The organism is Streptosporangium pseudovulgare (assembly GCF_014648055.1).
In the GTDB taxonomy this organism is placed as follows: Bacteria; Actinomycetota; Actinomycetes; order Streptosporangiales; family Streptosporangiaceae; genus Streptosporangium; species Streptosporangium pseudovulgare.
The window spans coordinates 1-55,854 of the sequence record NZ_BMQJ01000024.1; the positions used below are offsets into that span (position 1 = coordinate 1).

The window sequence follows — 55,854 nt, forward strand, 5'->3', positions numbered from 1 at the left end:
ACCCGGAGCCTCCACCGAGATCGGCTTCCAGGCCACCCACACCGGCGACACCGCCAAGCCCACCGCGTTCACCCTCAACGGAGCCGCCTGCACCCTCTCCTGACCCGACGACCGACGACCCCCTGCGACGAGCCCCCACCTCCCAGGAGACATCAATGCACTTCAGCCGACATCGGCGCCGGCTCGCGGCCGTGATCGCCGTGGCGCTCGGCGCCCTCGGAATCGCGACGGCCGGCTCCTCCCACGCCGCCGCGGGCTGCCGGGTCACCTACACCGTGACCAACGAATGGTCCGGCGGCTTCGGAGCCAACGTGACGATCGACAACCTGGGCGATCCGGTCAACGGCTGGAAGCTGACCTGGTCGTTCCCCGCCGGGCAGACCGTCGCCCAGCTGTGGAACGGCACCCACACCCAGTCCGGCTCCCAGGTCACCGTGTCCAACGTGGACTACAACGCCGCCATCCCCACCGGCGGCAGCGCGGGCTTCGGGTTCAACGGAAGCTGGACCGGCTCCAACCCGGCGCCGGTGAGCTTCGCGCTGAACGGCACCGTCTGCGGCGGCACCGTCGACCCCTCGCCGAGCCCGAGCACCAGTCCCAGCACCGGTCCCTCGCCGAGCACCAGCCCGTCGACCGGTCCCACGGACGGGCCGTGGCCGCCGTCGTCGACGTTCTCCAACCCGGTGCTGTGGCAGGACCTGGCCGACATCGACGTCTTCCGGGTCGACGACACCTACTACTACTCGGCCTCCACGATGCACTACTCGCCCGGCGCGCCGATCCTGCGCTCCTACGACCTGGTCAACTGGGAGTACGCCGGCCACTCGGTGCCCAAGCTGGACTTCGGGTCGAAGTACGACCTGAACGGCGGGCGCGCGTACGTCAACGGGATCTGGGCGTCGTTCCTGAACTACCGGAAGAGCAACAGGACCTTCTACTGGGGCGGCTGCGTCGACTTCAGCAAGACCCACATCTACACCGCCACCTCCGCCGAGGGCCCGTGGAACCGGCACACTACGATCAACAAGTGCTACTACGACGCCGGGCTGCTGGTCGACGACAACGACACGATGTACGTCGCCTACGGCAACACCCAGATCAGCGTGGCCCAGCTGTCCGCCGACGGGAAGACCGAGGTCCGCAGCCAGCAGGTGTTCTCCACACCGTCCAGCGTGGGCACGCTGGAGGGGTCGCGGATGTACAAGCGCAACGGCGCCTACTACATCTTCCTGACCCGCCCGGCCAACGGCCAGTACGTGCTGAAGTCCACCAACGGCCCGTTCGGCCCGTACGAGATGCGCCAGGTGCTGCTCAACATGCCCGGCCCGGTCTCCGGCGGCGGCGTGCCGCACCAGGGCGGGCTGGTGCAGACCCAGAACGGCGCCTGGTACTACATGGCCTTCCAGGACGCCTACCCCGGCGGGCGGATCCCCGTACTGGCGCCGATCACCTGGACCTCCGACGGCTGGCCGACCGTGCAGACGGTCAACGGCGCCTGGGGCGGCTCCTACCCCTACCCGAACGTGCCGCGCCCGCCGCGGCAGGTGAAGCCCCCCACCGGGACCGACACCTTCGCCGGCACCCGGCTCGGCCCCGAGTGGGAGTGGAACCACAACCCCGACACCACCAGGTACAGCGTGAACAACGGGCTGCGGCTGCAGACCGCCACGGTGACCAATGACCTGTACTCGGCCCGCAACACCCTCACCCACCGCATCCTGGGCCCGTCCTCGACGGCGACGATCCAGCTGGACCACTCGGCGATGCGCGACGGTGACCGGGCCGGGCTGGCGATGCTCCGCGACTCCTCGGCCTGGATCGGCGTCAGACGCGACAACGGCCAGACCCGCCTGGTCGTGACCAACAACCTGACGATGAACGGCAGTTGGCAGACCACCTCCACCGGCACCGAGGTCGCCTCCACCGCGGTCTCCGGCGGGCGGATCTGGCTGCGGGTCAACGCCGACATCCGGCCCGGCAGCGGCCGGCAGGCGAAGTTCTCCTACAGCACCGACGGGGTGACCTTCACCTCCTTCGGGCCGGCCTTCACGATGGGCAACGCCTGGCAGTTCTTCATGGGCTACCGCTACGCCATCTTCAACTACGCCACCCAGTCCCTCGGCGGCGCGGTCACCGTCAACCGGTTCGACCTGACCACGCCCTGACACCGTCACCCCCGGCGGCCCCCGGAGGACGCGGCGCGCGTCCTCCGGGGGCCGCCGGGGGGCCGCCGGTTCCGGCCGGTCATCGTGGGGACGCGCCGAGGCGGAGGGCCCGGCCCGGACGGCCCCCGCCGCCACCGGTCCCGGGATCCCCGGTCTCCGCCCCGATCCCGGCGTCCGCCGCGTGGGCGGCGTCAGCCGGGCAGGTCACGGCCTCCCTCGTAGTCGAACCGGTCGAAGACCGCGCCGCCCTCGGTCACGTACATGCCGATCACGCGCCCGGTGAAGCCGGCCGCGACCTCCGTCGACAGGTACCGGCCGTCCAGCTCCGCCAGGAGCAGGCGCTCCTCCCCGAGGTGGACGGAGAAGGCGATGGTGTCCGGGCCGTGCGCGCCGGCGCCGGTCGGCCCATCGTCCGCCCCTCCCGTCCGGGTCACCGCCGGGGGCAGCACGCCGGCCGTACGGATGTCGACGGCGAGGGTCAGCGGTCCGGCCGGCACCGGGTGACCGGCGACGCGCTGCCGCACCGGGCCGATCCTGGCGATCACGGACGCCTGCCCGTCGTGGACCTCGACGTCGTAGTGGTGGGCCTCGTCGAGCCGCACCGACAGGCCCGCGCGGCCCGATCCCGGGTCGAGGCGTACGGCGGCGCGGCAGTCGTGGTGCTGCTGGCGCCGCCCCACGAAGGTGTGACCCGGACGGTCCAGGGTCGGTCCGGGCGACCCGCGTGCCGGAGACGGCGCACCAGCAGTCGCCGTCGTCGTCCCAGGCGAGGTCGGGGTCGATGCCCGGCACGTCGATCCAGACGGGGTCCGACCAGGGGCCCTCGGCGCGCTCGGCGGTGACGAGGAACGTGCCCCGGCCGCTCACGTTCGTCGTGATCATGTAGAACAGGCCGTCGTGGTGGCGGATGGTGGGCGCGTAGATCCCGCCGGAGGCCGGCACGTCCGGGGGCAGGTCGAGCTGGGAGGGCCGGTCGAGCACGTTGCCGATCTGGCGCCAGTGCACCAGGTCCCGGCTGTGGAAGATCGGGACGCCCGGGAAGTACTCGAAGCTGGAGCAGACCAGGTAGTAATCCTCACCGACCCGGCACACGCTGGGATCCGGGTGGAACCCGCCGATGACCGGATTGCCATACGTCCGCACAGGTCAGCGGGTCCCTTCCGCGAGGTGGACGAGCGTGGTCAGGCGCCGGTCCGCGCCGAGGACGACGGTCTCGCCGGTCAGCCGGACCTCGGCCCGCAGCGGGCGGTCGGCGGCCGACGGCCCGGCGGTCAGCTCGATCACGCCCGGCTCGACGATGCGGCGCAGGTCGGGGCCGGTGTAGGAGAAGGCGTCCGCCGGCACCTCGAAGACCACCTCGGCCGTCCGGCCGGGTTCGAGCGCGACGCGTGCGAAGCCGACGAGCTGCGCGACCGGCCGGGTCACCTGCGCGACCGGGTCGGAGGCGTACAGCTGCACCACCTCCTCGACGTGCCGGTCGCCGGTGTTGCCGACCGTCACCCGGGCCTGGACGACCCCGTCCGTCGGGCACGCGGGCGCGGAGACGGTGAGCGCGCCGTACCGGACGGTGGTGTACGACAGGCCGTGCCCGAAGGGGAACGCCGGCGTCGGGTCGAGCGCGGACACGCCGTCCGTCCGCAGGCCCAGCGGCGCCTGCAGGTAGGTCGAGGGGTTGACGGAGGGCGAGGCCGGCACCTGCACGGGCAGGCGGCCGGAGGGGTTCACCCGGCCGCTGAGCACGCCGGCGACGGCGGAACCCCCCTCCACCCCGGGGAAGAACGCCTGGACGGCGGCGGCGACCTTGTCCTGGTAGGCGCCCAGCGCGTACGGCCGCCCGGACACGACGACCAGGACGACCGGCGTCCCGGTGGCCAGGACGGCCTCGGCGAGTTCCGGCTGGACGCCGGGCAGGCGCAGGTCGGCGGCGTCGCAGCCCTCGCCGGAGGTGCCGTTGCCGAACAGCCCGGCCCGGTCTCCGGCGAACAGCAGCACGAGGTCGGATCCGGCGGCCAGGGCGGCGGCCCCGGCGATCCCGGAGGTGTCGTCGCCGGACACCTCCGCGCCGCGCGCGTACCCCAGGTCCGCGCCGGGGAACTCCGATGCGAGGCTCTCCCGGATGGTCGCGACGGGCAGGCCCATCCCGTGGCCGGGGAAGCGGTCGAGCACGTGGTTGGGGAAGGCGTAGCAGCCGAGCAGGGTCCGCGGGTCGTCGGCGCACGGGCCGATGACGGCGATCCGCGCGGTCGTCCCGGCGTCGAGGGGCAGGATCCCGGCGGGGTTGCTCAGCAGCACGACGGACCGCTCGGCCACCGCGCGGGCCAGGCCGCGGTTGCGGGGGCTGTCCAGGTCGGCGGCGTCGGCGTCCTCCGGGACGAGGGGCGCGTCGTCCAGCAGGCCCAGCTCGATCTTCTGCCGCAGCACCCGGCGCACCGCCTCGTCGACCAGCCGCTCCTCCACGCGGCCGGTCCGCACCTGTTCCACCAGGCGGGCGCCGTAGCAGACCGTGTCGGGCAGCTCCACGTCGATGCCCGCGCGCAGCGCGGTCGCGCCGGCGTGCGCCTCGTCCTCGGCGACGCGGTGCGTCGTGGCGAGGAACGGCACCGCCCAGTAGTCGGCCACCACCGTGCCGTCGAACCCCCACCGGTCGCGCAGCACCCGCCGCAGCAGGTCCGGGTTCGCGCCGGCCGGCACGCCGTCGACGTCGGTGTAGGAGTTCATCACCGACCGGGCGCCGCCCTCGCGGATCGCCGTCTCGAACGGCGGGAGGATCACGTCGGCCATCTCCCGGGGGCCGATGCTGACCGGGGCGTGGTTGCGGCCCGCCCGGGAGGCGGCGTACCCGGCGAAGTGCTTGAGCGTCGCGATGATCCCGGCGCCCTCCAGGCCGCGCACGTACGCCGCACCGAGCTGTCCGACGAGGTAGGGGTCCTCGCCGAGCGTCTCCTCCACCCGGCCCCACCGGTGGTCGCGCACGACGTCGAGGACCGGTGACAGGCCCTGGTGGACGCCGACCGAGCGCAAGTCGTCCCCGATCGCCCGGGCCATCCGCTCGACCAGGGCGGGGTCGAAGGCGGCGGCCCAGGCCAGCGGCGTGGGGTAGGCGGTCGCGCCGTACGTCGCGAACCCCGTCAGGCATTCCTCGTGCGCGATCGCGGGGATGCCGAACCGGTTGGCGGCGACCACCCGCTCCTGCAGCCTCCGCAGCGCGGCCGCGCCCTCGGCCGGGCTGACGGGGCCCGTGCCGAAGACGCGGGTGAGGTGCCCGACGCCGTCGCGGATCCGCTCGTCCAGGTCGGCGTCGTCCCGGGTGAACAGGTCCTGCAGCGGGGCGACGTTCCCGGCCGCCGTCTCCCGACCGGTGGCCGGGACGTCCGGCCGGACGGCTCCCTCGGCCGCCGCCTCGGAGGCGGCTGCCGGGGGGTTCAGCCAGACGGACCCGAGCTGGGCGACCTTCTCCTCCAGCGTCATCTCGGCCAGCAGGGCCTCCGCGCGCTCGCCGGCGGGGCGCCCGGCGTCCCGCCAGGGCTCGGTGCTCAGCGCGTCCACGGATCTCATATCGTCCTTTCCCTTTGGTTCCGCCGCGGGTCGCCCGGTGCTTGCCGTGGATCCGGTCTGTCGCGGGTCACCTGGTGCTCGTCGCGGATCGCCGGCCCGGCCCTTGCAGGTGCCGCCCATGGTCCCGGTCACCACGCGCCGTCCGGCGAGGACGAACGGCACGAGCGGCGGGAGGACGGCGTGAAAGGAGCCCTGCTGCGAGCCCGGCCGTACGGCGCCGGGGGCGCGAGGGGCGTTCCATGCATGCTCCTGGGGATCGGCGTCGGGGCGGCGAAAGGGGTCGCCCATCGCCGGGGGTCGCGGCCCTCACCGGGATGCGCTCGGGGCCGCGGCGTCGGCAGGGCCGGGCCGATAGATGATCTTCGGTGAATTTCCAGAGCCCTGCGGATCGTCAACTCGAAACCATAGGTGCGAGTCCCGGAGCGGTCAATAAACTTTCGTAACATCACTGAAAGTTTCAAAGAATCCCGGTGCGATCCCGGCGTCGGACCGCGGCCATGACCGCGCCGGCAGAGCCGGCCCACCCGTCCGGAACACCGCGGCCGCTCACCATCTGCCGCGACACCGCCGAGCCGGTCGGCGCCGCCGTCCTCACGCGGCGGGGAACGGCGGCACGATGACCGTTCGCCTCCTTCCGTACCGCTGAGACGACCGGTCGGTGACCCGCGGCGAACTTTTCCGGCCGGGCGGCAGTCCAATACGGCATGAACAACGGTCACAGAGGAATCCGCAAGCACAAGGTGGTCCGGCTGGGACGCTCGGCCATCGCGGCGGCGCTCGCCGCGGGAATCGCATTGACCGGCGTCACGGCGGCGAGCGCGGCCACGACGTCCGCCGACACGGCCGCCGGCGCCACCGCCGGTGCGAGCGGCAGGTTCGGCCCGTACGGCTACGGAGGGGTGCGGCTCGGGATGACTCCCAAGCAGGCCGAGGCGACCCGCAAGATCGTAAGAAAGCGCGGCGCGAGTCAGTGCTCGGGGTGGGATCTCAAGGCGCACCCGACCGGCCGCGACAGCGTGGGCCTCTACATCTCCAAGAAACTGGGGGTCGCCCTCATCGCAGCGCCCAAGGGCGCCAAGACGCCCGAGGGCATCACGATCGGCTCCACCATGAAGCAGGTCAAGAAGGCCTACCCCCGGCTCGACACCACGGGCAACTACCCCGTCGCCGCCGTTCCCGGCAACCCGAAGGCCCTCTACTACTTCCTGTCGGACCGAGGCAAGGTCTACGAGTTGACTCTGGCCCTGAAGAACCAGGACTGCACCAACTAGGACCGGCCGGTCTCGCGGAACTCCTCGCACGACCGGCAGGCTCTGCCAGGGGTTCCGCGAACGGCGACCCGCGCGAACACGGCCGTCCGGCGCGGGCTCGCCGGTCCCGCGGAACCGGCCGCCCACGGGAACACGAACGGTCGCCGACATCGCGCACAGCCACTTCGCGGCCGGCCGCTCCGACCCGGGCGGAGGACCCGCCGGAGGGCCAGGTGGAGGACATCGGCCACGCTGTCGGCCGGTGCGGCCCGGAACGTCGCCCGCCAGTCGGCGACGTCGTCCCCGAGGAACGTGGAGCGTTCGACGAAGGTCAGGTGGTTGAGCAGGCCGAGCAGGCTCGTGCTCGGCGAGCGCGACCTGACGTTGCCGCCCGGTGAGGCGGCCGAGTTCGACACGTCCTTGCCGCACTGGCTGGGCAGCGCCGACGGCGGCGTGGTCGAGCTTCTCATCCTGTTCGGCCTGCAAGGGGTGCGTTCGCACGTACGCGCCGGCCCTCGTCGGTCACCTCAGGCCGGGAACCGGCGGTGAGCTCGGCCGGAGACTCCGCGTCCGCGTCCGCGGCGGGCCTCGCCGCGCGGAGGCCGCGGCCCGCCGGTCCACGGCCTCGTCCGGGATCGACGAAGGCCGGGTCAGCGGGTGACACAACAGAAAAGCCACAATTCCCAATTTTGGGAACTGTGGCCCTGAACTGCCCTAATACCGTCGGGACGACAGGATTTGAACCTGCGACCCCTTGACCCCCAGTCAAGTGCGCTACCAAGCTGCGCTACGTCCCGGTATGTCCGGCGCCCTCTCGGGCGGGACGTCATAACCTTAGCGCAGATCTGACGGACATGCGCACACGACGGTGCCCGCCGTACGCGGGCGGACGGATGAGAAGTGAGGGACGGGTGGGACGCAAGGCGGTGATCGACCAGCGGGAGCTGCGGAGGCTGGTCGCGGAGGGGCTGTCCAACGCGGAGCTGGCCTCCCGGTTCGGGGTGAGCGAGTCCGGGATCCTGCAGGCCAAGCGGGCGGCGGGGCTGTCCAAGCCGATGCTCGACCACTCCCGCGCGATCCCGTGGAAGCTCGACCGCGCCCACAGTCAGTCCGGCCCGGCGACGAACCTGCGGAACCTGTCGTCGGCGGCGCAGGGGCGGGCGATCCCGGCGGAGAAGCTCAACACCGCGCTGCGCTGGGCGGACCGGCTGGTGTCCGGCGGCCTGGACATCGCCTACGAGCCGGGGCGGGGATTCGCGGAGGTGCCCGCCGTTCCGGGGCGGTCGCTCGTCGAGGGCCTGCTGGCCGAGGTCCGCGCGGCGCTGGAGAAGCCGGAGAACCGGTAACGGCGACGCGCGGCACCGGATAGGCCGGAAGACCGATGGCGGCGACGCGCGGCACCCGGGGAGGCCGGAGGACCGATGGCGGCGAACCGGGGCAAAAGCCGCAGGGGACCGGCGGAATCCTCGTGCCGGACAAAGCTTCCCGGAACATCGCACAAAGCTGTCATCGACGGTGAGTCACGGACATCTCCGAGCGGTTTCGAGGTCTGCCCCGGGGGCAGCGCACGAGAACAACCGCTATACAACCGGAGGCAGGTATGTCCACCGTGATCTGGGTGGTCGTCATCGCGGTCGCGGTGGTGGCGATCATCGCAGTCGGCTACTTCATGACGGGGCAGCAGCGCAGGCGGCGACTCCGCGACCGGTTCGGCCCGGAGTACGATCGCGCCGTTCGCGAGCGTGAAAGCCGCCAGGAGGCCGAGCAGGAGCTCCTCGCCCGCGAGCAGCGCTTCAGCTCCCTCGACATCCGGCCGCTCGACCCGGGCACGCGGGACGCCTACGCCAGGAAGTGGACGGAGGTCCAGGAGCGGTTCGTGGACGCCCCCGGGTTCGCGGTCACCGAGGCCGACCACCTGGTGACGTCCGTGATGGCGGAGCGGGGCTACCCGACCGACGACTTCCAGCAGCGGCTCTCGGACCTGTCGGTCGAGCACGGCCGCACCCTCGACCATTACCGGCAGGCCCACGAGATCAGCAACCGCGCGGCCCGTACCGAGGCGTCCACCGAGGAGCTGCGCCAGGCGATGGTGCACTACCGCGTCCTGTTCGAGGAGCTCCTCTCGACCGGGGGCCCCGACGGCGACCGTCCCGCACCGCACGCCGGAACGGACCGGGCGGAAACCGCCCATGACGGTCATTCCAGACCGGACCGGGCGGACGCCGCCGCCGAAGACCGGATCGACCGCCACGAGACCCGGGGACGGTGACCGCGATGAACGAGAAGCTCGAACGGATCAAGGACCGGCTGGTCCACGGGACCGGCGAGACCCGGGAGGAGACGGTCCGGGAGGAGACCGCGTGGCAGGAAACGGCCCGGCCCGCCGACGGCGCGCCCGCCGGGCCGCCGGAGCAGGAGGGAGCCTCCCCGGCCGGCGTGCTCCCGGGTGACCGGCTCGTCGCCGGCCGCCGTGACGACCCGGCCCGCGACGGCCTGGCCGACGACGACACCGCCCCGACCGCGGTGATCACCGACCGGCCCGGTGACGCGCCCGGCGGCTCCGGTGCGCCCTCCCCGGTGACCGCGGCGTACGGCGTGCCCGGTGCGCACGGTGCGCACGGTGCGCTTGATGCACACGGTGCGCCTCTTCCCGGGCGCGGTGTCCCCTCCCCCGCTCCCGGTGGCCCCTCCCCCGCGCGTGACGACGGCCACTCCCCCACCGGCGGCGGCCCGCTGTTCGAGCACGACGCCGACGGGATCCGGCGGCGCTGGCAGGAGGTCCAGGTCGGTTTCGTCGACGACCCGCGCGACTCGGTCACCCGCGCCGACGCCCTCCTGGAGGAGCTGGTCGGCTCGCTGCGGACCGCCCTGGAGCGCAGGACGGCCTCGCTCAGGCAGCGGTGGGACGGCGACGAGCACGACACCGAGCGGCTCCGCACCGCGCTGCGCGACTACCGGGCGACGCTGGAGCAGCTGCTGAACCTGTCTTCCGGGACGAGGTGACCATGTTCGCGATCGCCGCGGCAATCGTGTTCGTCCTCGGCCTGCTGCTCGGCCTGGCCGACGGCCGGATCGCCGGGGTCGGCGGCCCGGCCTTCCTGGTGCTGGCGCTGCTCCTCCTCGCGCTGCACCAGGCGGGGGTGGGAACGCCGGGGGCATGGAGCCAGGCCTGGCGCCGCCGGCACTGAGCGGGCCCCACGGGGTCCCGCGCAGCCGGGCAGGGCCAGGCGGGGCCGTACGGGGCCGAACGGAGAGGGGGCGCCGCCGGAGCGGACGGAGCCTCAGCGCGGGCCCGACCGGGCGGCGCGCTCGAACTCCTCGCGGGGGCGGCTCAGCGCGCCGAGCGAGACGACCTCCCTGCGGAACGGGAACGAGAGGGTCCAGTCGGTGAGGACGCGGACCTTCTTGTCGAAGGTCGGCACCCGGGCGAGGTGGTAGGCGCGGTGCATCACCCAGGCGGGCAGCCCGTGCAGCTTACGGCCGTAGATCTGCGCGACCCCCTTGCCGAATCCCAGACCGGCCACCGAGCCGACGTAGGCGTGCCGGTAGACCTTCAGCGGCCCGCCCCTGAGCTCGGCCACCACGTTGTCGGCCAGCGTGCGCGCCTGCCGTACGGCGTTCTGGGCGTTGGGCGCGCACATCTCCCCCGGCTTGGTGAGGTCGGGTACGGCGGCGCAGTCCCCGGCGGTGAAGACGCCGCCGTGGTCCTCGACGACGAGCTCGGCGGTCGCCCTGATCCTGCCCCGCTCGTCGAGCGGCAGGCCGCTGGACTGGTTGAGGGGGTTCGGCTTGACCCCGGCGGTCCACACCAGGGTGTCGGAGTCGAGCTCGGTGCCGTCGCTGAGCACGATGTGGCCGCCCTCTGCGGACTTCATCAGGGTCTCCATCCGCGCGTCGATGCCGCGGGCGCGGAGCTCCTGGAGCGTCCAGAGTCCCATCTCGGGGCCCACCTCGGGCAGGATGCGGCCGGTGGCCTCCACCAGGACCCAGTGCATGTCGCCGCGCTGGATCGTCCGGTAGTAGCGGCAGGCGTACCGGGCCATGTCCTCCAGCTCGGCGAGCGCCTCGACGCCGGCGTACCCCCCGCCGACGAAGACGAAGGTCAGGGCCCTGCCGCGGATCTCGGGGTCGCTCGTCGACTCGGCCAGGTCGAGCTGGCCGAGGACGTGGTTGCGCAGGTGGATGGCCTCTTCCAGGCTCTTGAAGCCGATCCCGCACTCGGCGAGGCCGGGGATGGGCAGCAGCCGCGAGATCGACCCCGGCGCGTAGACGAGGATGTCGTACTCCATGACGCGGACCGGCCCGAGCTGCGGGCGGAGGTCGACGGTACGGCTCACGGGATCGACGCCGGTCACCATGCCGTTGACGATCGCGCACCTGTCCAGGGCCCGCCGCAGGGAGACGACGACGTGGCGCGGCTCGATGTTGCCGGCCGCCGCCTCCGGCAGGAAGGGCTGGTAGGTCATGTAGGAGTCGATGTCCAGGACCGCGATGCGGGCCTCGCCACGACGAAGCTTGCGCTGCAGACGCAGGGCGGTGTTCAGGCCGACATATCCGCCGCCGACGATCAGAATGCGGGGAGCTTCAGTCATAAATCGGCTTGTACCCGGAAAAACCTCTCAAATCGGGAAGGTCATGGTAATGAACGTTCCCGCCATTCCCGTGCTGAACTTCATGTCCAGGCTGACCATTCGGGCCACCCACAGCCCCATGCCGCTGGTGGCGTGCGGGCCGGGGGGCGTCTGGCCGGGGGGCTCGGTGGGGAACCACCGGCCCTCGTCGTGAATCTCCACGACGAGGGCGCGGCCGGTGGTCCACATTCTCAGCACGGCCTTGGCCGTGGTGTGGCCATGGGTCACGGCGTTGGTGGCGACCTCGTTCACCGCCACCAGGAAGTCGGGAAGGTTCTCCTCGCGCATCCCGCCGCGCAGCGCGTGGGCGGCGGCGAAGTCGCGCACGTCGGGCAGGTCGGGCAGGCAGAAGGCGAGCTCGGCCACGGGGACTCCGTCGGGGCGCGGCCGGGAACGGTCGTCACCCGCCATGAAGCGAGCCGGACGAGCACCGTCCTCGTTCACGCGAGATCCGCCTCCCCTGTCCCAGCGCGCGATCGTCCTCAGCATCCGGGGATCATCCAGAAGCACCCTATGCCACACCACGCCGTCGCCGACTTGGGTGCCCGATGCGGGTCGGTGTATTCAGCATTCCGCCACCAGTTCGGCGCGGAGCTGGTCGAGCACCTTCCGCAGGATACGGGAAACGTGCATCTGGGAGATACCGAACTCCGCCGCGATCTCAGCCTGGGTCATGTTACCGAAGAAGCGCAGGAGCAGGATGTTCTTCTCCCGGGCCGGCAACTTGTCGATCAGCGGCTTGACGGCCTCGCGGTCCACGAGCGCGCCCATGGCGTCGTCCTCGTCGGGGATGACGTCGCCCAGCGCGGCCGCGTCGTCGTCCGAGCCGAGGGGGGCGTCGAGCGACAGGGCGCTGTAGGCGGCGGAGGCGTCCAGGGTCAGCAGGACGTCCTCCTCGGAGATCTTCATCTTGGCGGCCAGCTCGGCGACCGTCGGGGCGCGGCCGAGGTCCTGGCTGAGGTCGGCGACGAGCCGGTTCAGCTCGGCCCGGCGCTCCTGGTAGACGCGGGGGACGCGGATCGCCCAGGTGCGGTCGCGGAAGTGGCGCTTGACCTCACCGGTCATGGTGACCACGGCGTACCCGCGGAAGGGGTGGCCGAGGGTGGCGTCGAAGCCGTTGATGGCCTTCATCAGCCCGACGTAGGCGGCCTGGAGGAGGTCCTCCAGCGGCTCGCCGCGGTAGCGGTAGCGGCGGGCGATCTCCATGGCGAGCGGCCGGTGCATCTCGACGAGGCGCTCGCGCAGGCGCTCGGCGCGGTACTCGGAGATCTCGGGGGAAGCCATCTCGGCGAGGAGATCCTCGGCCGTCATGTCGGTGATTTCGAGGGCCTGAACAGACATCGCTGCTCCTTGGTATAACTGCCGGGCGAAGCCATCGGCGCGGAGCAGTATCCGGGCAGACGGCATCGCCTCGACCTGTCTTCGAGGCGAGGCCCTCTGCTGGACCTCGGTTCTAGTATTACCCCGATTCCGGGAGTATTGCTCGCTCGCAGGTAACAGTAAGGTTGCTAATCGAATGTCGAGGAGGACCTGAGTGACGGTGTCGGAGAACGGCGAGAGAGCGTCAGCCCTGACTCTGACGTCGGCGCTGGCCGACGGGGTCAACGTGATCCGGGTGACGGGCCTGCTGGACGCGACGACCAGGGACCAGTTCGCCGACTACCTGTCGGCCGAGTTCGACGAGCACGGCCCTGACATGGCACTGGATCTGGCGGGGGTGACCTTCATGGACTCCCGGGCGCTGGGCCTGATCGTCCACCACTGGCAGCTCAGCACCGGCGCGGGCGGGAAGTTCGCGCTCATCGGGGTGGAGTACGCCAAGACCAAGGTGATGTGGATCACCGGCCTGGCCCAGCGGCTGCCGCTCTACGACACGATCGACGACGCGCTCGCCGCCTTCGGCTGAGGCCGGGCGCGGGGCGGAGGCGCCCATGTCCGTGGACGCGGCTCCGGGACACCCGGAGGGTCCCGGCACGCCCGCGGCCGTACGGCGGGCCGCCGGCGGGTCCTCACACGCCCCGGGCCGGTTCCCGTGCCGTCAGCCGGTCTCCTCGCGCCGGTTGCGCTGGTTGCGCTGGTGCTCGTCGACCAGCAGCCGGGCCAGGTCCACCACCTTCACCTGGTGGTGCTGGGAGATGCGGCGCAGCTCGTCGAAGGCCGCCTCGGCCGAGCACCCGCTGGACTTCATGATGATGCCCTTGGCCTGGTCGATGATCGCCCGGCCGGCCAGCGCCTCCTGCATCTGGGCGGCGTCGGTGCGGACCTCGTCGTAGTCCCACATGTTGGCCAGGGCCACATTCACCTGCTCGGCGAGCATGTCGGCCAGCGGCGGGACGCTGCGGGCCGCGAACACGCCGGGCCGCACGCCGTACAGGCCGAGGACGAGGACGGCGCGCTCGATGGTGATCGGCAGGGCCAGGACCGAGCGGACCCCGAAGCGGACCGCCATGCCGGTGTAGGCGGGCCACCGGGAGTCACGCAGGACGTCCTGGACGATCACGTGGCGGCCGGTCGCGCGGGCCTCGGCGGAGGGACCCTCCCCCAGGTCGTCCTCGCTGTCGACGAGCACGACCAGCTCGCTGTGCGAGGCCGACACCACGAGGCGTTCCTGGCGCCACAGCTCGGCGGAGCCGCCCGCGCAGCCGGGCACCCCGCCCGCCAGGGTCGCGGTCAGGCCGCGCAGCACGCTCTCGCTCGACGTCTCCTCGCTCACCCGCCCCAGGGCCGCGAGGTCTCGGGCGAGAACAGGTGTGACCATGTCCATGGGGCGATTTCCCTTCCCGATGTCGCTAACTTAACCACTATCCGACCGCGCATCGATTCGGCCCACCGGGTGGCGTACCGTCTACGACGAAACCCGCCTCACGGCCACTGACGAGGACGAGCATTGACCGACGCCATTGGCCTTCAGGCCCTGGAGCACGCGCTGAACGCGCTCACGACCAGGGTCTCCTCCCTGCGTGAGGCCAGGTCCGCCTACCCCGCCGACCCCCGGTCCACACTCGATGCGGCGCTCGCCGAGCTCGACACCGCCGGAGAGCTGCTGGAGGCGTCCCTGCGCGAGCTGCGCAGGGCGCCCCGCCGCTCCGGGGAGCGGGAGAGCGGCTCGCAGCGCGAGCTGAAGCTGCTGCGGCAGGTGTTCCGCACCTTCCCGGTCCCCGTGGTGGTGCTGGACGGCTCCGGAGTGGTCCGGCGGATCAGCGCGGAGACCTCCCGGATGCTGGGCAGCCCCGCGGGGTACCTGATCGGCCGCTCCTTCCCGCTGTTCGTGGACGTCTCGCGGCGGGCGGCGTTCCGCTCGCATCTGACGGCGGTGCAGCGCGGCGGCGAGACCGCGACGTTCCAGACCCGGCTGAGCCACCAGGGCCGGGCGCACACGGTGCAGCTCGCGGTGATCCGGCTGACGATGCCGGGTGAGCCGCAGGCGATGACCGCGGTCGTGATCCTGCCGCTGGAGACGCAGGTCTCCACCGCGCCCGCCGGGCCGGTGGCCCGGTCGGACGCCTCGCTGATGCTGGCCTCCGCCCGCCGCCAGGAGCTGCTGGCCAGGATGACCCGTCTGCTGCTCGACGAGGAGAGCCTGCGCCAGCCGGTGACCGTCACCCGGGCCGCCCGGCTGCTGGCGGCCGAGACCGCCGACTGGGTGATCGCCGACGTGGTCCGGGACGGCATGCCCCGGCGGGCCACCGTGCTCGGCCCGAGCGACAAGCCGGTGACCGATCTGGTCCGCGTGGTCGAGGGGCTGAACCCGCTGACCGCGCCGGCCGTCGCCCACGTGCTCACCGGCGGGTCGGGCGTGGTCCACGAGATGCTGGAGGACGACACGCTGCTCGGGTCGGTCCCGGGCGGCCCGCCGCTGCTGCGGGTCATGGGCGCCGCGTCGGTGCTGATCGTGCCGATCCAGGGCGAGGCGGGCGCGCTGGGCGCGCTGACCCTGGTACGGCTGCGCGACCGCGAGCCGTTCACGCTGGCCGACCTCGGCCTGATGGAGGAGATCGGCGCCCACCTCGGGCTGGCGCTGCGCGCCCGCCGCAACTTCCAGACGCGGTTCCAGGCCGCCGAGGCGCTGCGCACCAGCGTGGTCCCCCGTGCCCTGCCGGACATCCCGGGCTTCGAGGCCGCGGCGGTCTACCACGCGGGCTCCTCCTCGGTCGGCGCCGAGTTCTACGACGCCTTCCCGGTGCGCGACGGGTGGGGTTTCGCCCTGGGCGGCGCGGTGGGCAAGAGCGAGGAGGCCGCGGCGGTCACCGCCATGGTCCGCAACGGCCTGCGCGTGCTGAGCGTCTGGGAGTCCGAGCCGGCCGAGGCCCTGCGCAAGATGAACCAGGCGCTGACCGCGCAGAACAGCGGCATGTTCGTGATGGCGGCGGCCGGGTTCGTCCGGGGCCGCAAGATCAGGCTGGCCAGTGCCGGGCACCACCCGGCCGCGCTGCTGCAGCCCGACGGCGGGGTGCGCTTCACCGCCGGCGGCGGGGTGCCGCTCGGCATCGACCCCGAGGCGGAGATGTTCGGCGAGGAGATCACCCTCACCAGGGGGCAGACCCTGGTGTTCTACTCCGACGGGCTGGTGGCCTCCCAGAACGAGCAGGGCGAGCCGTACGGCGAGGACCGTCTGGCCGACGTGCTGGCCCGGTCGGTGGCGCAGGCGCCGGCCACGGTGGTCAAGGCGATCGAGGACGACCGGAACGCCTTCTCCGGCGGGCGGGTGTGGGACGAGGTCGTCATCCTGGCCCTGCGCGCGGTGTGATCCCTGCTGGACGCCCGGCCCGACGCCCGGCGGCGGAGCCCTGGTCCCGCGCACGGTGTGATCCCGGCCGACGGAAGACCTGGTCAGGCGGCCGGGCCGGGAGCGGCCCGGTTCGGCCCCGGCAGGGCGGGTTTGCCTTCGGCAGATAAAGGGGTATGGTTTTCCTCATACAGATGAGTGCCTAAGACGCAGGCACCCCTGAAGGAATCACAGGCTCCCCACGCCTATACGTCCTCCCAGAGGTGTGCCATGAACATTGCATTCGTCTCCTTCGACACCGTGTCTCCCTCTCAGAGCCGGTCGGACATCGCCTCGCAGCGTGAGCACCTTCTGTCCGTCGCCCGTGAGCTCGGTCGTGACCACAAGGTCACCGTTTACTCCCGGAAGACCTCCGAGGACGACCGGGACCGCGTCCGCGTCTCCCCCGGCGTCACCGTGGAGAACCTCTCCGCCGGACCTGCCGGGGACCTCTCCGAAGACGCCCTGCTGCCCCACCTGTCCCGCCTCGGCGACCAGCTGATGCGCCGCTGGCACCAGGAGCGCCCGGACGTCGTCCACGCCCGTTCCTGGATCGGCGGGCTGGCCGCCATCGCCGGCGCGGACGGCCTCGACGTTCCGCTCGTGCAGAGCTTCGGCGCCTGCCGTACCCGTGACCCCAAGAAGATCCGCGTGCAGCGCGCGATCGCCCGCCGGGCCGGCGCGGTGGTCGCCGGGTGCGGCGACGAGGAGTCCACGCTGATCCGGCTGGGCGTGCCGCGCAACGCGATCTCGGTGATCCCCTGCGGCGTCGACGTCGAGCGCTTCCGCCGTCAGGGCCCGGCCGCGGCCCGCGGCAACCGTCCGCGCCTGCTGCACGTCGGCTCGCTGGCCCCCGGCCAGGGCGTCCACACCGCGCTGCGCGCCCTGGAGGGCGTCCCGGACGCCGAGCTGCTCATCGCGGGCGGCCCCGCCGCCGCCGAGCTGGAGCACGACGCCGAGGCGCACCGGCTGACGCTGCTGGCCAAGGAGATGCGGCTGGAGGACCGCGTCACGCTCCTCGGGCACGTGCCGCACACCACGGTGGCCAAGCTGATGCGCAGCGCCGACGTGGTGCTGTCGCTGCCGCGCGAGGCGGGCAGCGGCGCGGTGGCTCTGGAGTCCATGGCGTGCGGCGTGCCGGTGATCGCCTCCGCGGTGGGCGCCCACCTCGACTCCGTCGTCGACGGCGTGACCGGCCTGCTGGTGCCGGCCGACCGCCCGGCGCAGACCGCCCGGCTCACCCGTGAGCTGCTCGCCGACCCCACCCGCCGCACCGCGCTCGGCTTCGCCGGCGCCGACCGCGCCCGCTCGCGCTACTCGTGGGAGCGGATCGCCCAGGAGTTCGCCCAGGTGTACGAGGGCGTGCTCGCCACGCGGCACGCGATGGCCGCCTAGTCCGCCGCCGACGTCGCCGGCGGACACCCGCCGAGTCCCCTTCGGGGACTCGAAAGCCAGGGCCCTTCGGGGCCCTGTTTTTTTGCCCCCGCCCGGTCGCCGGTCCGCTCCCGGCCCGCCCCGGCGGCCCGTACGGCACTGCACCGACGGGATCAAAGCAGACGGGCTCCCGGCGGGGCGGGGCTCAGAGCAGGCGGGCCGCCTTGAGGGAGAGGTGGACCAGCAGCCGGTCCGCGCCGTCGTCGAGGTCGCGGCCGGTGATCCTCCCGGCCTTGGCCAGCCGGTAGTAGAGCGTCTGGCGGTGCACGCCGAGCGCCGCCGCGGTCTGCTGGACGTGTCCCGCCCGGTCGAGGTACTCCTCCACCGTCCTGGCCACCTCCGGGTCGCGGGCCAGCGCCGCGGTCTCCTCGGCCAGTTCCCGCAGGGCGTCCCGGGGCAGGCGGGCGAGCGTCCGGTAGACGCCGAGGTCGGGCCAGGACGCGACGGGCGCGAGGGCCGGCACCCGGTCGGCCACCTTCAGCGCGCTGACGGCCTCCCGCCAGCTCCGCCACGCCTGGGCGGGCTCGCCGCGGGCGCCGCCGACGCCGGCGGCCGTGCCGTACATGGCCTGGACCCGGCAGGCGGTCTCCCGGGCCTGGCCGGCCGGGGCGAGCAGCGCGACCAGGGACTCGCCCTCGCCGACCACGCCGGGATCGGCGAGCACGGCGCGCGGCAGGGCCCACAGCGCGGCCACCCGGTCCAGCGAGCCGCGGACGGCGATCGCCGCCACCGGGCCGGGCAGGTCGAGCCTGGACAGCGCCCAGGAGCGCTCCTCGGCGTCGGAGGAGAACAGCCCCCGCAGGTTCCCGCCGAGATCCTGGCGGCGGCGGGCCTCCTGGGCGAGCATCGCGGCGGCCCGGGCCACCAGCGGCGCCACCGACGCGAGCGCGTCGTCGCCGAGGGTGCCGTCGTCGAGCAGCCACAGGTACCCGTAGGTGACGTCGTTGTGGCGCAGCGGCACGCACACCCGGGCGAGCACGCCCAGCGCGGCGTCGGCGGGGATGCGGACCGGGCCGCGCGCCGCGGCGATGCCGTACCCCTCGAAGTAGGCCCGCACCTCGGGGGTCGCGCGGCGGCGCAGGATCGACTCCTGGCGCACCTCGTCGATGTCGCCGCTCTGCGCGCCGTAGGCGAGGAGCTGGAAGGAGCGGTCCTCCAGCGTGGCCGAAGCCCCCAGCCGGGCGGCGATCTCGTCGATGGTCTCCTGCAGCACCGTTCCATTGTCCGGCACTTTGGACAAATGTCGGAAAGCGCCGCCAGCTGATCGTTGCACATGCACATGCGCCTTTGCTGACCTGCGGTTTTAGCATGGAAACATGCTCGGTTCCCTTCTTCTCGCCGGTTCGCGGATGCCGCTCGTGCGGCGCGCGGTCTCCGGCGTCCCCCTGACACGCAAGGTCGTCGACCGCTTCGTCGCGGGTGAGAGCACCCGCGAGGCGGTGGAGGCCGTCCACCGGCTGGCCGACGCCGGCCTGGCCGTCACCGTCGACCACCTCGGTGAGGAGACCCGGGACGCCGAGGCGGCCGCCAAGACGGCCGAGGCGTACGTCACGCTGCTCGGCGCGCTGCGCGAGCTGGAGCTCGGCGACCGCGCCGAGGTGTCGGTGAAGCTGTCGGCCGTCGGCCAGGCGCTCGGCGCGGACGGCGACAAGATCTCGCTGGACAACGCCCGTCGGATCGCCGAGGCCGCCCGTGCCGCCGGGGCGACCATGACCCTCGACATGGAGGACCACACCACGGTCGACTCCACGCTGGGGACCCTGCGCGCGCTGCGTGAGGACTTCCCCTCCACCGGCGTCGCCCTGCAGGCGTACCTGTTCCGCACCGAGGGCGACTGCCGCGACCTGTCGCACGCCGGCTCGCGGGTCCGCCTGGTCAAGGGGGCCTACGCCGAGCCCGCCTCCGTGGCCCACCAGGGCAAGGCCGACGTCGACCGGGCCTACGTCCGCTGCCTGCGCCTCCTGATGGGCGGCGAGGGCTACCCGATGGTGGCCACGCACGACGACCGGCTGATCGCGATCACCGAGACCCTCGCCGACCGGTTCGAGCGTCCCCGGGGCGGCTACGAGTACCAGATGCTCTACGGCATCCGGACCGACAAGCAGCAGGCCCTGGCCGGGGCGGGTCACACCGTGCGCGTCTACATCCCCTACGGCGACGACTGGTACGGCTACTTCATGCGCCGGCTGGCCGAGCGCCCCGCCAACATCGCCTTCTTTCTCCGCGCCCTTGGAGGCAAGTGATGGATGCCATCTCCAACGTCCCGGCTCCGTTCAACGAGCCGGTGCTGGGCTACGCGCCCGGCAGCGCCGAGCGCGCCGCGCTCGAGAACCGCATCAAGGAGCTCTCCGGAGCCCAGCTCGACCTGACCATGACGATCGGCGGCGAGCAGCGCATGGGCGGCGGCGCCTCCATCGACGTGGTGCAGCCGCACAACCACGCCTCGGTGCTGGGCCGTACGGCCGACGCCACGGCCGGTGACGTGCGGGCCGCGATCGACTCCGCGCTGGCGGCGGCCCCGGCCTGGCAGGCGCTGTCGTTCGACGAGCGCGCCGCGATCTTCCTGCGCGCGGCCGACCTGCTGGCCGGCCCGTGGCGGCAGACGCTGAACGCCGCGACGGTGCTGGGCCAGTCGAAGTCGGCGCAGCAGGCCGAGATCGACTCCGCCTGCGAGCTGATCGACTTCCTGCGGTTCAACGTCTCCTACGCCCGGCAGCTCTACAGCGACCAGCCGGTGTCGTCGCCGGGGGTGTGGAACCGGATGGAGTACCGCCCGCTGGAGGGCTTCGTCCTGGCGATCACGCCGTTCAACTTCACCGCCATCGCCGGCAACCTGCCGACCTCGGCGGCCCTGATGGGCAACGTCGTCGTCTGGAAGCCCTCCCCCACCCAGCAGTTCGCCGCGCACTTCACCATGCGGCTGCTGGAGGAGGCCGGGCTGCCGCCGGGCGTCATCAACATGGTCACCGGCAACGGCCAGGCCGTCTCCGAGGTGGCCCTCACCCACCCGCAGCTCGCCGGCATCCACTTCACCGGCTCCACCGCGACCTTCCAGCACCTGTGGTCCACGGTGGGCGCGAACATCGCCTCCTACCGCGGCTACCCGCGCCTCGTCGGCGAGACCGGCGGCAAGGACTTCGTGCTGGCCCACCCCTCGGCCGACCCGGCGGTGCTGACCACCGCGCTGGTCCGGGGCGCCTTCGAGTACCAGGGCCAGAAGTGCTCGGCGGCCTCGCGCGCCTACGTCCCGCGGTCGCTGTGGTCGCTGATCCGCGACGAGCTCGTCGGCACCGCCGAGGCGCTGACCGTCGGCGACGTGTCCGCCGACCTGTCGACCTTCATGGGCGCGGTCATCAACGACCAGGCGTTCGCCAAGCACAGGGCGGCGATCGACCGGGCCCGCTCGCTCGACTCGATCGACGTGCTGACCGGCTCCTACGACGACTCCACCGGCTACTTCGTGCGGCCCACCGTCCTCGAGTGCGCCGACCCGGCCGACGAGATCTTCGCCAAGGAGTACTTCGGGCCCATCCTCGGCGTCCACGTCTACGACGACGCGGACTTCGACGCGGTGATGGACCAGATGGAGAACGTCTCGCAGTACGCGCTGACCGGTTCGATCATCGCCCGTGACCGGTACGCGATCGCGGCGGCGTCGGAGCGGCTGCGCTTCGCGGCGGGCAACTTCTACGTCAACGACAAGCCCACCGGCGCGGTCGTCGGCCAGCAGCCCTTCGGTGGCGCCCGCTCCTCGGGCACCAACGACAAGGCCGGCTCGATCTACAACCTGATCCGCTGGGTGAACTCCCGCACGATCAAGGAGACGTTCGTCCCGCCGACCGACTACCGCTACCCGCACATGGGCTGACCTTCCACGGTCCGGCCGGTCCGGACACCCCTGGGAAGCGGTGACGCCCGGGTCTCAACGACGAGACCCGGGCGTCACCCTTTTCCGCCGCGCCCGGACCTCGAGCCGGGTGGCGCCGAGGTCACCCCGGCGAGTGGGAGCCCACATCCGGGTCCGGCGATCGACCGGCGTACTTCGTATACGGCTGCCGACCCCGCAACCTCCTACTGTATAAATGGAGTTATACGGTTTCCGTTGAAGTCGATATCCCTTCCCGAGGAGAGCTCTGGATGGACAAGCCGGTGCGGCTCCTGGCGCGGGACCGCGAGTGGGCCCTGCTCTGCGACTTCCTCGCCGACCCGGCGCCCGCCATGCGCATCGCCGTCGTCTCGGGACGGCGCCGCCACGGCAAGTCCTTTCTTCTGCACGCCCTGGCGGAAGTCGCGGGCGGCCTTTACCTGACGGCGGTGCGCGAAGAGGGCCGTGGCCCCGCGTTGCGCCGGTTCTCCGACGAGATCGCCGCGTACGCGGGGCTCCAGGCCGGGAGCATCCGCTTCGACGACTGGTGGATGCTGCTGCGCAACGCCGTTCAGGTGGTCGCCGGCGGCCGACCTGCGGGACGCCCCCTACTGATCATCGATGAACTGCCCTACCTGATGCAGCACTCACCCGAGGTGCCCGGCATCCTTCAAGCCCTGTACGACGAGACCCAGTTCGGCGATCACCCACCGGTCCGTCTCATCCTGTGCGGATCGGCGATCAGCGTCATGCACGAACTGCTCTCCGGTACCAAGCCGCTCCGCGGCAGGGCGGTGATCGACCTGAGGCTTCAGGCGTTCGACCACCGCACTGCACGAACGTATTGGGGAATCGAGTCCCCGGAGGTGGCGCTCCGGGTGCACGCCGTACTAGGCGGGGCTCCCGGTTACCTGCCGCTGGCCGGGCGTCCGGCTCCCCGCGGCGGGGCCGATTTCGACACGTGGGTGACACAGACGGTCCTCAACCCCGGCCGCGCGGTGTTCTCCAGGGCGGAGGCGGAGTATCTCCTGCGTGAGGACCCGCGCATCACCCAGCACATGCTCTACTACGACCTGCTCTCGGCGATCGCGCACGGGGCCGGGACACCGAGCAAGATCGGCGCCGCTCTCGGCAGGGAACGCGGCGCGGTCACCTATCCCCTGGATGTGCTGGAGTCGACGGGTTACGTGACGAGAGAGCAGGATCTGCTCAAGGCCCGCAGCCCGATCATCACCCTGGCCGATCCGGTGATCCGCTTCAACCAGCTCATCACCCTGCCCCAGGCGTCGGTCATCGACCAGGGCTTCGCCGCCGAGGCGTGGAAGGTCTCGGCCCCCACCTTCAATTCCAAGATCCTGGGGCCGCATTTCGAGGCGCTGGCTCGTGAATGGACGCGCCGCTACGCTCACGAGATCCTTCCGGACGGACTCCCCGGGGATGTGGGCACCTGTGAGTTCACCGACCAGGCCGCCCGCACGAAACACGAGATCGACGTGCTGGCGCTCGCCCTCGGACAGCTTCCGCGGCACCCGCGAGCCCGGATCGCCGTCATCGGTGAAGCGAAGGCGACACTGGACCGCCGCGGTGGCACCGATCTCGCCCGTCTGGAACATCTGCGCGCCGCGCTGTCCAGGCAGGGCCACGAGACGGATCGAGCGGTCCTCACCCTGTTCTCGATGAGTGGATTCCATCCGGATCTCGTCGCCACCGCGGCCCGGCGCTCGGACGTGCTCCTGGTCGACCTGGCCGCTCTTTACGGAGACGGCGCGCCGCTCGGTCTGGGGGCATGAGAAGGCCGGCTCGATCCACAACCCGATCCGCCGGGTGAACTCCCGCACGATCAAGGAGACGTTCGTCCCGCCGACCGACTACCGCTACCCGCACATGGGCCGACCTTCCACGGTCCGGCCGGTCCGGACACCCCTGGGAAGCGGTGACGCCCGGGTCTCAACGACGAGACCCGGGCGTCACCCTTTTCCGCGACGGCAACGGCGCCGGTGCCGTCGGCGCCGCGCGGCGGCACCGGACCTTGCCGCATTTCCATAGCCGGCTATAGCATAGCCGACTATGGAAATGATCGACGTTCTGGCGATCTGTGGGAGCACCCGTGAGGGTTCGCTCAACCGATCGCTGCCGCGGACCGCGCTCCGGCTGGCCGAGGCCCCGCTGCGAGTGGAGGTGTGGGACGACCACGCCTCCGTTCCCCGCCTGGACGCCACCCGCGAGCGCCCCTTCCCGCCGGCCGTGGCCGCCCTGCGCGACCGGGTGGCGGCCTCCCGCCCGGCGGTGCCGGCGTGACGGCCGGGCGGGAGGTCGCCTCCGCGAGCGGGCCGCTCGGTTACGCCCTGGCGCAGGTCACCCGGGCCCACCGGACCGAACTGCAGCACCGGATGGCCGAACTGGGCCTGCACCTGGGGCAGGAGCTGCTCATCGTGGACCTGCACCACAACCCCGGCACCACCCAGGCCGAACTCGTCCAGCGGATCGGCATGGAACAGCCCACCATCGCCAAGGCGGTCACCCGCATGGAACGGGCCGGGTTCGTCGAACGGGTCCCCGACCCCGGCGACCGCCGGGTGACCCGGATCCGGCTGACCGAACGCGGCGAGGCCGTGGTCGGCGCGATCGTGGACGCCTGGGAGCAGACCGACCGCAGGGCCGTGGCCGGGCTCTCCGGCGACGAGATCGCCCACCTCATCCGGCTGCTGAACTCCGTTCGCGACAACCTCACCTGAACCACGGGAGGACATCATGCAACTCGGACTCGCCGGAAAAGTCGTCCTGGTGACCGGCGCCGGCACGACCATCGGCAGGGCCACCGCCCTCGCCTTCGCCGACGAGGGGGCACACGTCGCCGTCGGCTACCACACCAATCTGAAGGCCGCCGAGGAGACCGCCGCCGAGGCCGGGCGGCGCGGCGCCACGGCGATCACCTGGCGGCTCGACCTCGGTGACCCCGGCTCCCTGCACGCGGCGGTCGACCAGGTCCGCGACCGGCTCGGGCCGGTCAGCGTCCTGGTCAACAACGCCGTCCGCTGGCCGGACTGGCCCGAACCCGGCGAGCTGTTCGAGACCGCGCCCCCCGAGCGGTTCACCGCCTCGGTCACCGCCAACCTCGTCGGCCCGTACCTCCTCGCCCGCGCCGCCGTCGCCGACATGCGGGAACAGGGATGGGGCCGCGTCGTCCACGTCTCCACCGGCCTGGTCGAGGACGGCTTCCCCGGCAACGTCTCCTACGTCGCCGCCAAGGCGGGCCTGCACGGCCTGAACCGGGTGATGTCCAGGGAACTGGCCGCCGCGGGCATCCTCACCAACATCGTCATGCCGGGCTTCACCCCCGGTGACCGGCCCATGCCGCAGGAACTCCTCGACAAGGCCGCCGCCGCCGCGGCGACCGGGCGCGTCACCCACCCGGGGGACGTCGCCCGGATGATCGTCTTCCTGTGCTCGGCCGCCAACACCAACACCACCGGCGAGGCGATCAGGACCGACGGCCACTTCCTCTCCCCCGGCTGATCCGCCGCCCCACAGGCGCTCGCCCCGCCCGCCCCGCGGGCCACCGCTGCCGGATCCGTTACCGACAGTTTGTGAACCGGCCCGGGTGACCCGCCATGCTCCCTGGTAGGTACACGGGCATGGCCGACGATCACTCGGAAGCGCCCCCAGGCGCCTCCGAGGGTGCCGCCGGGGGCTTCTGCGGGCGGGGCGCTTCCCCAGCCGGGGCGCCTACTCCCACGATTCAGAGACCCTCGGCGCCGTGGCGGTACGGCGCGGCTGGACCGGAAGCGGCGTATGACCCGGCGTAGGGTCTGCGGGCTCGCCGTGTTCCGGCCGTTCCGGCCGTTCCGGCTGGAGCGGCTGGAGCGGCGCCGCCCGCGGCGGATCGTGCGCGCCGTGTACTGCGGGGTCAACAGCTTCGTCTCGCTGGTCATCCTCGCGGTCATCGCCGAGTACAGCCACGCCCCGTTCCTGTTCCCCTCGCTGGGGCCCACGGCGTTCCTGCTCTTCCACGCGCCCCTGGCGGCGTCGGCCTCACCGCACAACACCCTGCTCGGTCACCTGATCGGCGTTCTCGCCGGCTGGTTCGCGCTGGCCGTCACGGGCCTGCTGGCCACCCGTCCCGACCTGGAGGACGTGGACGCCCGGCGCGCCCTGGCCTGCGGCCTGGCGCTCGGCCTGACCTGCGGGCTGATGCCGCTGCTCGACGCGGCGCACCCGCCGGCCGGCGCCACGACCCTGATCGTCGCCCTCGGCCTGCTGCGCACGCCCGATCACCTGGTCGTCCTGATGGCCGCCGTGGTGCTCATCACGGCGCAGGGGTTCGTCATCAACCGGCTCGCCGGTCTGCCGTACCCCCTCTGGCGGCTCCCCTCGGCGGTCGCCGAGCCCTGACCGGCGCGGCGGCGCCGGTGTGACCGCAGGGTCAGGCCGTCTCCCCCAGCAGGCGGTCCCAGTCGGACAGGAAGCGGTCCAGGCCGTAGCGGGCGAGGGCGGCGGCGCGGGCGGCCTCGCCCGTCCGCGCGGCCAGGGCGGGGTCGGCGGCGAACGCCTCCAGGGCGGCGACCAGGGTGGCGACGCGAGTGGAGATCACCCCGGCCCCGGCGGGAACGGCCTCGACGGCCTCGGTGCAGGCCGGCGCCACCACGGGCATGCCGAGCAGCATGGCCTCGATCAGCGACAGCCCCAGCGAGGTCCACCGGTAGGGGTGCAGGTAGACGCGACGCCGCGCGAGCTCGGCGTGCATCCGCCGCTGCGGCAGGTCCTCGAAGGTCCCGTACGGCAGGCCGGTGACCTTCATCCCGAAGAGGTCCAGCGGCACGGCGGCGGCGAAGCGCGGGAGCAGGTCGGTGCCGGCGACGCGGGTACGGCGGACCGGCTCGTTGACCACGACGCCGGCGCGGGGAAGCTCCCCGGTGTAGCGGTGCCCGGGATCCACGACGCCGTGCTCGATGACCCGGGCGGGGGCCAGGCCGGAGTCCCAGAACAGCTCGTTGAAGTGCGTCACGTGCACCAGCGGGATGTCGGAGCGGCCGGCGAGCGGGTGGCGGGTGCGCGGGACGTCCCCGGCGGGGGTGTTGTGCTCGACGTAGACGGCCGCCAGGTCGCGTCCCGGGCGGCGGCCGAGCCAGTGCTCGGCGAGTTCGATCTCGTGGGGCCGCTGCAGGACGGCGATGTCGATCTCCTCGTCGCGGAGCCGGGCCCACGGCACCTCGCGGGCGTTCGGAGGCCAGGGGAAGGTGCGGGCCCGGCCGCGGCCGTCGGGGCCGCGGTCCGGGACGAGCGGCACCAGGTAGTCGTGGCCGCCCTGGACGAACGCGGTGGTCCACGATCCGTGCACGTGCCACAGCAGGATCTTCACGCCGGCTCCTCGGTGTCGGCCCGCGCGGTCGCGACGGGAACGATGGACGCGGGGGAGACAGGGGCGGTGGAGGTGGAGGCGGTGGAGGTGGAGGCGGTGGAGGTGGAGGCCGCGGACGCGGCCGGGCGGGCGGGAACGGCCGGGGCGCCGGGGGGCACGGGGAGGTCCGGGAACGCCGGGGCGGGGCGCAGCGCCAGGTCCACGGCGGCGGCGAGGTCGGCGGCGACCTCGGGCGCCGCCGCCACCTCCTCGGGCAGGGTGACCGGCGTCGGGACGAGGATGCCGCGCGCCCCGGCCGCGCGGGCGGCCTCCACGTCGCGTCCGATGTCGCCGACGACCACGCAGTCGCGGGCGTCGACGCCGAGGACGGCCGCCGCGTGCAGCACCAGCCCGGGGGCGGGTTTACGGCAGGCGCACCGGTCATCCTCGCCGTGGGGGCACACCGCCCAGACCGCGAACGGGCCGAGCAACTCCTCCACGCGCCGGTTGACGTCCTCCAGCGCGTCCGGGCCGACGAGGCCCCTGGCCACCCCCGACTGGTTGGTCACCACCCCGACCGGGATCCCGGCCCGGCGCAGCCGGTCAAGCGCGCGGCGGGCGCCCGGCACCGGCCGTACCCGGCCGGGGTCGGCGTTGTAGGGGACGTCCTCGATGAGGGTCCCGTCCCGGTCGAAGAGCACCGCGGCCGGGCGGCGGGCGGGCGGGGGTTCACCCGGGCGGACGGATGCCGTCTCCGGCCGCCCTGACGGCGAGACTCCCGGGCCGGGGGGCGGCGCTCCCGGACCGGGGGGCGGCGCTTCCGGGTCGGGGGACGGCACTTCCGGGTCGAGGGGTGGCGCCTCCGGGCGGGCGGACGGCGGCGCTCCCGGACCGGGGGACGATGCTTCCGGGCCGGGGGACGGCACTTCCGGGCGGGTGGGCAAGGGCACCTCCGAGCGGACGGACGGCGGCGGATCTCCGCCCGGGGTCCGCCTGCCGGTGAACGGCGCCTTCAAGCGGACGGGCGGCACCTCCGGACGGGGTGGGCGACGTCGTCTCGGCGCGGGCGGGCGGCGCGTTCCCGGCGCCGCGGGCTCCCCGGGGGGCCGCCCGGGATGATCTGCGTTTTCCCTGCCCCGGGGCTCACCAAACGGCTGCTTACCAGGACGAGACACGGCTTGCGCTTCGTCTACCTTCTCTTCCCGGAAATCCGAGGTTTGGGAGGCGCTTCTCTCGGTAGTCGTGCGCGTACCTCAAAAAGGGGGCGGAATGCGATTTCTCGTGGTAAATCCGATCTCTCATGACCCTGCCGCCACACGGGCCACCGGCGGACGCGCGGCCCTGAAGGCCCCGACGGCTGCGAAGGCTGGGACGACCGCAACGGCCGGGCAGCCGTGTCCGGCCCGCCGAGCGGAGGTGCTCACCTCATGATCACCGTGGTGGTCCCGACCGTGGGCCGGCCCAGCCTGGCCGCTACGCTGGCCGCGCTCGACCCGGGTCCGGACGTCATCGTCGTCGACGACCGGCCCGAGCACGTGCCCGACCCCCGTACCGACCTGGCCGACGCCGTGATGTGCGAGCTGCCGGGCCTGGCCGAGGCGCGCTCGCCCGGCCGCGACGGCGAGGCGGGGCAGCCGATCCGGGTGGTGCGTTCGGGCGGGCGGGGGCGGGCCGCCGCCCGCAACGCCGGCTGGCGGGCCGCGGACACCCCGTGGGTGGTGTTCCTCGACGACGACGTGATTCCCGCCCCCGGCTGGGTGCGGGCGCTCCGCGCCGACCTGGCGGACCTCCCCGCCGACGTGGCCGGCAGCCGGGGCCGCGCCGAGGCGCCGTCCGATGCCGGGCCCGAGGCCGGACGGCCGGGCGGCGTAAGGCGTGACACCATCGGGCGGCCGGCCGGTGGTGGGCGCGACGCCGGGCGGGCGGTCGCCGGCTGGACCACCGCCGACATGGCCTACCGGCGGGAGGTGCTGGAGCGGACCGGCGGGTTCGACGAGCGCTTCTCCGGCGCCTTCCGGCAGGACGCCGATCTCGCGCTGCGGGTGACGGCGGCCGGTCACCGCCTGGTCAGGGGCGAGCGCGTCGCCCGGCACCCGTCCCGGCACGGCGGTCCGTGGGCGGACGTGCGCAGCCAGCGCGGCAACGCCGACGACGCGCTGATGCGCCGCCTGCACGGCCCGGCCTGGCGGACGGCCGTCGGCGGCGGGCCGGGAGGGCTGCGCCGCCACGCGCTGACGACGGGGCTGGGAGCGCTGGGCCTGCTGGCCGGCGGCCTGGCGGGCGGTGTCGCCGCACGCGGCGGGCCGCGCGCCGCCGGGGCTCTGCGCGGCGCCGCGGCGCTGGCCGGAGCGGGCTGGCTGGCGCTGACCGCGGAGTCCGCCTGGGCCCACATCGCCCCGGGGCCGCGTACCCGGCAGGACATACGGCAGACGCTGCTCACCAGCATGCTCATCCCGCCCGCCGCCTGCGCGCACCGGCTGCTGGGCGAGTGGCGGGCCCGCCGGTGACGGCCGCCGCGGCGGGGCCGGACCCGGCGCCCGGCTCCGCCGCCTGACCCGCCTCCGCCGCCGGCCGGGTCCCCGCCGTCGGCGGCCGGGGCGGGGCCCGACCTGCGCCGTCCGACCCGCTTCCGCCGGCCGGGGCGGGGCCCGACCTGCGCCGTCCGACCCGCTTCCGCCGGCCGGGGCACCGCCGACGAGTTCGGGGCGGGATCCGGCCCGCACCGCCCGGCCGGCTTACGCCCATCTGACCTGCGTGTTTGCCCGCCGTACTGGTGGGTAACCATCTGCATGATGGTCCTCAGCAGGGGCGCGGCCGAGGTGCCGCCCATGCCGTCACACCTCCAGCTGGAGGTGACCTCGGCGTGCAACCTCCGCTGCCGGATGTGCCTGGTCCGCTACCGCCCTCCGGTCAACAAGATCGAGGGGGCGATGTCCCCGGAGCTGTTCCGCCGGATCCTCGACGCGGTGCCGGGACTGCGCCGGCTCACCCTGCAGGGTCTCGGCGAGCCGCTGCTCCACCCTCATCTGATCCAGATGCTGACCGAGGCGAAGCGGCGCGGCATCGAGACCGGCTTCAACACCAACGCCACGCTGCTCACCGCCCGCCGCTCGGCGGAGCTGGTCGGACTCGGCGTGGACTGGGTGCACGTCTCACTGGACGGGGCCACCGCGGGCACCTACGAGGCGATCCGGGAGGGCGGCCGGTTCGACGCGGTGGCGGCCAACCTCCGGGGCCTGTGGCAGGCCAAGCGGGCGGCGGGCGCGCGGCTGCCGTGGACGCGTGTCGTGTTCGTCGCGATGCGCCGCAACCTCGGCGAGCTGCCCGGCGTGGTGCGGCTGCTCGCCGGATGGGGCGTGGACGAGCTGCGCGTGCAGAACCTGGCGCACACGTTCGAGGACGCCGACGGCGGCTACGCGGAGATCCGCGCGTTCACCGAGGCCGAGTCGCTGTGGAACGGCGAGGACCGGTCCCGTGCGGCCGAGGTGTTCGCCGAGACGGAGACGGTGGCCGCGGAGCACGGCGTCCGCGTCCGGCTGCCCGGGCTGGACGAGCGCCCGGCGCGGCGGCGGCCGGGCGAGCCGGGCTGCTCCTGGCCGTGGGAGGCGGCGTACGTCACCAGCGAGGGGGTGGTCCAGCCGTGCTGCATGGTCATGGGCGACGACCGGATCACCCTGGGGGACCTGCGCAGCCAGTCCCTGGAGGAGATCTGGGCGGGTGGGCCCTACCGGGAGTTCCGCCGCCGGCTGATGGGCGACGACCCGCCCGAGGTCTGCCGCGGCTGCGCGCTCTACCGCGGCACCTTCTGAAGGCGCGCCGTCAGAGCCGACCGTCGCCGTCCGGGCCGGAGCCGTCCAGGCCGGAGCCGAGGCCGTGCACGGTGGTGACGTCGACGAGCCCGGAGATGAACAGGACCGGGGCGAGCAGGGGGTTGGCGACCAGTTCGATGTGCGGGGCGTGGTCGAACAGGACGGTCAGCCCGGCGCTGTCGAGGTAGTCCACCGCGGCGAGGTCGACGACGAGGTGGCCGTCGTCGGCGGCCCGGGTCAGGGCCGCGTCGAAGGTGCCGGCGTTGCTCATGTCGATCTCACCGGTGACGGTGAGGACCTGGGTACCGTCGGGGCGCCGCGAGGCGGCCATCGTCAAGGGGGTGGTCATCGGGTGATCCTCGTGTGCATGTCGACGGTGGTGCCTGCGGCTCCGGGTTCGATGGTGACATGATGCATCAGGGCGCGCATGAGGGCGACGCCCCGGCCGCGGTGGGTGTTGGCCTCCGGCCGGGGGGTCTTCCACCGCCCGCTGTCGGCCACGGTCAGGTGCAGGTCGACGCCGGTGGCGACCGCCCGCAGCCGGATCATGTCGCCCGGACTGTGGCGATGGCCGTGCTCGATGGCGTTGGCGCAGGCCTCACCGGCCGCGACCAGGACGTTCTGGATCATCGAGGAGCTGATCTCGCAGCGGTTCAGCCAGTCGCGCAGCGCCGTGCGCACCGGGGCGAGCTGGCCGGACTCGGCGGGGAAGGCCACCTCCAGCGGCGCGGGCTGGCGGTACAGCAGGAGGGCGACGTCGTCGCTGTACCCGCTGTCCGGCTCCATGCGGGTCATGACCTCGGTGGCGAGGTCCTCTATGGGGGTGGAGCGGCCGTCCTGGACGGCGGCGCCGGCCTGGTCGATGCCGTCCGTGAGCGGGCGGCTGCGGCGCTCGACCAGGCCGTCGGTGTACAGCAGCAGGGTGGAGCGGGCCGGCATCGTGCAGGCCGCCTCGGGGCGCGCCCGGCCGGGGCGGGCGGCCAGCGGGGTGGAGCGGCCGTCCCGCAGCAGCCGGGTGGCGCCGTCGGGAAGGACCAGGATGCCCGGTGGATGCCCGGCGCTGGAGTAGGCGAGGTCGCCGGTGGCGGTGTCCAGGACGCCGCAGAAGACGGTGGTGTACCGGGCGCCGGGGACCTGCGCGGCGAACCGGTCGAGGGCGGTGAGCACCTGGGAGGGGCCCGCCTCCTGCAGCAGCAGGGCGCGGCAGGCGCTGCGCAGCTGCCCCATGACGGCCGCGGCCTCAAGGCCCCGGCCCACGCAGTCTCCGACCACGATGCCGATGCGCTCGTCGGGCAGCGGCACGATGTCGTACCAGTCGCCGCCGACCTCCAGGGGCCGGCCGGCCGGTTCGTAGCGTACGGCGAAGCCGTCGGGCAGCCGGGACGGGCCGAGGATGGCCCGCTGCAGCGCCACCGCGGTCTCGCGCTGCCGGTCGAGCTGGTGGGCCCGGTGCAGGCCCTGACCGAGGTGGCCGGCCAGCAGCGCCAGCAGGGTCTGGTCCTCGGCGGTGAAGGGCCGGTTCTGGTCGAGGTCGATCCAGACGGCGAGCAGCCCGGCGGGATGCTCCAGGGTGACGCCCGCGCCGCCGGCCTCGCTCGCGGACGGGCGCAGCGGCGGCTGCTCGCGCAGGGCGCCGAGCGAGGCGCGCAGCTCCGGCGGCAGGGTCCGCCAGTCGGCTCCGGCGGCGGTGGAGGTCAGGGCGGGCCCGTCGTCGCCGCTCCAGAGGGCGGCCAGCACCTGGCGGGCGTGCCAGACCTCCCGAAGCTCCTCCAGCGCCCCGCTCAGGGCGTCGGTCATGCTGCCGGCCTGCGACAGGCGGACGCTGAGGGCCGCCAGCGCGCTCTCGCGCTGCACGGCGTAGTGCTCGGCGGTGACGTCGCGGAGGGTGCCGACGACCCGGCGGCGGCCGGTGTCGGGATCGAGGACGTCGTTGAAGGTGACCGCCACCCACACCCGGTGCCCGTCGCGGTGGGCGAGGGGTATCACGCCCCTGCCCTTCCCGACGTCCAGGAGCCTGGAGAAGACGTCGCCGACCAGCCGGTGCCCTTCGGGGTCGTCGGCCTCGTCGGGCCACCACGGGTGGATCGGCCGGTACGGCAGGCCGTCGGCGTCGTAGCCGAGGATGTCGGTGAACGCCGAGTTGATCTCGATGACGGCGCCGTCCTCGTCGCAGACGAAGAACGCCTCCTGCAGGGAGTCGATCAGCGCGTTGCGCCACCGGGTGTGGTGGCCGCGCAGCCGCGCCAGCTCCACGTTGGCCCGCACCCGGGCCAGCAGTTCGGCCGCGGAGAAGGGCTTGACGAGGTAGTCGTCGGCGCCGGCCTCCAGGCCCTCGATGGACGCCTCCTGCCCGGCGCGGGCCGACAGCAGCAGCACCGGCACGCCGGCGGTGCGCGGGTCGGCGCGCAGCGCGGCGACCAGTTGCAGGCCGTCCAGCCGCGGCATCATCACGTCGCTGACCACCAGGTCAGGCGGGTCGGCGCGGACGGCATCCAGGGCGTCCCGGCCGTCGGTGACGACCGTGACGCGGTAGGCCGGGCGCAGCAGCCGGGTGAGGTACTCGCGCATGTCGGCGTTGTCGTCGGCGATCAGTACCCGGGCCCGCCCGGCCTCGCCGTCCTCCGGCGTGGGAAGGCCCTCGGGGGCCCGCCCGGCGGCGCCGTCCCGCCCGGCCCCGGTGATCTCCCCGGTCTCCCCCGGTTCCCCGGCGCTCCCGGTGTCCCGGGCGGGCGCGTCGCCGGGCAGCCAGCGCAGGGCCTCCTCGACGAACGGGTCGGCGGTGACGGAGACCGCCTCCGCCGCGCCGGCCGGGACGATGTTCCCGGGGGGCAGGTGCGCGGCGCCGAAGGGCAGGCGGACGGTGAACGTGGTGCCCTCGCCCTCGGTGCTCTCGGCGGTGATGGCGCCGCCGTGCAGCCCGACGAGCTCCCGCACCAGGGCCAGGCCGATGCCGCTGCCCTCGTTGGAGCGTGACCGGGCGCTCTCGACGCGGTGGAAGCGCTCGAACAGCCGCGGCAGTTCCTCCTCGGAGATCCCGACGCCGGTGTCGGCGACCGTGAGGACGGCGTGCTCGCCGTCGCCGCGCAGCGCGACCCGGATCGAGCCGTCGAAGGTGAACTTCAGCGCGTTGCTGAGGAGGTTCAGCACCACCTTCTCCCACATGCCCCGGTCGATGTGGACCGGCTCGGGGAGGGGCGGGCAGTCCACGTCGAAGGCCAGCCCGGCCTTGTCGATCGCGGAGCGGAAGACGCTGGCCAGCTCGGCGGTGACGACGGAGAGGTCCACCGGCTCGTAGCGGGCCTGCATCCGCCCCGCCTCGATGCGGGAGAAGTCGAGCAGGGTGTTGACCAGCTTGCCGAGGCGCAGCCCGTTGCGGTGGACGACCTCGAGGTCCTCGCGCACCCGCGCGTCCGCGCCGGCCAGCGCGCCCCGCAGTTCCTGCACCGGCCCCATGATCAGGGTCAGCGGGGTGCGGAACTCGTGGCTGACGTTGGAGAAGAAGGCGGTCTTGGCCCGGTCGAGCTCGGCCAGCTCCTCGGCCCGGCGCTGCTGGAGCTGGTAGGCGACCGCCGCGTTGACCAGGGCGGCGGTCTGCCGCGCCACCAGGCCGAGGAACGACTCGTAGGCCTCGTCCAGGGCCCGGCCGGCGCCGGCCGCCAGCACGATCACCCCGACGTTCCGGCCGCCGGTCTCACCGGCCAGCGGCAGCACCATGGCCTGCGTCGGCGGGGTCTGCCAGCCTCCGGCGGGCAGGGCGCCGAACCGCTCCGCCACGTCCGTCATCGTGACGGGCCGCCCGGTGTCCAGCACCTCCCGCAACGGCCAGTCCCCGGGCCCGTCCGCCAGGGGACGGATCTCGGTGCCCTCGGGACTGGTGGCGGTCAGCACCGGCTCGTCGTCCCCGGGCCGGCGCAGGTAGATCGCGGCGAACGGCACGTCGAGGCCGGCCCGCTCCAGCACCCGGGCCACGAGCCGGCACGCCTCGGTGACGCTGCGGGCGTGGCCCGCCTGGGCGCCCAGGTCCTGCAGCACGGCCAGGCGGCGTTCGCCGATCACCCGCTCGGTGGTGTCGCTGACCGCGGTGAACACCCCGCGTACGGTACCGTCGTCGTCGTGCAGCGGGCTGTAGGAGTAGGTCCAGTAGGTCTCCTCCCAGTAGCCGTGCCGGTTCATCGGCAGCAGGAGGTCCTCCGACCAGGTGGCCTCCCCCGAGGCCATCACCGACCGCAGCATCGGCCCGATGGTGTGCCAGATCTCCTCCCACACCTCCTCGCCCGTCTTGGCCAGGGCGGGATGCTTCGATCCCAGCAGCGGGAGGTAGGCGTCGTTGTAGAGGAAGCGCAGCTCCTCCCCCCACCAGACGATCATGGGGAAGCGCGAGGTCAGGCAGATCCGGCAGGCGGTGCGCAGGCTCGTCGGCCAGGCGTCCGGCTCGCCCATGGAGATCGAGGACCACGGGTAGGCGCGCATCCGCCGCGCCATCTCGCTGGTTCCGGGGAACATCAGTTCCGCGGCTCCGGAGCGCTCCAATTCGCTCATCGCCCGCCTTCCTCAACGCTCCGGCCGGTAAGTCTCCAGTTCAACGATTACGTAGGATAGGGCAAACCACTATGGGGGCATTAACGTTGCCCCTGGCCCTGCCAGCGCCCGCCCGACCCCAGTTCCCTCTCCAGGAGTCATGGTGCACAACGGTCTGACCGTCACCCTCCAGTCTCACCCCGCCGGCCCTCGCCTGCTGGTCGTGACGGGTGACCTGGACCATCACACCAGCCCTGGCCTGCGGGACACCGTGGAGGAGCTTCCCATGGAGGCCGGGTCCGGCGTGGTGGTCGACCTCTCGGCCCTGACGTTCTGCGACTCCACCGGCATCGCCGTGCTCATCGCGGCCCACCAGCGTGCCCAGGCGGCCGGGGCCTCCCTGGCGCTGGCCGGCATCGACCCCGACATCGCCCGCGTCTTCCGCATCATGGGACTGGACCGGCTGCTGTCCTTCTACGACACCGCCGAGGACGCGGTGCGGGCCCTGTCGGCCTGACCTCCGCCGGCCCGGGGCACGGCGGCGAGCGCCAGGACCGCCAGGTCGTCGCGCAGCCCCTCACCCCACCGGTTCAGGGCGTCGGCCATCAGGACCTCGACGATCCGGTCGGCCGGCCGGTCGTCCGGTCCGGGCGGAAGGTGGGCGGCCAGCGTGACGGCGAGGTCGTCGGGCCGCCGCTGGCGGTGGGAGGCGCCACCCTCGACGAAGCCGTCGGTGTAGAGCACGAGGCTGTCGCCGGGACGCAGGTCCAGTGAGTGCGCGGGGTAGTGCGCCCCGTCGAACAGGCCCAGCGCCGGGCCGTAGCCGTCCAGTGCCTCCACGGCCATGGCGACGGCGCCGCCGGCGCGCCGCAGGATCGGGGAGGGGTGCCCGGCGCAGGCCAGCCGTACCCGGACGGGTTCGGCGGAGCAGTCCACGACGGCGTAGGCGAGCGTGCAGAACGGGCTGTTCTCGCGCCGCAGGGCGCGGTGGACCAGCGGCAGCACGTGGCCGGGGTCGGCGTCCTGCTGGGCGGCGGCCCACAGGGTGTGGCGGACCAGGCCGGTGACGGCGGCCGCGGCCGGTCCCTTGCCGCACACGTCTCCCAGCGCGACGGCCCAGCGGTCGCCGGGCAGCGGGAAGGCGTCGTAGAAGTCGCCGCCGATCTGCAGGCCGTCGCCGTACGGGCGGTAGCGGGCGGCCAGTTCGACGCCGGGCGGCTCGGGAAGCCGCGGCGGCAGCAGGGGGCGCTGCAGCGCGTCGGCGGTGGCGCTCAGCCGTTCCAGCAGCCGGTCGCGGTGCACGGCGACGGCGATCTGGTCGGCGATCCCGGCGAGCGCCCGCACGCCGGTGTCCGGCAGGCGCCGGCGGGCCAGGACGGCGAGGACGCCCATCACCTGCCCCTGGGTGACCAGCGGGTAGCCGGCGAACGCGGTCAGCGACTCGCGTCGCATCCAGTCCTGCTCCTCCACGTGCGGGTCGCCGATCGCCTCGGACGTCACGTACGGCCGGCGCGCGGCGGCGATCCGGCCGATCGTCGACTCCCCCAGCGGGACGCGGGCGCACCGGTCGTCCAGGACGGCGCCGCGGACGGCGTCGGCTGACAGGCGCAGCGTTTCCGTCTGCGGGTCGAGGATCCACACGGCGGCCACGGCGCCGTCCAGGTGGCCGGCGAGGGCCTGGACGCACCGCCGCAGCCGCTGTTCCAGCGGCTCGTCGGCGGTGACGGCCGCGGCGACCTCCCCGCTGAGCAGGGCCTGGCCGGTGCGTTCGGCCAGGGCCCGCCGTGCCTGGACGGCCTCGGTGACGTCCTCGGCCAGGACGAGGATCTGCTCGGCGCCGCCGGGGTCGGTCACCGGCTGGGGACTGAGCCGCAGCACCTGCTCGGCGCCGTCGCCGGTGACACGGGTGAAGGCCGGGTCGGCTCCGGACGGGTCGGTCCCGGCGGGGCCGGTCCCCAACGGGTCGACCCCGGACGGGCCGGTCCCCAACGGGCCGGTCCCGGCCGCGTGGGTTCCGGCGGGGCCGGTCCCAGCCGTGTCGGCGGGCGGGCCGCCGAGGTAGGCCCGCAGGCGCTCCCGGGCCTCCGCGGGGAACCACCCGTCCAGGGGGCGGCCGATGGAGCCGGGCTCCTCCAGCCCGAACAGGCCGGCGGCCCGGCGGTTCCACGCCACCAGCCGCAGGCCGGGATCGAGCAGGAGGGCGCCGGTCAGCGCCTGGCCGAGTATCGCGCCGAGCAGGTGCCGTCCCGGCTGCCGGGGAGCCTGGCCGCCGGAGGTCAGGGACTGCTGCACGGCGGCCTGGGTGGCGGCGTAGGCGCGCTCGCGGTCGATCTGCTCCATCAGCCGGTGGACGAGGTCCGGCAGGTCATCGAGCCTGTCGTGCGGCAGCGCGCAGACGAGCCGGGCCGGGGCCAGCAGCGGCAGCGCCGCGACCCGCTCCTGGTTGCGGAGCGTCGTCAGCACGACGACGGCCAGATCGCGGGGGTCGGGCCGCAGGGCGTGCACCAGGCCGACCGGGGCGGGCAGCTCCGCGCCGAGCACCACCAGGGTCGGGCGGCGCCCGCCCGGCGGGCCGTCCGCGCCCAGCAGGTCGAGGGCCCGCCCGGCGGAGACGCCCATCACCTCGGCGCCGGCCTCGGCCAGGCCGGACAGGCGCGCCTCGGCCTCGGCTCCGGCCCGCACCAGCAGGACCCGCCGGCGCCCGGACGGACCAGAGGGACCGGATGACTCAGATGATCCAGGCGTCCCGGATGGACCGGGCGATCCAGGCGTCCCGGACGGACCGGGCGACAACGGGGACGGCGGTTCAGGGGACGGCGGTCCGGACGGATCGGGCGACCCGGGGGCCGGCGACCCGGAAGGCATCGGCTCAGGGGACGGCGGTCCGGGGGGCGTCGCGGGCGGCACCGTCACCCCTCCAGCAGGGGTTCGTCCAGCAGCGCCCGGCCGACCCAGACGCGCAGCACGTCGGTGATCGGGGACATCACGTGCGCGGCGCGGGCGTCGCGCAGGTGCCGGTGCAGGACGGAGCCGTCGGAGTACCCCGCCCCGCCGACGAGCGTCAGGGCGTCGTTGACGACGGCCTCGGCGGCTTCGGCGACCTCCGCCTTGGCCGAGCACAGCGCCGGCAGCGCGTCGGGGCCGCCGGCCTCGCCCTCGGCCGCGGCATGGTAGATCAGCCGCCGGGTCCGTTCGACGACGGCCCACATCTCCCCCAGCCGGTGCTGGACCAGCGGCTGGGCGGCCGGGCTCCGGCCGCTGTGGGCGTGCCTGCGGCGCAGCAGGTGGGTACGGGCCTCCCGCAGCGCGGCCTCGGCGACGCCCAGGTAGGTGCCGGCCATGGCCGTCAGGAAGTAGGGGGCGACGACGTTGAAGACGTACCAGATCTCGTCGCCCTCCTCTCCCAGCAGGTCGGCCCGGGGGATCTCGACGTCCTCCAGCAACGCGCCCCGTGAGGCGTTGCCGCGCATGCCGAGCCCGTGCCAGGGCGGCCCCCAGCTCAGCCCCGGGGTTCCGGCGTCGACGACCACGCAGGAGAACTGACCGGGGACGGCCCCCGGTCCGGCCGCCGCCGCCGACATCACGTAGGAGTCGGCGTGGCCGCCGTTGGTGACGAAGCTCTTGGCGCCGCTCAGCCGCAGCCGGTCGCCGTCCGCCCGCTCCATCCGGGTCTGCGGGAGCCAGAACTCCGCGCCCGTACCGGGCTCCGACAGCGACAGCGTGGTCAGGTGCCGCCCGGCGGCGATCGCGGCCAGGCGGTCGTGCTGCCCGAACCGGTCGGCCTTGGCGGCGATCACGGCCGAACCCACCAGGTGCATGCCGAAGCAGATCGACGTCGAGGCGCAGGCCTGGCCGGTGATCTCACCGACCTGGGCGACGGCGAGCAGGCCGTGGCCCATCCCGCCGAACCGCTCGGGCACCACCAGCCCGCCGAGCCGGGACCGCAGCGCGGCCATGCCCTCTTCGGGCCAGCGCCCCTCGGCGTCCGCCGCGGCGGCCCGCTCCGCCAGGACATCACGGGCCACCTCGCGGGCGGCCGTGAGCGCGGCACCCAGTTCGATCCGTGCCATTGCCGCTCCTGTGATGACCCCACCGGCCCCGGTGCCGATGTTCTCCGCCGCTTACGGATGTCAAGATAGTTGACGTCGGGCGCGGACGCACAACGACGTGCTTTCCGCCCGGCCGACCGCCCGTCCTCCTCTTGTGCGGCCCTCGGCCGCCGCTCCAGGTGAAAGCCATGATCCCCGCTTTGAAACCGGAGAAGTCGATGCTCCCCCACCGTTCCCGCTCACGGCGGCCGGGCGACCGGCAACCGTCCGACGACCCTCTGCTGCTCGCCCTCGCCGAGCAGGTCGGCGCCGCGTGCGCCGGGCTCGCCGTCCAGGCTCCGGCCTCCCGGCTGCGCTCCCTGGCCGACCTGCGCGCCGCCCTCGACGAGGTGGCCGACGAGGCGCTGCGCCAGGCGATGCGCCAGGCCCGGGGCGAGGGCTGGTCGCTGCGCCGCATCGCCGCACACGCCGGGTGCTCCCACGAGCAGGTCCGCCAGATGCTCCAGGACGGGCCGCGCTGAGCATCGCCCGGCTCCCCGGCACGGAGAACGGCCCCGGGCGCGGGGATGCCGCGCCCGGGGCCGTCACGCGATGTCCGCCGGGGAACGGAGCCGGGGCTCAGGAACCGGCGGTCGGGGTGGGGGTCGGCGTCTCGCTGGGCAGCGGGGCCGGCGTGCCCGAGGACGTCGGGCTCGGGGTGGTCGGCGCGGTGGGCGTTCCGCCGTCCGTGGGGGTCGGGGACGGGGTCTGCGGCTGGGTGGGGCAGGGCTTGGGAGCCCGCCACTTGCCCGTGCCGGGCCAGCCCTGCCGCGGGGACCACCAGGCGCCGCGCTTGCCCTTGCCCGGCTGCGACAGGTCGTAGACGTAGGCGGCCGTGGCCTCCTGCGCCTGCCGCAGCGCGGTCAGGGTCACCCAGTCGCCCTGCCTGACATCTCCGTTCCCGCGCCTGCCCGCCACGACGCGGGTGTCGTCGACGAGCGTGTACGCCTGCTCGAAGCCGTCGCGGCTGCGCACGGTGATCGAGCCCTCCTCCACGGCGGTCACCTTGCCCGTCTGGGCGAACACCGTGACGAACGCGCAGGGGTCCTTCGTCCCCAGCACGAACTCGCCGTGCGCCGTGTCGGCGAACTGCAGGGGGTGCACGGTGGGCAGCTCGGTCGCGGTGGGGGTCGGTGCGGGGGTCGCGGTCTCGGTGGACGTCTCGGTGGGCGTCGCGGTCACGGTCTCCGTGGGGGCCGGGGTCGTCGCGGGCGTCCCGTCGGCCGTACCCGTCGGGGTGGGGGTCGGGGGCGGCACGGGCGTCGCCGCCGACGCCGCCGACGCCGTCGTCACCCCGATGCCACCCGACGCCAGCAGCACCGCGGTCGCCGCGACGGCCAGCGGCCGCGAGACGCCCCGGCGCGGCCCGCCCGCCCCGGCCGGGCCCCGCTCGTTCAACGTGTCACGGTTGGTCGATGTCACCATGTCCTCCCGTCTACGGTGTCCGGTTGAGCGCCCGCGGAGCCGGTGAGGCGGACCTCACCCACCCCGGGATGACGATCACGGCGACCAGCCGTAACAATCTCCTAACGGGCATTCCGCCCACTTCCCGCTTCCGCCCACCCCATGCGGCCGCCCCGCCGGGCGGCCTCCGCGCACCGCCGCTCCCCACCAGCTCAACCCGCGGATCCGCGGGACCGAAAAAATCCACCGCCGGCCGTACGGCGAGCCGCGCGTCCGCCGTACGGCCCTCCCGGAAGCCGTCAGTGGTGGCAGCCGGCCGCCTCCGCGGCGCCGTACCGGTCGTGGTGGCTGAACTCGTTGACGTACTTCTGCCGGCCGAGCGGCGTCAGGTCCAGGTAGTTGTAGGTGCCGAGCAGCAGGTCGAGGCCGCGGCCGTAGGAGGAGTAGGTGTGCAGCACCGCGCCGTCCCCGGCCTCGGCCGCGTCTTCGTCCGCGCGGACGAAGACGCTCACGCCGTGGGCCTCCCCCTTCATGAAGGGGGTCAGACCGCGCCGCTCCAGGGCCTCGCGGTCGTAGTAGTTGTACTCGACCGGGGCGACGGCCTCGTCGTTGGTCACGTGGAAGTCGTAGTTGAAGTCACCGCCGTGGGAGGAGTACCACGGCACCTCCCAGCCCATCCGCTCGCGGAACGGCTCGATCTTCGGGTACGGCGCGCGGGAGACCAGGACCAGCGTGGTGTCCGCCCCATGCAGGTGCGCCAGGTGGCCGATGTTGTCGGTCAGGAACGAGCAGCTCGTGCAGCCCTCGTCCCAGGCGGGGTCGAACATGAAGTGGTAGACGATGAGCTGGCGGCGGCCCTCGAACAGGTCGGCCAGGCCCACCTCGCCGGACGGCCCCTGGAAGCGGTAGTCCTTGTCCACCGCGACCGCCGGCAGCTCCCGCCGCCGGGCCCGGACGGCGTCCAGCGCCCGGAACGCCTCTTTCTCCTGCTCCAGCAGCCGCCTGCGGGCGACCAGCCACTCTTCTCGCGACACGACCGGGTTGCTCATCGCGCTGCCCCTTCGATATGGGTTTTCCGGGATCAGGGCGAGTTTCCCGGAAGCCGGTGCGGGTTTCCAGGGAACATGAAGATCCGTCACCCCTATCCGGTGGCGGGGTCCGCGGGCCGCGACGCGCGGGCGGATCACGGAGGGGCGCCGGCCCCTTCCGGTTCCGGCGGAACCGCCTGCGACCGGCCCCGGCCCGTCCCGGAGCGGCCGGGGCGGGCCGGGAGGCGTGGCTCAGCCGCGCTCGGGCACGGCCATCTCCCCCAGAAGGGACCAGTCGTCCTGCGGGACCGTGGTGTTGACGATCCGGGGCGTCTCGGCGAGGTGCGGCGGCAGCGTCTCCTGGGCCTTCCTGAAGTGCTCCGACCCCACGTGGGCCGCCCCGGCGGCGTCGTCGCGGAACGCCTCCACCAGGACGTACTCGGCCGGGTCCTCGACGCTGCGGGACCAGTCGAACCACAGGCAGCCCGGCTCGGACCGGGTGGCCCGGGTGAACTCGGCGGTGATCTCGGGCCACCGGTCGGCGTGCTCGGGCAGCACCCGGAACTTCGCGGTAATGAAGATCATTGTTTTCCTCCAACGACGGGCGCGGGCGGACCGCCCTGGCCCGCCCCGCTCCGGCCTCCCAAGTCTGGCCGATCGCCTGCGGACCGGGCCAACGCGGCAGGCCGGGCACGGATGGCCCGCACCCACCGCGCACGTGCCGCGCGGACCCCGACCGGCGGGCGTGGACGGCTCATGGCGTGATCTGCAATATCCGTGTCATTGACGCCATGACCGCCCGCGAACAGCATGGGAGCCGTGAACCGAAGCGTCTTGATCGTCGTCTTCGACGGCTTCCAACTGCTCGATCTGGCCGGACCGGCCGACGTTTTCGCGACGGCGAACCTCCTCGTCCCCGTGGGCGGCTACCGCCTGGAGGTGGCCGCCGTCCGAGCCGGAACGGTGACCGCGGGCAATGGGATGACGGTCACGGCCGGCACCGCGCTCGGCGAGGTCACCGAGCCGGTCGACACGCTCCTCGTCGTAGGCGGCCTGTCCGCCGCCGGGCACGCGGACGACCGGGAGCTCGTCGGGGAGATCTCCCGGGTGGCCCGCTCCGCCCGCCGGACCGCCTCGGTCTGCACGGGCGCCTTCCTGCTGGCCGAGGCCGGGCTGCTGGACGGCAGACGGGCCACCACCCACTGGCTGGCCGTCGAGGAGCTGGCCGCCCGGTACGACCGGGTCGAGGTGGACGCCGACTCCGTCTACGTCGGAGACGGGGACGTGTGGACCTCGGCCGGGGTCCTCGCCGGGGTGGATCTCGCCCTGGCGCTGGTGGCGGAAGACCACGGCCACGCGCTCGCCAAGGACGTGGCGTGCGGGCTGGTGGCGTACCTGCACCGGCCCGGTGGGCAGAGCCAGTTCAGCACGCCGATGCGCGCCCTCACGCCGCGCAGCGAACCGCTCAGGGAGCTCCAGGCGTTCATCGACGCCAACCCCGCGGAGGACCTGAGCGTCCCTGCCCTCGCCAGGCGCGCGGGCATGAGCGAGCGCCACTTCTCCCGGGTCTTCACCGAGCAGGTGGGGATCTCCCCGGGCCGCTACGTCGAGCGCAGCCGCGCCGACGCCGCGCGGCGGCTGCTGGAGACGACCGGGCACCCCCTGGACAGGGTGGCCAGGGAGTCCGGGCTCGGCACACCCGAAACCCTCTACCGGACCTTCCGCCGCCACTGGCGGATCTCACCCGGCGACCACCGTCGCCGGTTTCACACGAAGGAGACCTGAGAGTGCACATCGCGATCCCCCTCTATCCCCGCTTCACCGCCCTCGACGCGGTCGGGCCGTACACCGTGATGGCTTTCGCCCCCGGTTTCACCGTCACCTTCGTCGCGGCCTCCCCCGGACCGGTGCCGGACGACCGCGGCGGGTCAGGGCTGACGGCCACCGCTTCCTACGCAGACCTGCCGCACCCCGACGTGATCATCGTGCCCGGCGGCCCGGGGACGGCCGAGGCCCTGTCCGACCGCGAGCTGGTCGGCTGGATCGGCCGGGCCCACGAGCGCACCCGGTGGACGGCCTCGGTCTGCAGCGGCTCGTTCCTGCTGGGGGCCGCGGGCCTGCTGGCCGGCCGTAGGGCGACCTCGCACTGGGGGTGGCTGGACCGGCTCGCGGCCTTCGGGGCGGAACCGGTGAGCGAGCGGGTGGTCGTGGACGGCAGGATCGTGACCGCTGCCGGTGTCTCGGCCGGCATCGACATGGCCCTGACGCTGCTGGCCCGGGTGAGCGACGCGGAGACGGCGCGGGCCGTGCAGCTCGCGATCGAGTACGACCCGGATCCGCCGTTCGACGCCGGCTCCGCAGGCGGCGCCCCGGCGGACCTGCGGGAGCGGGCGCTCGGCCTCATCGCCTGACCGGTCCCGGCGGGCGCCGGCCCGCTCCCTTCGGCGGGCCGGACGAGGTCGCCGGTGGCGCCCGGCCCACGGGGGGCGCGCCCGCTCCCCGCCTCTCCGCGGCCCGGTTCGGCTTGGCGAGTGGTCGCGGCGGCCGGGATACTGCCGGGATGTTCACCGAGAGCCTCGTGGCGGTGTCCGCGGACCCGGCGGTCGAGCTGTTCACCGCGCGGACCCCGGGCCCCGCCGACCGCACCCTGCTGGTGATCCACGGAGGGCCCGACTGGGACCACACCTACCTGCGCGAGCCCTTGGCGGCGCTCGCCGGGCGGCACCGGGTCGTCCTGCCCGACCTGCGGGGCTGCGGGCGCTCCACGCGCGGCCTGGCCGACGGGCACCACACCCCCGACGCGGTCGTCGGCGACCTGGTCGCCCTGCTGGACGCGCTCGGCTGTCCCCGGGCCGACGTGCTGGGGTTCTCCTACGGCGGGCTGCTCGCGCAGCGCCTGACGCTGGCCGTACCCGGGCGGGTGCGGAGGCTGGTCGTCGCCTCCAGCAGCGTCCCGCCGGTCCCACCGGACGCCTTCGCGGGCTGGCGTGAACGGGAGGAACGGCTCGCCGCGGAGGCCGACGTGTGGTCCGACCCCTCGTTGTCCGGACCGGACCTCACCCGCGCGGCGGCGGTCGCCTCCGCAGCAGCGGACGTCTGGCGCCCGGAGGCGCTGCCGGGCTACCTCCGCCGCCTGGCGGAGGTGCGTTTCTCGGCGGAGTGGATGCGCTCCTGGCGGGCCGGTGTCCTGCCGTCCGCCCGTCCCGAGGACGCCGTGCGGCGACTGCGCGACCTCGGCGTCCCGGTGCTCCTGCTGCACGGCCGGCAGGACATGACGTTCCCCGCGACCCTGGCGGAGGAGGCGGCGGCGGTGATGCCGGACGCCCGCGCCGTGGTGATCGAGGAGGCGGGGCACATGGCCCATGTCGACCAGCCGGACCGCTGGCTCGACGCCCTCACCGGCTTCCTGTCGTGACCGCCCCCCTGCCTGGGGACGGGGCCGTCCTCCGGCCTCCTCGCCGACCGGCCCCGCCCCCGGAGCGGAGGCGGAGCCGGTCAGGAGATCCTGCTCGGCGGTGCCCGGCGCGCCTCGGCGCGGCGGCGCGTGGCCGAGCCGGCGACGGTCCGGCGGCCCGGCGTCACGTCTTCCGTCGTGACGACCGCATGCCGATCGCGATCTCCGCCAGCCCGCAGAGCAGCAGCACGACTCCGACGATGACGTTGCTGACGATGACGGACGCGGGCTCCGAGTGCGGGGAGACCACCCACGGAGCGATGATCGTCCAGAGGCCGATGATGGGCGTCACCCAGGCGACCCCGCGCGTGCGGCCGTAGGCCGAGGCGAACCCGACCGCCAGCGCCGCCACGGCGAGTCCCGTGACGAGGTTGTTGACGGTGATCGTGGTACGGCCGCTGAAGCCGACGACCCACGGCGAGATGGCCAGGTAAAGACCGGCCAGGAAGGTCAGTCCGCCAACGACCTGGGCGACCGGCGTCTGGGTCGCGCGGTCGTAGCGAGCACGCATCTCCGCTATGTCAGGATGTTGTTCCATCCCCAGTGGCGAATGTGTCATGGTTCCCGCCACCCCTTCTTCAGGCTGGTATCCCACCACTTAATCCGTATCCACTCCGGAGGCGACGACTCGCGCAGGACGCAATGGTTGGACAAAGCCCGGTCCTAGTTGTGCGAATGTCCCGGCGTGGCGCGTTCCGGCGGGCGCGGGTACGGCGTGCCGGAAGGCTCTCGGCCGTGGTCCCGCGGCGGGTCCCGCCCGGACGCCCGGATCCCGTGGACGCCCCGGTCCCGTATGAGCCCGCCCTCTCCGGGTATCGAGATCCGGCGAGGTGATGAGACATGACGAAAGAGAGTCCCAGGACCGTGGTCGTCACCGGGGCGAGCGCCGGTGTCGGCCGGGCGGCGGCCCGTGCCTTCGGCGCCCGGGGAGATTCCGTGGCGCTGCTCGCCCGCGGTGAGCGAGGTCTGGAGGCCGCCGCCGAGGAGGTCCGGGCGGCCGGCGGGCAGGCTCTGCCGATATCCGTGGACGTCGCCGACCACCGTCAGGTGGAGGAGGCGGCCCGGCGCGTGGAGGAGGAGCTCGGCCCGATCGACGTGTGGGTGAACGTGGCGTTCAGCACGGTCTTCGCCCCGGTCACCGAGATCGAGCCGGAGGAGTACCGGCGGATGACCGAGGTCACCTACCTCGGCTACGTGTACGGCACGAAGGCCGCGCTGGACCGGATGCTGCCCCGCGGTGAGGGCGCCATCGTCCAGGTGGGCTCCGCGCTGGCCTACCGGGCGATCCCGCTGCAGTCGGGGTACTGCGCGGCCAAGCACGCCATCAAGGGGTTCACCGAGTCCCTGCGCTGCGAGCTGATGCATGAGAAGAGCGGCGTGCGGGTCACGATGGTGCAGCTGCCCGCGGTCAACACCCCGCAGTTCGACTGGGTGCTGTCCCGCCTGCCGAACCGCCCGCAGCCGGTACCGCCCATCTACCAGCCGGAGATCGCGGCGCGGGCGATCGTGTTCGCCGCCGACCACCCCGAGCGCAAGGAGTTCTGGGTGGGGGCCATGACGGCCGCCACGCTGCTGGCCGACCGGGTGGCGCCCGCCCTGCTCGACAGGTACCTGGCCAGAACGGGCTTCTCCTCCCAGCAGACATCGGAGCACCGGAGGGCGGGACGGCCGGCCAACCTGTGGGAGCCCGCCGACGACGAGGGCGGCCGGGACCACGGGGCGCACGGGCGCTTCGACTCCCGTTCGCATTCCCGCAGCCCCCAGGTCTGGGTCTCCGAGCACCGCCGCCTGGTGACCGCCGCCGGAGCCGCGGCGGGGCTGGCCGGTCTGACCTGGCTCGCCCGGCGCGCCGGGACCACGTGAGCCGAAGCCGCACGGGCCGTGGCCCCCCGGGAGGGGCGCCACGGCCGGCGAGCACCGTTTCCCAGCAGTTCAGGAGCTTCTCGTGAACGACGACACGCCGCGTGCCCTCGACGGCACGCCCGACGATCCCCGGGACACGCCGGACGTCCCCGGGGACACGCCACGGGCCCTCAGGCCGGTGCCGCGCAGCGAGCCGAAGCCCGTCTCCGACCGGGGGCGGCCCCACGGCCGCCCGGTCTCCTGGGCGTTCGTCGCCGCCTTCCTGGTCTTCTTCGCCGCCGGTGGTCTCGGTCTGGTCATCGGGAACATGGCGCTGTTCTGGAGCTGCCTCGCCGCGGTGGTCCTCATGGTCCCGGTGGGAAGGGGCATCAGGATCATGGACGACACGATGGGCTGGACTCACGCCAGGACCGACCGCCACCAGAAGCCGGCCCGGGAGCGGTAGGGGCCGGTCCCGGCGTCAGGCGCCCAGGGCCGGCAGGACGACGTCCTCCATGACCGCCAGGGGCAGCGCGCCCTGCTCCGCGCCGTCGTAGTCGCCCGCCGTGACGGCCACGACGAGGTCGAGCCGGGGGACGACGAAGATCCGCTGCCCGCCGTTGCCCATGGCGGTGGCCGACCCGTCCGGGTCCACGTACCAGAGGTAGCCGTAGGAGACCTCGTCCCAGGCCGGCACCCGCGGACGCAGCATCTCCCCGAGCCACCCGGGGACGACCTCGCGGCCGAGCACGGCCTGACCGATCCTGGCCATGCCGCGCGGGGTCAGCCGCAGGCCGGAGGCCGCCGAGGCCGACCCGTCCGCGCCCTCCGTCCACTCGAAGGGGCCGACGCCGAGCGGCTCGAAGAGCTCGGTGCGGGCGAAGTCCGCGAGCGGGCGCCCGGTCCCCCGGGCGATGAGCGCGCCGACCAGGGCGGCGGCGCCGCCGCTGTAGTGCCACCGCCGGCCCGGCTCCTCGACGACCGGCCGCTCCAGCACGAAGCGGGCCCGGTCGGGCGCGAGCTCCATGCCGATCTCGTCGTTCTCCGGCGAGGTGTACGGCGCGCTCTCGTCCCACCGCAGGCCGAGCGTCATGGTCAGCGCGTGCCCGACGGTCAGCCGGGCGCGGGCCGGGTCGGCGGCCAGGTCGGGATACTCGGGGAACTGCGCCAGGAGCGGTTCGGCGGGGTCGGGGACCAGGCCGTCGGCCAGGGCGAGGCCGTACAGCAGCCCGACGACGCTCTTGGTGACCGAGCGGACGTCGTGCAGGGTGTCCGGCCCGAAGTCGACCGTGCCGAGCGGGGTGCCCCAGGAGAAGTCGGGACCGCTGCCGTAGCGCTCCAACACCAGGGCGCCGTGGCGGACCACCACCACGCCGTGCGGGCCCGGCGGGTACTTCCGCACCAGCGCGTCGAACCGGTCGGCCAGATCGGGCGCGAAACCCGCTTCCTCAGGGTCGGCCTGCCGCCACATGCGAATCTCCTCCATCTCGCTCGGACACGACGGCCACGAAGCCTCTCACAGCGGACGGCCGATTCTCCAACCCGTTTCCCGGTGGGGAGCTCGCGGCGCCGTTCGGCCGCCGGAGCGTCGGGTCAGCCGCCGTACCTGCGAAGGAGCAGCATGGCGGCGTCGTCGAGCAGCGGCCCGCCGCGGCGGCGACGGCGACCCGGCCCAGATCTCCCCGCGAGTCGAAGAGCATCGTGCCACTCCCCCGCTTCCCGGATCGCCTGCTTCCGCTCCGCCCCAGACGATCCGGGTCGTATCCGCCCGTGCTCTCGCGTAAAGGACCGCCCGGGGCGTCGATCGCGCGGGAACCGCCGTCCGCCGAGCCGGGGCCGGCGCGGGGATGCCTCCGTGGATGTCAGGCGCCGCCGCGTAGGTCCGTCAGACGCTCGGCGGAGTGGCGGATGTCCTCGAACCGCACGGTGCAGCCCTCCCCGGTCGGGGACTGGGCGTGGAAGCCGATCTCGGGGTCGCCGTCCAGCGCGAAGTAGCGGATCAGCCGCCAGAAGTCCGAACCCGCGGCGACGTGGAAGGCGTAGGCGGAGCCGAGCCGGGAGAGCCGCAGCCGGACGTCGCCGCCGTCGACGTCGAACGCGTTGCAGTCGTCGGACACCCCCCGGTTCACCACGGTGACGATCGTGGGCCTGCCCTGCGGGGAGAGTTCCAGGCAGAGCTTCGCCCAGTGGCCGGGGTCCGCGTACAGCAGCAGCACGCCCGCGTCGTAGGTGGACAGCAGGTCGAGGCGGACGCGGGCGCTGAGGGTGAAGTCGCCGTCGAGGCGGCCGACCAGCGCGGGGGCGCTGTCGAAGCGGTCGGGGCCGCCGGGGTCGCAGAACAGGTCCGTCTTCGGCCCCGCGGTGATGGACAGGGCGTCCTTCCCCGTCACCTCGTAGGCGACCGGCTCGTGCAGCCAGCGCATGGGGGCGGGGAAGGCGGGCAGCACGACGGGTTCCGTCATCGGGTCTCCTCGGGGTACGGGCTCTCGGCCAGGCCCTTCGATCTTCGGAACGCGCCCAGTCTGTCACGGGAGCGCTCCCGCGAGGCGGGTCACCGGCGGGCGGAACCGTGCTCAGCCCACCCGGTCCAGGAACGCCAGGACGCGCCGCCAGGCGTCGGCGCACGCGTCGGCGTGCTCGTCGTTCCTGACGTCGAAGAACCCGTGCGGGGCGCCGGGGTAGACGACGAACTCGTGCTCCACCCCGGCGGCGGCGAGGGCGTCGCCGAACGCCTTCACCTCGCTCTCCGGGATTCCCTCGTCGGCCCCGCCGAACAGGCCGAGGACGGGGGCCGACAGGTCTGCGGCGTGCTGGGTGGGGCCGGGGCCGTACGGGCCGGCGATGCCGGGGTGACCGTAGAAGCCGACCACCCCGGCCAGGCCGAAGCGCGGCTCGGAGGCGAAGAAGGCCAGGCGTCCGCCCATGCAGAAGCCCAGGGCCACCTGGGCGCCGCCGAACTCCCGCAGCCGGTCGAGGGCCGCGGTCATGTCGTCCTGCTGCCGGGCCCGGGTGAGCGCGGCGTAGTCCTCCATGCGCGGGAAGTCGCTACCCCGGCCCTCGGTGGACGGGCCGGCGGTGCGGCCGAAGTGGTCGTAGGCGATCGCGGGGTGGCCGTGCTCGGCGAGCCGTACGGCCAGGCGCTCGTAGAAGGGCGCCAGCCCCCGGTTGTCGGGGATCACCACCACCCCGGCGCCCGCCGGCCGTTCGGGAACGGCCAGGTAGGCGGCGAGGCGGGTGCCGTCGGCGGAGGTCAGGGTCAGCGGGCCGGAGGTGACGGGCGTACCGGTGGGGGTGACCGGCGGGGTGGCGTCGGCGTCGTGGCACACGGGCGGTTCCTTTCGGTGGATGCCGAGAAAGTAGCAAAGTCAGGTTGATAAAGCTAACCTTGGCATCATGGTGCACGACATCCCGCCCGGCTCCGGCCGCCCGGATCACACGGCGCGCGACCTCCGGATCGCCGTCGGCCGTCTCGCCCGGCGGATCAGGCAGCTGTACGGCGTCGCCGACAGCGCGAGCGACCTCACCTTCACCGAGCTGGCCGTGCTGTCCCGGCTGCACCGCCAGGGCCCCTCCACCTCCGCCGAGCTCGCCGACTCCGAGCAGATCACCCCCCAGGCGATCGGCACGACGCTCGGCGCGCTGGCCAGGCGGGGCCTGATCGCCCGCGAACCCGACCCGCAGGACGGCCGGAAGGTCGTCAGCCGGCTCACCGAGGCCGGGCTGCGCGCCCACGACGACCGGACCCAGGCCGTCACCGAACGGCTGGGGCGCGCGCTCGGCGACGCCCTGGACGACCAGGAGCGACGCCTGCTCGCCGAGGCGCTCCCCCTGCTGGAACGCGTCGCCGACCACCTGTGACCGCCGGCCCCTCGGGAGGTCAGGAGTACGACGCCACCATGCCGGCCACCATCCCGGCCACCGCGACGGACGTCAGGAGCGACCCGAAGATCACCGCGCCCCGGCGGCCCCGCCGGATCCGCAGGGCGTGGAGCGCCACGTAGGGGAGGAAGGCGAGCACGCCGGCGCCGAGGAAGGGCATGGTCAGCGCGGCCAGCAGGCCCGCCGGCCCGGTCGGGACCGCACGGTCGCGCCCGGGGGCGAGCCGGGCGCGCCTGACGTCCCCGGCGGTGGAGTCGGGCGAGGCCGCCACCGCGACCGCGGCGCCGCCGCCGTCGGGTGTGAACCTCCCCCGGCAGTCGTAGCGCCCCTCCCCCAGCGACGCGCAGGAGACGACGGTGAGCGTGCCCGGCGTGCCGGTCCGGCCGGCCGCCAGCTCCAGGTCGTCCACGGCGAAGACGAAGGGCATCAGGCCCAGGGCCAGCCAGCAGACCAGGAGCACGGTCATGCCGATGGGGCCGGGGGTGCGGCCGGGGCCCGGGGTCGGCCCGGGCTCCACGGCGTCGAGGAGGCTTTCCAGCGCGTCGTTCATGGAACGGAACGGTGCACCCGGCCGCTTGCGGATCACCTGCCTCCGGCTTGCGGAGGACAGGGCCGGGGCGGGCGCGCGCCCTCCGCGCGGCGGTACTCCGGGAGCGGACGGCCGGCGGCCCCGCGGGCCGCCTTCCGGCTCACGCCTGGCGGCGGGCCTCCCTCTCCTTGGCCTCCGCCTCGTCCATTTCGGCGGCCTCCTCCGGGGTGGGGGCGGTCCCGCCGAGGTGGTGGGGCTGCCACCAGACGCCCTGGGGCTGCTCCGGGTAGGTCCGCTGGGCCCGGTCGAGCAGCTCGGCCATGCGCGTGCGCAGGTCGGCGGTGGCGGCGTCGTAGTCGTCGCCGCGCTTGGGGTGCATCGACTCGCCGACCAGGATGGTGACCGGGACGTGCCGCTGGAGGAGTTTCTTCGGGCGGCCCTTGGTCCACAGCCGCTGCGTGCCCCACAGGGCGACCGGGATCACCGGGACCCCGGCGGCCACGGCCATCCGGATCGCGCCGTTCTTGATGTCCTTGACGGTGAACGACCGGCTGATCGTGGCCTCGGCGAACACGCCGACGACCTCGCCCGCCTTGAGCGCCTTCATGGCCGCGCCGAACGCCGAGGCGCCCGCCGCGCGGTCCACCGGGATGTGGTGCATGCCGCGCATCAGCGGGCCGGAGATCCGGTGGTCGAAGACCTCCTTCTTGGCCATGAACCGGACCAGCCGCCTGGCGGGCAGGGCGGCGAAGCCGGCGAAGATGAAGTCCAGATAGCTGATGTGGTTGCTGACCAGCACCGCGCCCCCGGTCCTCGGTATCCGCTCGGCGCCCTCGACGCGGATCTTCAAATCCAGCGCACGGAACAACGTCCGCGCTGCCCCGATGACCGGGGGATACACGATCTCAGCCATGGCTGAACCGTACCTCAGCTCCCCCTCCCCGCGGCCTGCCACGGTCCCGCGACGGACCGGGGTCCGACGGGCCGGAACGGTCCCGCGGCGGACCGGGGCCCGACGGGCCGGAACGGTCCCGCGGCGGACCGGGGCCCGACGGGCCGGAGCGATCCGGTGGCGGGCCGGGGCCCGACGGGCCGGAGCGATCCGGTGGCGGGCCGGGGCCCGACGGGCCGGAGCGATCCGGTGGCGGGCCGAGACGGTCACCGCGTCCGCGGCCACCCCGGTGACCGCTCAGCGACCGCCCGGACCGCCTCAGTGGCCGCGGAACGCCTCCTCCAGCCACCACGCGCCGCGCGCCCGGGTGACCGCGGCGTGGACCAGCAGCGGTCGCTCCCGCGGGCCGTCCAGCCACCGGGTCACCGCCGCGAGGTCTCCAGGAGCCCGTACGGTGACCGCCTCGAAGCCGAACCCCCGGGCGATGCCGGCGATGTCGGCGGGCGGGAAGACCACGGTGTCCAGGGGGTGGCCGTCCGGTCCGAAATGATGCACCTCGGCGCCGTACGCCTCGTCGTCGTAGACCACGACCACCATGCGCAGACCGAGCCGCACGACGGTCTCCAGTTCGGAGACGCCCATCAGCGCGCCGCCGTCGCCGAGCGCGGCCACCGCCAGCCGGTCCGGCCGGGCGAGGGCCGCGCCGATCGCGGTCGCCAGGCCGAGGCCGATCGACTGGAACGCCTGGGTGAAGCAGAAGCCCTCCTCGTCCGGGACATCCATGAACATCGCCGGATATCCCATGAAATTTCCGGAATCGGGGCAGACGACGCGCTCGGCGGGCAGCAGGTCGTCGAGCGCGATCGTCAGGGTCCGGGGGTCGATGCGGCCGTCACCGCTCTCGTCGGCGTACGGGACGTCCCGCCAGCGGACCTCCCTGGCGATCCGCAGCGCCAGCGCCTCCGACCGGTACCCGGCCCGGTACGGTACGGCGCGCGTCCCGGCCTCCTCCGGTACGGCGCGCGTCCCGCCGCGTTCCCCGGCCGGCGCGCCGGGCACCGGACGGGCCGCGGTCCCGTCGCCGAGCAGGTCCGCGACGGCCCGCGCGGTGCAGGCGACGTCGCCGGTCACACCGAGGTGGACCGGGCGGTGCGCGCCCAGGGCCTCCGGGTCCAGGTCCACCTGGACGACCACGGCGTCCGGGCCGACGAGCGTGCCGTGCCGGGTGGTCCACATGTTCAGGGCGCAGCCCCAGCCGACGACCACGTCGGCGTCGCGGATGAGCTCGGCGGCCAGGGGCGAGGCGAACCCACCGCTGACGTCCAGGTCCCACGGGCTGCCCCGGAAGAGGCCCTTGGCGACGGCGGAGGTGGCGAGCAGAGCGCCGGTCAGACCGGCGAGGTCCTCCAGCTCGCGCCGGGCCGTACGGGCTCCCCGGCCGGCCACGAACACCGGCCGCCGCGCGCCCGCGAGGATCTCCGCCAGCCGGGCGGCCTGCGCGGGGTCCGGCCCGGCCGGGAGCGAACGCGCCTCGCCGGTGAGGCCCGCGAGACCGGCGGACCCGGCGAGACCAGCGGAATCGGCGGAGAGGCCGGCGGAGCCGGCCGGCCCGGCGGATCGGGCGGAATCGGCGGCCTCGACGGCCCCGGCCCCCGGCCCGGTCTCCCGGTCCCCGGCCCCGGACGGACCCGGGACGGTCAGCGCCTGCACCTCCAGCGGCAGGTTGAGCAGGACGGTGCGGCGGCCGTCGCGGGCGACGCGGAACGCCTCGGCCGTCAGGGCCGCGGCGTCCGGGGCGGCGCCGACCCGCATCGGGACGGCGCCGACCGCCGCGGCCAGCGCGGCCTGGTCCACGAAGAAGTTGGACCGCGGGGCGGTCACCTCACCGGCCAGCACGACGAGCGGCGTGCGGCTCTTGGCGGCCTCCGTGACGCCGGTCAGCGCGTTGGTCAGCCCCGGCCCCTGGTGGACGCTGAGCACGCCGACCCGGCCCGTCATCCGCGCGTGGGCGTCGGCCATGGTCGCCGCCCCGCCCTCGTGGCGCGCGGCGACGAACCGCACGCCGTGCGCGACCAGCGCGTTGGTCACGTGGAAATTGCCGCTGCCGACCACCCCGAACGCGGTGTCCACGCCCAGCGAGGCGAGGACGGCGCCGACGGTCTCCGCGACGGTCCCGGCGCTCAACGCTCGACCAGGGCCAGCACCCGCACCGGGCTGCCCGAGCCGCCGACGATGGGCAGCGGCGGGGCGACGACCACCGCGCCGGTGGCCGGGAGCCGGTCGAGGTTGCGGAGCTGGGTCAGGCCGTACTTGCCCGCGCCGAGCAGGAACGAGTGGCAGGGGAAGGGCGGGTCGAAGCCGTGCGCGGCGCCCGCGTCGGTGCCCACGGTCTCCACGCCGATCCCGGCGATCGGGGTCTCCTCCGCCAGCCACCTGGCGCACTCCACCGAGATCCCGGGACTGTGGGGGCCGGTCTCGTCGGCGTTGAGGAAGCTCTCCTGGTCGTGGGAGCGGGCGTCCCACCCGGTGCGGTAGAGCAGCCAGCCACCGTCGGGCAGCGGCCCGTTCGCCTTCTGCCACGCCTCGACGTGGCCGATCTCCAGCAGGAAGTCGGGGTCTCCGGCCGCCTCGCCCACGACGTCCAGCACGACGGCCGGGGCGACCAGCCGCTCCGGCGGCACCTGCGAGACGTCCTCACCGTCCTTGCCGGTCGCCCAGTGGACGGGCGCGTCGAAGTGCGTTCCCACGTGCTCGCCCGTCGTGAAGTCGTTCCAGTACCAGGCGGGGCCGCGGTCGTCGTAGCGGCTGATCTCCCTCAGCGTGAACGGGACCGTGTTCGCGAACGGCTCCGGCAGCCGCAGGATCGGCGTCTCGGACGACAGCGGCGCGGTCAGGTCGATCACCTCGATCCCGCCGCTCCGGATGCTCTCCACCAGGTTCCGCAGCACCGACATGACGCCTCCGAGGTCGGGAGATGGCCTGGTCGGATCCTCCTACACGCCGGGGGCCTCCGCCATCCCCGCGCGCCGTGTCGGTCCCGGCCCGGACGGCCGGTCAGAGGTAGGCGTCGAGTGCGAGCTTGGCGGCGACGAGCAGGCCGCACACGGCGGCGGCGACGCGCAGGGACGCGCCGGGGAGCCGCCGGGCGATCACCGGGCCGATCCGGCCGCCGATCAGGAACCCCACCGCCAGCGGCACCGCCGCCGACCACCGCACCGGTCCGAAGACCGCGAAGCCGAGGGCGGCGACGGCGTTGGCGAAGGAGGACACGACGTTCTTCACGGCGTTGACCCGGACCGGCGACTGGTCGAGCACGGCGGTGAGCACCGCGAACATGACGATCCCGCCGGCCGCGCCGAAGTAGCCGATGTAGGTGGCGACCGCGAACAGCGCGGCCCGCACCGGCCA

At 73.9% G+C, this 55,854-nt stretch carries 52 protein-coding genes, 1 tRNA gene and 2 pseudogenes (1 of these 55 only partly in view); 28 read left to right on the plus strand and 27 right to left on the minus strand.

Features of this window, described 5'->3' with window-relative positions; translation table 11 throughout:
- On the plus strand, positions 1–103 hold a 103-nt coding region (locus IEZ10_RS33225; protein WP_189248764.1), incomplete at its 5' end, for a cellulose binding domain-containing protein.
- 52 nt (positions 104–155) lie between these two features.
- Complete coding sequence (locus IEZ10_RS33230; protein ID WP_189250484.1) at positions 156–2,165, plus strand: family 43 glycosylhydrolase; 2,010 nt, start codon at positions 156–158, stop codon at positions 2,163–2,165.
- Between the two features lie 191 nt (positions 2,166–2,356).
- Here the strand turns inward: IEZ10_RS33230 and IEZ10_RS39450 are convergent, their stop codons facing one another.
- The 3 genes and pseudogenes from IEZ10_RS39450 to IEZ10_RS33240 all read right to left on the minus strand — a co-directional run bounded on the left by IEZ10_RS39450 (position 2,357) and on the right by IEZ10_RS33240 (position 5,720).
- Positions 2,357–2,845 (minus strand): beta-xylosidase family glycoside hydrolase, encoded by a 489-nt coding sequence (locus IEZ10_RS39450; RefSeq protein WP_229811894.1) that lies wholly within the window; start codon positions 2,843–2,845, stop codon positions 2,357–2,359.
- A gap of 100 nt (positions 2,846–2,945) precedes the next feature.
- Positions 2,946–3,308: pseudogene (locus IEZ10_RS39455) on the minus strand (family 43 glycosylhydrolase); the annotation flags it as partial.
- Positions 3,309–3,311: 3 nt separating this feature from the next.
- Positions 3,312–5,720, minus strand: coding sequence for a glycoside hydrolase family 3 N-terminal domain-containing protein (locus tag IEZ10_RS33240; protein ID WP_189250485.1), 2,409 nt, complete (start codon positions 5,718–5,720; stop codon positions 3,312–3,314).
- Positions 5,721–6,424: 704 nt separating this feature from the next.
- On the opposite strand from IEZ10_RS33240, the gene IEZ10_RS33245 reads away from it, so the two are divergent.
- Positions 6,425–6,991 carry a hypothetical protein gene (locus tag IEZ10_RS33245; protein ID WP_189250486.1) on the plus strand — a complete coding sequence of 189 codons (567 nt, stop codon included), beginning with the start codon at positions 6,425–6,427 and terminating at the stop codon, positions 6,989–6,991.
- A gap of 333 nt (positions 6,992–7,324) precedes the next feature.
- Positions 7,325–7,519 (plus strand): annotated as a pseudogene (locus IEZ10_RS33250) (cupin domain-containing protein); the annotation flags it as partial.
- A 174-nt stretch (positions 7,520–7,693) separates the two neighbouring features.
- Here IEZ10_RS33250 and IEZ10_RS33255 read toward each other — a convergent pair.
- Positions 7,694–7,767, minus strand: a tRNA-Pro gene (locus IEZ10_RS33255).
- 114 nt (positions 7,768–7,881) lie between these two features.
- On the opposite strand from IEZ10_RS33255, the gene IEZ10_RS33260 reads away from it, so the two are divergent.
- From IEZ10_RS33260 to IEZ10_RS33275, 4 genes are all read left to right on the plus strand, one after another.
- Entirely contained in the window at positions 7,882–8,316 is a 435-nt protein-coding gene (locus IEZ10_RS33260; protein ID WP_189250487.1) for a helix-turn-helix domain-containing protein, read from the plus strand.
- 254 nt (positions 8,317–8,570) lie between these two features.
- Positions 8,571–9,239 (plus strand): hypothetical protein, encoded by a 669-nt coding sequence (locus tag IEZ10_RS33265; protein ID WP_229811895.1) that lies wholly within the window; start codon positions 8,571–8,573, stop codon positions 9,237–9,239.
- A 5-nt stretch (positions 9,240–9,244) separates the two neighbouring features.
- On the plus strand, positions 9,245–9,973 hold the full coding sequence (locus tag IEZ10_RS33270) for a hypothetical protein (RefSeq protein WP_189250488.1): 729 nt from the start codon (positions 9,245–9,247) through the stop codon (positions 9,971–9,973).
- A 2-nt stretch (positions 9,974–9,975) separates the two neighbouring features.
- A complete protein-coding gene (locus tag IEZ10_RS33275; protein ID WP_189250489.1) occupies positions 9,976–10,158 on the plus strand; it encodes a hypothetical protein in 183 nt (60 codons plus the stop codon).
- A 93-nt stretch (positions 10,159–10,251) separates the two neighbouring features.
- On the opposite strand, the gene IEZ10_RS33280 is transcribed toward IEZ10_RS33275, so the two are convergent.
- From IEZ10_RS33280 to IEZ10_RS33290, 3 genes are all read right to left on the minus strand, one after another.
- Complete coding sequence (locus tag IEZ10_RS33280; protein ID WP_189250490.1) at positions 10,252–11,562, minus strand: NAD(P)/FAD-dependent oxidoreductase; 1,311 nt, start codon at positions 11,560–11,562, stop codon at positions 10,252–10,254.
- 27 nt (positions 11,563–11,589) lie between these two features.
- A complete protein-coding gene (locus tag IEZ10_RS33285) occupies positions 11,590–11,967 on the minus strand; it encodes an ATP-binding protein (RefSeq protein ID WP_229811896.1) in 378 nt (125 codons plus the stop codon).
- A gap of 198 nt (positions 11,968–12,165) precedes the next feature.
- A complete protein-coding gene (locus IEZ10_RS33290) occupies positions 12,166–12,942 on the minus strand; it encodes a SigB/SigF/SigG family RNA polymerase sigma factor (protein WP_189250491.1) in 777 nt (258 codons plus the stop codon).
- Between the two features lie 193 nt (positions 12,943–13,135).
- Between IEZ10_RS33290 and IEZ10_RS33295 the strand changes: the two genes are divergently transcribed.
- Positions 13,136–13,507 (plus strand): STAS domain-containing protein, encoded by a 372-nt coding sequence (locus IEZ10_RS33295; RefSeq protein WP_179818235.1) that lies wholly within the window; start codon positions 13,136–13,138, stop codon positions 13,505–13,507.
- A 132-nt stretch (positions 13,508–13,639) separates the two neighbouring features.
- Here IEZ10_RS33295 and IEZ10_RS33300 read toward each other — a convergent pair whose 3' ends face one another.
- Entirely contained in the window at positions 13,640–14,365 is a 726-nt protein-coding gene (locus IEZ10_RS33300; RefSeq protein ID WP_189250492.1) for an ANTAR domain-containing response regulator, read from the minus strand.
- Between the two features lie 123 nt (positions 14,366–14,488).
- Between IEZ10_RS33300 and IEZ10_RS33305 the strand changes: the two genes are divergently transcribed.
- Both IEZ10_RS33305 and IEZ10_RS33310 read left to right on the plus strand, forming a co-directional pair.
- Entirely contained in the window at positions 14,489–16,348 is a 1,860-nt protein-coding gene (locus tag IEZ10_RS33305; RefSeq protein WP_189250493.1) for a SpoIIE family protein phosphatase, read from the plus strand.
- 249 nt (positions 16,349–16,597) lie between these two features.
- Entirely contained in the window at positions 16,598–17,761 is a 1,164-nt protein-coding gene (locus tag IEZ10_RS33310; RefSeq protein ID WP_189250494.1) for a glycosyltransferase, read from the plus strand.
- A gap of 184 nt (positions 17,762–17,945) precedes the next feature.
- On the opposite strand, the gene IEZ10_RS33315 is transcribed toward IEZ10_RS33310, so the two are convergent.
- Entirely contained in the window at positions 17,946–19,013 is a 1,068-nt protein-coding gene (locus IEZ10_RS33315; protein ID WP_229811897.1) for a PucR family transcriptional regulator, read from the minus strand.
- 103 nt (positions 19,014–19,116) lie between these two features.
- Here IEZ10_RS33315 and IEZ10_RS33320 point away from each other — a divergent pair, with 103 nt between their 5' ends.
- The 7 genes from IEZ10_RS33320 to IEZ10_RS33350 all read left to right on the plus strand — a co-directional run bounded on the left by IEZ10_RS33320 (position 19,117) and on the right by IEZ10_RS33350 (position 26,057).
- Positions 19,117–20,043, plus strand: coding sequence for a proline dehydrogenase family protein (locus IEZ10_RS33320; RefSeq protein ID WP_189250496.1), 927 nt, complete (start codon positions 19,117–19,119; stop codon positions 20,041–20,043).
- A complete protein-coding gene (gene pruA, locus IEZ10_RS33325; RefSeq protein WP_189250497.1) occupies positions 20,043–21,668 on the plus strand; it encodes an L-glutamate gamma-semialdehyde dehydrogenase in 1,626 nt (541 codons plus the stop codon). The genes IEZ10_RS33320 and pruA overlap by 1 nt, the downstream gene beginning before the upstream one ends.
- A gap of 269 nt (positions 21,669–21,937) precedes the next feature.
- The gene (locus IEZ10_RS33330; protein ID WP_189250498.1) at positions 21,938–23,455 is read left to right on the plus strand and encodes an AAA family ATPase; all 1,518 of its coding nucleotides are present in this window, start codon (positions 21,938–21,940) and stop codon (positions 23,453–23,455) included.
- 277 nt (positions 23,456–23,732) lie between these two features.
- Complete coding sequence (locus IEZ10_RS33335) at positions 23,733–23,963, plus strand: NAD(P)H-dependent oxidoreductase (protein ID WP_189250499.1); 231 nt, start codon at positions 23,733–23,735, stop codon at positions 23,961–23,963.
- Positions 23,960–24,400, plus strand: a complete 441-nt coding sequence (locus tag IEZ10_RS33340) for a MarR family winged helix-turn-helix transcriptional regulator (RefSeq protein ID WP_189250500.1) — start codon at positions 23,960–23,962, stop codon at positions 24,398–24,400. The genes IEZ10_RS33335 and IEZ10_RS33340 overlap by 4 nt, the downstream gene beginning before the upstream one ends.
- A gap of 16 nt (positions 24,401–24,416) precedes the next feature.
- Positions 24,417–25,181, plus strand: a complete 765-nt coding sequence (locus tag IEZ10_RS33345; RefSeq protein ID WP_189250501.1) for an SDR family NAD(P)-dependent oxidoreductase — start codon at positions 24,417–24,419, stop codon at positions 25,179–25,181.
- A gap of 276 nt (positions 25,182–25,457) precedes the next feature.
- The gene (locus tag IEZ10_RS33350) at positions 25,458–26,057 is read left to right on the plus strand and encodes an HPP family protein (RefSeq protein WP_189250502.1); all 600 of its coding nucleotides are present in this window, start codon (positions 25,458–25,460) and stop codon (positions 26,055–26,057) included.
- Positions 26,058–26,088: 31 nt separating this feature from the next.
- On the opposite strand, the gene IEZ10_RS33355 is transcribed toward IEZ10_RS33350, so the two are convergent.
- Together IEZ10_RS33355 and IEZ10_RS33360 are read right to left on the minus strand one after the other, a co-directional pair.
- Entirely contained in the window at positions 26,089–27,024 is a 936-nt protein-coding gene (locus IEZ10_RS33355) for a glycosyltransferase (protein ID WP_189250503.1), read from the minus strand.
- Entirely contained in the window at positions 27,021–27,704 is a 684-nt protein-coding gene (locus IEZ10_RS33360) for an HAD-IIIA family hydrolase (protein ID WP_189250504.1), read from the minus strand. The genes IEZ10_RS33355 and IEZ10_RS33360 overlap by 4 nt, the downstream gene beginning before the upstream one ends.
- 726 nt (positions 27,705–28,430) lie before the next feature.
- Between IEZ10_RS33360 and IEZ10_RS33365 the strand changes: the two genes are divergently transcribed.
- Entirely contained in the window at positions 28,431–29,510 is a 1,080-nt protein-coding gene (locus tag IEZ10_RS33365; protein ID WP_189250505.1) for a glycosyltransferase family 2 protein, read from the plus strand.
- 285 nt (positions 29,511–29,795) lie between these two features.
- A complete protein-coding gene (locus IEZ10_RS33370) occupies positions 29,796–30,812 on the plus strand; it encodes a radical SAM protein (protein ID WP_189250506.1) in 1,017 nt (338 codons plus the stop codon).
- 10 nt (positions 30,813–30,822) lie between these two features.
- Here IEZ10_RS33370 and IEZ10_RS33375 read toward each other — a convergent pair whose 3' ends face one another.
- A complete protein-coding gene (locus IEZ10_RS33375) occupies positions 30,823–31,161 on the minus strand; it encodes an STAS domain-containing protein (RefSeq protein WP_189250507.1) in 339 nt (112 codons plus the stop codon).
- Positions 31,158–35,351 carry a SpoIIE family protein phosphatase gene (locus IEZ10_RS40145; protein WP_189250508.1) on the minus strand — a complete coding sequence of 1,398 codons (4,194 nt, stop codon included), beginning with the start codon at positions 35,349–35,351 and terminating at the stop codon, positions 31,158–31,160. The genes IEZ10_RS33375 and IEZ10_RS40145 overlap by 4 nt, the downstream gene beginning before the upstream one ends.
- A gap of 139 nt (positions 35,352–35,490) precedes the next feature.
- Between IEZ10_RS40145 and IEZ10_RS33385 the strand changes: the two genes are divergently transcribed.
- Positions 35,491–35,847, plus strand: a complete 357-nt coding sequence (locus IEZ10_RS33385; protein ID WP_189250509.1) for an STAS domain-containing protein — start codon at positions 35,491–35,493, stop codon at positions 35,845–35,847.
- Here IEZ10_RS33385 and IEZ10_RS33390 read toward each other — a convergent pair.
- Together IEZ10_RS33390 and IEZ10_RS33395 are read right to left on the minus strand one after the other, a co-directional pair.
- Complete coding sequence (locus IEZ10_RS33390; protein WP_189250510.1) at positions 35,805–38,012, minus strand: SpoIIE family protein phosphatase; 2,208 nt, start codon at positions 38,010–38,012, stop codon at positions 35,805–35,807. The two genes, IEZ10_RS33385 and IEZ10_RS33390, sit on opposite strands and share 43 nt — an antisense overlap.
- 227 nt (positions 38,013–38,239) lie before the next feature.
- On the minus strand, positions 38,240–39,400 hold the full coding sequence (locus tag IEZ10_RS33395) for an acyl-CoA dehydrogenase family protein (RefSeq protein ID WP_189250511.1): 1,161 nt from the start codon (positions 39,398–39,400) through the stop codon (positions 38,240–38,242).
- A 167-nt stretch (positions 39,401–39,567) separates the two neighbouring features.
- Here IEZ10_RS33395 and IEZ10_RS33400 point away from each other — a divergent pair, with 167 nt between their 5' ends.
- Positions 39,568–39,900 (plus strand): hypothetical protein, encoded by a 333-nt coding sequence (locus tag IEZ10_RS33400; RefSeq protein WP_229811898.1) that lies wholly within the window; start codon positions 39,568–39,570, stop codon positions 39,898–39,900.
- A 97-nt stretch (positions 39,901–39,997) separates the two neighbouring features.
- On the opposite strand, the gene IEZ10_RS33405 is transcribed toward IEZ10_RS33400, so the two are convergent.
- The 3 genes from IEZ10_RS33405 to IEZ10_RS33415 form a co-directional block, all read right to left on the minus strand.
- Positions 39,998–40,840, minus strand: coding sequence for a hypothetical protein (locus IEZ10_RS33405; RefSeq protein WP_189250512.1), 843 nt, complete (start codon positions 40,838–40,840; stop codon positions 39,998–40,000).
- Positions 40,841–41,121: 281 nt separating this feature from the next.
- Positions 41,122–41,871 (minus strand): DUF899 domain-containing protein, encoded by a 750-nt coding sequence (locus tag IEZ10_RS33410; protein ID WP_189250513.1) that lies wholly within the window; start codon positions 41,869–41,871, stop codon positions 41,122–41,124.
- Positions 41,872–42,102: 231 nt separating this feature from the next.
- Positions 42,103–42,435, minus strand: a complete 333-nt coding sequence (locus IEZ10_RS33415) for a putative quinol monooxygenase (RefSeq protein ID WP_189250514.1) — start codon at positions 42,433–42,435, stop codon at positions 42,103–42,105.
- A 225-nt stretch (positions 42,436–42,660) separates the two neighbouring features.
- Between IEZ10_RS33415 and IEZ10_RS33420 the strand changes: the two genes are divergently transcribed.
- The 3 genes from IEZ10_RS33420 to IEZ10_RS33430 all read left to right on the plus strand — a co-directional run bounded on the left by IEZ10_RS33420 (position 42,661) and on the right by IEZ10_RS33430 (position 45,265).
- A complete protein-coding gene (locus tag IEZ10_RS33420; protein WP_189250515.1) occupies positions 42,661–43,635 on the plus strand; it encodes a GlxA family transcriptional regulator in 975 nt (324 codons plus the stop codon).
- Positions 43,636–43,637: 2 nt separating this feature from the next.
- Positions 43,638–44,261: a DJ-1/PfpI family protein gene (locus IEZ10_RS33425; RefSeq protein ID WP_189250516.1), complete on the plus strand. Its 624-nt coding sequence runs from the start codon at positions 43,638–43,640 to the stop codon at positions 44,259–44,261.
- A 149-nt stretch (positions 44,262–44,410) separates the two neighbouring features.
- Complete coding sequence (locus IEZ10_RS33430; RefSeq protein ID WP_189250517.1) at positions 44,411–45,265, plus strand: alpha/beta fold hydrolase; 855 nt, start codon at positions 44,411–44,413, stop codon at positions 45,263–45,265.
- Positions 45,266–45,428: 163 nt separating this feature from the next.
- On the opposite strand, the gene IEZ10_RS33435 is transcribed toward IEZ10_RS33430, so the two are convergent.
- Positions 45,429–45,815: an SPW repeat protein gene (locus tag IEZ10_RS33435; RefSeq protein ID WP_229811900.1), complete on the minus strand. Its 387-nt coding sequence runs from the start codon at positions 45,813–45,815 to the stop codon at positions 45,429–45,431.
- A 329-nt stretch (positions 45,816–46,144) separates the two neighbouring features.
- Between IEZ10_RS33435 and IEZ10_RS33440 the strand changes: the two genes are divergently transcribed.
- Together IEZ10_RS33440 and IEZ10_RS33445 are read left to right on the plus strand one after the other, a co-directional pair.
- Complete coding sequence (locus IEZ10_RS33440; protein ID WP_189250519.1) at positions 46,145–47,167, plus strand: SDR family oxidoreductase; 1,023 nt, start codon at positions 46,145–46,147, stop codon at positions 47,165–47,167.
- 82 nt (positions 47,168–47,249) lie between these two features.
- On the plus strand, positions 47,250–47,612 hold the full coding sequence (locus IEZ10_RS33445) for a hypothetical protein (protein ID WP_189250520.1): 363 nt from the start codon (positions 47,250–47,252) through the stop codon (positions 47,610–47,612).
- A gap of 15 nt (positions 47,613–47,627) precedes the next feature.
- On the opposite strand, the gene IEZ10_RS33450 is transcribed toward IEZ10_RS33445, so the two are convergent.
- The 3 genes from IEZ10_RS33450 to IEZ10_RS33460 form a co-directional block, all read right to left on the minus strand.
- Positions 47,628–48,617 (minus strand): serine hydrolase domain-containing protein, encoded by a 990-nt coding sequence (locus tag IEZ10_RS33450; protein ID WP_189250521.1) that lies wholly within the window; start codon positions 48,615–48,617, stop codon positions 47,628–47,630.
- Positions 48,618–49,008: 391 nt separating this feature from the next.
- Entirely contained in the window at positions 49,009–49,608 is a 600-nt protein-coding gene (locus IEZ10_RS33455; RefSeq protein ID WP_189250522.1) for a DUF1349 domain-containing protein, read from the minus strand.
- 111 nt (positions 49,609–49,719) lie between these two features.
- Complete coding sequence (locus IEZ10_RS33460; RefSeq protein WP_189250523.1) at positions 49,720–50,472, minus strand: dienelactone hydrolase family protein; 753 nt, start codon at positions 50,470–50,472, stop codon at positions 49,720–49,722.
- A 67-nt stretch (positions 50,473–50,539) separates the two neighbouring features.
- Here IEZ10_RS33460 and IEZ10_RS33465 point away from each other — a divergent pair, with 67 nt between their 5' ends.
- A complete protein-coding gene (locus IEZ10_RS33465; protein WP_189250524.1) occupies positions 50,540–51,004 on the plus strand; it encodes a MarR family winged helix-turn-helix transcriptional regulator in 465 nt (154 codons plus the stop codon).
- Between the two features lie 19 nt (positions 51,005–51,023).
- Here the strand turns inward: IEZ10_RS33465 and IEZ10_RS33470 are convergent, their stop codons facing one another.
- From IEZ10_RS33470 to IEZ10_RS33490, 5 genes are all read right to left on the minus strand, one after another.
- Positions 51,024–51,575, minus strand: coding sequence for a hypothetical protein (locus IEZ10_RS33470; protein WP_189250525.1), 552 nt, complete (start codon positions 51,573–51,575; stop codon positions 51,024–51,026).
- Positions 51,576–51,714: 139 nt separating this feature from the next.
- Positions 51,715–52,467, minus strand: coding sequence for a lysophospholipid acyltransferase family protein (locus tag IEZ10_RS33475; RefSeq protein WP_189250526.1), 753 nt, complete (start codon positions 52,465–52,467; stop codon positions 51,715–51,717).
- A 297-nt stretch (positions 52,468–52,764) separates the two neighbouring features.
- Entirely contained in the window at positions 52,765–54,630 is a 1,866-nt protein-coding gene (locus IEZ10_RS33480; RefSeq protein WP_189250527.1) for a thiamine pyrophosphate-binding protein, read from the minus strand.
- A complete protein-coding gene (locus IEZ10_RS33485) occupies positions 54,627–55,400 on the minus strand; it encodes a cyclase family protein (RefSeq protein WP_189250528.1) in 774 nt (257 codons plus the stop codon). Before IEZ10_RS33485 ends, IEZ10_RS33480 begins: the two co-directional genes overlap by 4 nt.
- 100 nt (positions 55,401–55,500) lie before the next feature.
- Positions 55,501–55,854 carry the 3' end of a sulfite exporter TauE/SafE family protein gene (locus IEZ10_RS33490; protein WP_189250529.1) on the minus strand. The gene runs 624 nt beyond the window's last position, so the window shows 354 of its 978 coding nt (coding positions 625–978); its start codon lies beyond the right edge, outside the window; the stop codon is at positions 55,501–55,503.

Bases quoted from the DNA above. Each gene is read 5' to 3' on its own strand.
- IEZ10_RS33290 (WP_189250491.1), bottom strand. From the start codon at position 12,942: ATGTCTGTTCAGGCCCTCGAAATCACCGACATGACGGCCGAGGATCTC.
- IEZ10_RS33300 (WP_189250492.1), bottom strand. From the start codon at position 14,365: ATGGACATGGTCACACCTGTTCTCGCCCGAGACCTCGCGGCCCTGGGG.
- IEZ10_RS33265 (WP_229811895.1), top strand. From the start codon at position 8,571: ATGTCCACCGTGATCTGGGTGGTCGTCATCGCGGTCGCGGTGGTGGCG.
- IEZ10_RS33420 (WP_189250515.1), top strand. From the start codon at position 42,661: ATGGGAGCCGTGAACCGAAGCGTCTTGATCGTCGTCTTCGACGGCTTC.
- IEZ10_RS33450 (WP_189250521.1), bottom strand. From the start codon at position 48,617: ATGTGGCGGCAGGCCGACCCTGAGGAAGCGGGTTTCGCGCCCGATCTG.
- IEZ10_RS33400 (WP_229811898.1), top strand. From the start codon at position 39,568: ATGATCCCCGCTTTGAAACCGGAGAAGTCGATGCTCCCCCACCGTTCC.
- IEZ10_RS33370 (WP_189250506.1), top strand. From the start codon at position 29,796: ATGGTCCTCAGCAGGGGCGCGGCCGAGGTGCCGCCCATGCCGTCACAC.
- IEZ10_RS33270 (WP_189250488.1), top strand. From the start codon at position 9,245: ATGAACGAGAAGCTCGAACGGATCAAGGACCGGCTGGTCCACGGGACC.
- IEZ10_RS33280 (WP_189250490.1), bottom strand. From the start codon at position 11,562: ATGACTGAAGCTCCCCGCATTCTGATCGTCGGCGGCGGATATGTCGGC.
- IEZ10_RS33485 (WP_189250528.1), bottom strand. From the start codon at position 55,400: ATGTCGGTGCTGCGGAACCTGGTGGAGAGCATCCGGAGCGGCGGGATC.
- IEZ10_RS33415 (WP_189250514.1), bottom strand. From the start codon at position 42,435: ATGATCTTCATTACCGCGAAGTTCCGGGTGCTGCCCGAGCACGCCGAC.
- IEZ10_RS33470 (WP_189250525.1), bottom strand. From the start codon at position 51,575: ATGAACGACGCGCTGGAAAGCCTCCTCGACGCCGTGGAGCCCGGGCCG.
- IEZ10_RS33275 (WP_189250489.1), top strand. From the start codon at position 9,976: ATGTTCGCGATCGCCGCGGCAATCGTGTTCGTCCTCGGCCTGCTGCTC.
- IEZ10_RS33310 (WP_189250494.1), top strand. From the start codon at position 16,598: ATGAACATTGCATTCGTCTCCTTCGACACCGTGTCTCCCTCTCAGAGC.
- IEZ10_RS33385 (WP_189250509.1), top strand. From the start codon at position 35,491: ATGGTGCACAACGGTCTGACCGTCACCCTCCAGTCTCACCCCGCCGGC.
- IEZ10_RS33375 (WP_189250507.1), bottom strand. From the start codon at position 31,161: ATGACCACCCCCTTGACGATGGCCGCCTCGCGGCGCCCCGACGGTACC.
- IEZ10_RS33240 (WP_189250485.1), bottom strand. From the start codon at position 5,720: ATGAGATCCGTGGACGCGCTGAGCACCGAGCCCTGGCGGGACGCCGGG.
- IEZ10_RS33475 (WP_189250526.1), bottom strand. From the start codon at position 52,467: ATGGCTGAGATCGTGTATCCCCCGGTCATCGGGGCAGCGCGGACGTTG.
- IEZ10_RS33435 (WP_229811900.1), bottom strand. From the start codon at position 45,815: ATGCGTGCTCGCTACGACCGCGCGACCCAGACGCCGGTCGCCCAGGTC.
- IEZ10_RS33320 (WP_189250496.1), top strand. From the start codon at position 19,117: ATGCTCGGTTCCCTTCTTCTCGCCGGTTCGCGGATGCCGCTCGTGCGG.
- IEZ10_RS33330 (WP_189250498.1), top strand. From the start codon at position 21,938: ATGGACAAGCCGGTGCGGCTCCTGGCGCGGGACCGCGAGTGGGCCCTG.
- IEZ10_RS33395 (WP_189250511.1), bottom strand. From the start codon at position 39,400: ATGGCACGGATCGAACTGGGTGCCGCGCTCACGGCCGCCCGCGAGGTG.
- IEZ10_RS33350 (WP_189250502.1), top strand. From the start codon at position 25,458: ATGACCCGGCGTAGGGTCTGCGGGCTCGCCGTGTTCCGGCCGTTCCGG.
- IEZ10_RS33365 (WP_189250505.1), top strand. From the start codon at position 28,431: ATGATCACCGTGGTGGTCCCGACCGTGGGCCGGCCCAGCCTGGCCGCT.
- IEZ10_RS33410 (WP_189250513.1), bottom strand. From the start codon at position 41,871: ATGAGCAACCCGGTCGTGTCGCGAGAAGAGTGGCTGGTCGCCCGCAGG.
- IEZ10_RS33335 (WP_189250499.1), top strand. From the start codon at position 23,733: ATGGAAATGATCGACGTTCTGGCGATCTGTGGGAGCACCCGTGAGGGT.
- pruA (WP_189250497.1), top strand. From the start codon at position 20,043: ATGGATGCCATCTCCAACGTCCCGGCTCCGTTCAACGAGCCGGTGCTG.
- IEZ10_RS33465 (WP_189250524.1), top strand. From the start codon at position 50,540: ATGGTGCACGACATCCCGCCCGGCTCCGGCCGCCCGGATCACACGGCG.
- IEZ10_RS33440 (WP_189250519.1), top strand. From the start codon at position 46,145: ATGACGAAAGAGAGTCCCAGGACCGTGGTCGTCACCGGGGCGAGCGCC.
- IEZ10_RS33230 (WP_189250484.1), top strand. From the start codon at position 156: ATGCACTTCAGCCGACATCGGCGCCGGCTCGCGGCCGTGATCGCCGTG.
- IEZ10_RS33345 (WP_189250501.1), top strand. From the start codon at position 24,417: ATGCAACTCGGACTCGCCGGAAAAGTCGTCCTGGTGACCGGCGCCGGC.
- IEZ10_RS33455 (WP_189250522.1), bottom strand. From the start codon at position 49,608: ATGACGGAACCCGTCGTGCTGCCCGCCTTCCCCGCCCCCATGCGCTGG.
- IEZ10_RS33245 (WP_189250486.1), top strand. From the start codon at position 6,425: ATGAACAACGGTCACAGAGGAATCCGCAAGCACAAGGTGGTCCGGCTG.
- IEZ10_RS40145 (WP_189250508.1), bottom strand. From the start codon at position 35,351: ATGAGCGAATTGGAGCGCTCCGGAGCCGCGGAACTGATGTTCCCCGGA.
- IEZ10_RS33430 (WP_189250517.1), top strand. From the start codon at position 44,411: ATGTTCACCGAGAGCCTCGTGGCGGTGTCCGCGGACCCGGCGGTCGAG.